Origin of the sequence: Sporosarcina sp. P7, from assembly GCF_002743425.1 — a bacterium.
Taxonomy (GTDB): Bacteria; Bacillota; Bacilli; order Bacillales_A; family Planococcaceae; genus Sporosarcina.
The window spans coordinates 115343-173013 of the sequence record NZ_PDZF01000006.1 but is presented as its reverse complement, the minus strand read 5'-3'; the positions used below and the strand labels follow the sequence as shown (position 1 = coordinate 173013).

Below are 57671 nucleotides of genomic sequence, written 5' to 3'. Positions count from 1 at the left end.
TGCAGCGATACCTTGCGTGATGAATAACGTCCAGGCGAAACCTTGTGATACGGCATCTGCTTTAGACAAGTCTTTGCCGGTGAAGTAAATAATTAATTCAGGGGCAAGAAAAATGCTGGTAATCTGCAGCAACACATACGACATGAAGATCATCAGAGCAACAACCCAGTTTTTCACGGTGCACAACCTTTCTTTCATACATGTTGATTAGTTTAACGCGAATAAAGACGTTTGGCAAAAGAAGAAATTGTCGAACACTTTTACTTGCAATTATGTGTGAAATTCATTAATATTAGAGTTGTGTTAGCACTCATCATAAGTGAGTGCTAAGAAAAATAAAAATTACACATTATCTCGAGGAGGTTGTTTCATTTGTTGAAACCACTAGGTGACCGTATCATTATCGAATTAATCGAAGCAGAAGAAAAAACATCGAGCGGCATTGTTCTACCGGACTCTGCGAAAGAAAAGCCACAAGAAGGAAAAGTAATCGCTGCTGGTACAGGCCGTGTTCTTGAGAACGGACAGCGCGTCGAACTAGAAGTATCTGAAGGCGACCGCATCATCTTCTCTAAATACGCAGGCACTGAAGTGAAGTATGAAGGTACTGAATACTTAATCCTTCGTGAAAGCGACATTCTTGCAATTATTGGATAATTAATAAAAAAGTACATGTAGTAGAAAAATAGAAAATTCTGGAGGGTATCAAATACAATGGCTAAAGAACTTAAATTTAACGAAGAAGCACGTTCCGCAATGCTCCGCGGTGTAGATACACTAGCAGACGCTGTAAAAGTAACACTTGGGCCAAAAGGTCGTAACGTCGTACTTGAGCGCAAATTCGGTTCACCACTCATCACAAACGATGGTGTAACGATCGCAAAAGAAATCGAGCTAGAAAATGCATTCGAAAACATGGGCGCAAAGCTTGTAGCAGAAGTTGCATCCAAGACAAATGACATCGCAGGTGACGGAACAACAACAGCAACTGTCCTTGCACAAGCCATGATCCGTGAAGGCTTGAAGAACGTAACAGCTGGTGCAAACCCGGTTGGTATCCGTAAAGGAATCGAAAAAGCGGTAATCGCAGCGGTAGAAGGTCTTCAAAGCGTTTCCGATGAAATCGAAAGCAGACAAGAAATTGCACAAGTTGCAGCAATCTCTTCTGGTGACGAAGAAGTCGGTGAGTTGATTTCACAAGCAATGGAGCGCGTAGGTAATGATGGCGTCATCACAATCGAAGAATCTAAAGGCTTCATTACAGAGCTTGATGTAGTAGAAGGTATGCAATTCGACCGTGGCTACGCATCTGCTTACATGGCAACAGACACAGACAAAATGGAAGCAGTACTTGATAATCCATATGTTTTGATTACGGATAAGAAGATCAACAACATCCAGGAAATTCTTCCAGTGCTTGAACAAGTTGTTCAGCAAGGTAAACCATTGTTGATTATCGCAGAAGACGTTGAAGGTGAAGCTCTTGCTACACTAGTTGTCAACAAACTTCGCGGTACATTCAACGCAGTGGCAGTTAAAGCACCAGGTTTTGGCGATCGCCGTAAAGCTATGCTTGAAGACATCGCAATCCTAACAGGTGGACAGGTAATCACAGAAGATCTAGGACTTGATCTAAAATCTGCTGACCTTACTTCACTCGGACGCGCTGCGAAAATCGTAGTAACAAAAGACCATACTACAATCGTAGAAGGTAGCGGTGACGCAGGTTCAATCGAATCACGCGTAGGCCAAATCCGTTCGCAGTTGGAAGAAACAACTTCTGAATTTGACAAAGAGAAATTGCAAGAACGTCTAGCTAAACTTGCTGGCGGTGTAGCAGTCATCAAAGTCGGAGCTGCAACTGAAACAGAGTTGAAAGAGCGTAAACTTCGTATCGAAGACGCATTGAACTCTACACGTGCGGCAGTAGAAGAAGGAATTGTATCTGGTGGCGGTACTGCACTAGTTAACGTTTATAAGCAAGTAGAAGCATTACTTGAAGGTACGGAAGGCGATGTATCTACTGGTATTAAGATTGTTCTTCGTGCACTTGAAGAACCAGTACGTCAAATCGCAACTAACGCGGGCCTTGAAGGTTCTATCGTAGTAGACCGCTTGAAGCGCGAAGAAGTGGGCATTGGCTTTAACGCAGCAGAAGGCACGTGGGTTAACATGGTAGAAGCAGGTATCGTGGATCCAACGAAAGTAACTCGTTCTGCACTACAAAATGCAGCATCTGTAGCGGCTATGTTCTTGACTACTGAAGCTGTAGTGGCAGACCTCCCAGAACCAGCAGGTGGCGGTGGAATGCCTGATATGGGCGGTATGGGTGGAATGGGCGGCATGATGTAAAATAGCGAAATGAACCCTTTCACGACGGGGTTTTAAGCTATCTGCCATCATTTTTGATGCCCTTTTGATGCCTAAAACTTATTTTTGATCATTATCGGGCTGTTGAAGGCTTCTCATTAGTTGACCAAACTTTTGAGAGGCCTTTTTTTGTTTTTCTTTTGTAATGTGTAAATACACTTGTGTTGTCGTTTCATCATCTTTATGTCCTAGCCTATCCATTATCTCGAATAGATCGACACCTGCTTCTGCCATAAGAGAAGTATGAGTATGCCTTAATGAGTGAGGAGTAAGATGCTTGGTGATAGTTGGCAATTGTTTTAGTACGGCTTCCATCCGATTTTGAACAGTTTTGATGAAAAGTGGATAGCCGAAATAGGGAGGATTTATTCTGCCGAATACATAATTTTTATCATAATATTCATCACCAACTTCTTCTTTTACGGCATCTATTAATTTTTTCTGATTTAGTAATGCGTCTATTACTTCATCTTCAACTATAATTTTACGAATAGACGAAGTTGTTTTTGGTGGCAATAGTGTATATTTAACGCTGTTATTAGTTGGGTTGTAATACGTTTTCGTTATACTAATTGTTTTTTGAATAAAATCTATATCACTCCATCTTAACGCTACAAGTTCCCCTACTCTTAACCCAGTCCACGAAAGTACGAGCAAAATTGCATATGTTTCCTGTTTCATTTCTTTTGCTTTCTCTAAAAATATCTTCAACTCATCTTTTTCAAGAAACAGCTCCTTTACTTCAGTGTTTTCAATTTGTTCAACCGTGGTTCTATCTTTCGGGATTCTAGCAAATTCTGTTGGGTCAGAAATTAGTACATCTTGTTCCCTTGCCCTCTTAAATATCATACGTGCTGTTCCATGAATACCGGATATGGTGTTATAGGCTAAATTCTTTTTGTTTTTTAAATGATTTAGCGAATTTTGGTACATAGTTTTTGTGATTTCTTTAATCTTATATAAAGCAAAGTAGTCATTTAAATGGCCGATCTCATGAACACGCACTCGAATCGTGCTTATTTTTATTTCTGTTGTTTGGTAGAAGGAAAGCCATTCATCAGCCATGTCTTGAAAGGTAATATCATCTTTTATTTCGAAGTTAAGAATATTCATTTGGTATTCAAATTCTAATGCAGCATCCTTTGCATCTTTTTCACGCTTGAAACCACGTTTAACAATTCTACGTCTTTTCCCGGTTTGCGGATTAATTCCACCCTCAACAATATACATCCAACGTTGTCCACTTTTAGTCTCATACTTCTCATATCTTGCCATTATCTACGTTTACTCCCTTCAATTAGTCTTACTAAATGCTTCTGAAACAAATCACTTTCTCTTGAGCGTAGCCACTTATCCAACCTTTCGCTAGCGAAAATAGGATCGGTGTTAAAGATGCTTGCAATCAGTCCTATGGCCTCGCATTGAAGTTGAGGTAGGTTCATCTGATTCAACAAAAATGTTGGTATACAAAAGTGATAAGCAAATTGTTCTGCTTGCCATTCCTGATACTCCCGGAAGGGATTGTGCATTGAACACTGGTATCCCTCATGACCCAAGATGTGGGCCAATTCATGAGCAAAGTCTTGCCAAATTGCCTGTTTGGACTGGTTTTTATTTAAAAAGATTCGATAAATCCCTCCCATATTATTTGCTTCACTTGACTCATCAAAATAATAAGTTTTTATTTTAAACATGTTAGAAATGTCTTCGATAAGATCCATATGATAAATCTGGGACGGTTTTATAATATTTAGCGAATGATAAATCGAAAAAACCTTTTCTTCCAATGAAGATAGACTTGAAATTTTCAAATTTAATTCGACACCTTTTTCACGAATCAGGAATGTATGTTCGTATGATGTTTATAATAATACCCTATCCTGATAAAAAAGATAGGGTTACTAACTCATATTTTAAAAGGTGTTTCATTTGTCCTCGTTTTTAATAATATCCCACATTTTCCGCAATTTTCGTAAGTCTTCTTCACTAGATTTAGGTAATTCTGAATACCACCGTTTTAAGTCTGGATCGTTGATTGCTTTTTGGAAATCTTCTTCGTCTTTATCAATGGGATCCGGGTTATCAGTATTTTCCAGAAGATAATCAATAGATACGTCAAAGAAATTAGCTAATTTTTTAGTAGCTTCATGATCAGTCTCTCTTTGGTTAGTTGAACTTTCGTAATAACCATATGCTTGTCTAGTTATACCCAATAGCTTGGCCATATCCTCTTGTGTTAGCTTCTTGGCTACTCTAAGTTTTTTTAACCTTTCTTGAAAACTCATAATATATCTCCTTAGAAAGTAATTTAATTATATTATACAGCAACATCTTGTTGCTTGATCATAAAGTAACAAAATGTTGCGTATAATACGAAGTAGGTAAAGCAACGAAATATTGCCTGTATGGGGAGGAGAAATTAAAAGAAATGAGAATGTGGCTTAAAGCAGAACGTGAAATGAAAAAACTTACATATCAAAGCATAGCCGATTTAATTGACGTTGAACGACAATACTACGGAATGATTGAAAAAGGTAATCGTACACCAAGCCCAAAAGTAGCGAAGAAGATTGCAAAAGTTTTAGGAGTAGATTGGACTCTTTTTTTGAGATGTGAGGCAACAAAACGTTTCCTGTTGGAGCGAATAATAATTTTTAAGATATTTACTAAACATGTCTATAAATCAGTTCCTATATAGAGCATAGCATCGCCAAGATCTTTCAGCAAAAAAATTGTCAAAAGCGAGCGGCAGTCAAATGACCAAAATGTCAAGACGGTGGGCTTTGATTTATGGACGTGTGAAAAAATGAAAGGAGAGCGGTAGATATATGAATATTGTACTCGAAGAACTCAAAGCAAAGCTACTAGAAGAGAGTTTGAGAGAACTTTTTACACAGGCTTATGAACAAGGCGTGAAAGATAGCCAAGAACAATATGCTTTTCCACATTTACTAAATAAAAAAGATTTGTGTAAAATATTTCAAGTTGAGGAACCAACAGTAAATAAAATCATCACTAGGCAGGGGTTTCCGAAGTCCAAGTTCGTTACTGCTCGTTATCCGCGGGATGAAGTATTCAAGTGGATGCACGAAAACTGTGTAAATGTTGATGAGAACAAGCACCAAATAAGAAGTCGTTCATTTGGCTAGTTAATAAAAAAGAGAAAGGATGAAGAGATATGACTTACTTTGTAGTTCAGGTTCGTAGCGGAGCGGAAATTGAAGTGAAAGAAATGTTGAATACTGTTTTGAATAGAGCAGGCGATTCAATGGTTAATGCTATCTATGCAATGGAAACATTCACAGAAATTATTCGCGATGAAAATACTGCTGTTGATCTTTCGGAATTAAATTCAGACGATATATCTGAACACTTGTATGTAAAAAGAATCCAAGCAGGCTTAAACAATCTTCGCATCGCTTGCGACAAACTTAAAGAATACAAAGATGCCAATTCTCTTGCCTTGCTTGAAACGTACAAAGGCAGCATCCGTGAACTCTCCAAAGACTTGAGGGAAGTTCGAATGAATACGAAGAAAATAAGTAGCGTAATTAGCGGCTATATTTTAGTAGAATTAAATGTAGATTTTTATTACTTCCCAGATAATTTGTGGCATTTAGTAAAATCTGTCCCCAACGTAACTGGAATTCCAAGTAAGTACAATGTTCCACAAGAAGAAGTCGATGCTTTCTTCCAACAGGTAGACATTACACCGGAAGTGGAAATGCAATTTGAAGAACTTCTATCAAGTGAGGAGGTTGTGGAAGCGAGAAACGAAATGCTGTATGAAGCGAATAAAGTAGTTGGTACTGTTGAAGAAAAAGTATTACTTGAGCAGATTGATATTATTGCAACTAAAGTTGTTGATTCTGTAAATGAAATGAAAAATGACATTGATTCCTCTAACCCAATTATTAGAAACGTAGAACGATGTAAAGCGTTTATTCATCGTAAACGTCAAATAATAGTGATGCCTATGGATCTATTCTTGACTCTTTATAATGATATTAAAGTACAAAACCTTATCCCGGCCCAAAGTTCTTTTGCATTTCTTAATCGCTTTAGATCCATATTGTATAGAGACGATAAGATGGTGAGTTTGGAATGAATGAATTCATTGGAAAAGTTATAAAGGTTCTTTATAGAAATGAAGATTTTCTGATTGCTAAATTGCAAACGGATAATGAAGAACTCACAATTAAAGGAAACATTTACGGTGTAGATAAAGGTGAAGAAATAAAAGTTCGTGGGACATGGGAAAATCACATGCTGTTTGGGAAACAGTTTGTGGTGGAGTTTTGGGAAAGGCCGATTCCGCAAACAAAAGATCAAGTGATTGCATTCCTTGCATCGCCCCTTATAAAGGGATGTGGGCCGAAACAGTCAGTGGTAATTGCTGAAAAGTTGGGTGAAGACTCTTTGATGATAATCAGCGAACAAGGCGAGGCGAGTTTACAAGGGATTAAAGGAATCGGGAAGAAACGCGCTAGTAACATTGTAGAAAGCGTTAGGTCTACGTTTGAGGTACAGAAAATCATTTCGGAACTACTTGTGTTCGGAATATCCGCTCGTATGGCGATGCGGCTGTATAAAGAATACGAGTCTAATACGGTAGCAGTTGTTACAGAAAATCCATATAAGCTAACAGAATTAAACCTGATAGGGTTCTTAAAGGCTGATGAAATTGCTCAAAAGATTGGTATATCACCCTTATCAGGATACCGCATTGATGCTTGTGTGAACTATGTTCTAAAAGAAACATGCTTCAGTTCAGGCCATTGCTATGTGATGGAAGAAAGTCTGCTTGCGGAAGCTGCAAGTGCATTAAACCATAATACGATTGAAGAGAACAAAGTTTCGATGGATGAATTAGCACAAAGTATTTACCGTTTAGAAGAGAAACATATCGTTATTGAAGACAATTGCGTTTACCCAAAGTTTTTATTCACATATGAAGACAGGTTAGCTCGGAAACTTTCAGAAATGAAGGGTTCTCGGGATGGCGTAGCATTGCCTTCGTTAGAAAAACAGATAACCAACTATCAAAAGAAGCAGGGAATCATCCTAGCTGAGAAGCAACGTGATGCGATTAGGCGGTTATTTGAAGAACAGATGTTAATACTCACTGGTGGTCCTGGAACCGGTAAGACAACCGTTATACGTGCCATGATTGACGTGTACAAAGGAATGCATCCAGAAAACATTATATGCTTAGCTGCCCCAACTGGAAAGGCGAGTAGACAATTGTCAGAGGTGGCTGGACATGACGCATCTACAATCCATAGGCTAATTGGGTACCAACAGGGAGAAATTCCTACCTACAATTGGCAAGATAAACTTCCTTGCGATTTGTTAGTCGTTGACGAAATGTCGATGGTGGATGTTCAGTTGGCTAGTTTACTAATGGATGCACTCGAAAAGGATACCAAAATTCTCTTTGTAGGAGACACGGATCAATTGCCATCGGTTAGTCCTGGGAACGTTCTAAGCGACATGATTCAGTCAGGATTACCAACTGTGGCTCTTACAGAAGTATTTCGACAAGCACAAGAAAGCCAAATCATAAGTAATGCCCATATGGTTAATCAAGGTAAATCACTTCTTATCGATAGCGATAAAGGTGATTTTTATTTGTGCGCCCAGCATGGGCGTAGTCTCTAGGGTGCAAGTCCCGAACTGTGAAGGCAGAAGTAACAGCTAGCTTAACGCAAGGGTGTTCGCGGTGACGCGGAATCTGAAGGAAGCGGGCGGCAAATCTCCGGTCTGAGGAACACGAACTTCATATAAGGCTAGGTACAATTGGGTGAGTTTGCGAAACAAAACAAAGCCCTTTCTGCCGAAGGTTGTATCTAGTAAATGAAGCAGATAGATGGAGGGAAAGACTACGTTCTTACCTGGGGAGGTCTGACTGATACGCCAAGTACACTTGGTAAGCTATTCAGTGATGGATAGTTGAACAGTCAGAAGTCAGCAGAAGCCATAGTACCATTTCTATCTCGAGAAGAATGGGAAGGGCTGAACAATTAAGAGAGAACAACATCTTGGCATTCAGTACACTGTGATGAACACAGATAACCTTACAGGCATACTTGAAGAAGGAAATGGTGAATTCCATGGGGGACTTCAAGATGGTGGAGCAGAGCTGGCATAAGAAGAACGGTTGTTTACGGGAAGAGGCGTATCGAATGTTGATGGAACGAATCGTATCACGGGAGAATCTACTATCTGCCCTCAAACGGGTGGAACGTAATAAAGGTAGTCACGGTGTGGATGAAATGCCTGTACAAAACCTACGAACGCATATCGTACAACACTGGGATTCCATGAAAAGGAAACTTCTAGAGGGAACCTATGAACCGCAACCAGTCCGCAGGGTCGAAATCCCGAAACCTGACGGTGGCGTGCGCCTATTAGGTATCCCTACTGTGATGGATCGATTCATTCAACAAGCTATTGCCCAGGTACTCACTTCTATATATGATCCAACGTTTTCAGACCATAGTTATGGATTTCGTCCAAAACGAAGTGCTCATGATGCGGTCAGAAAAGCGAAAGGGTATTTAACAGAAGGGAACCGGTGGGTAGTCGATATAGACTTAGAGAAATTCTTCGACAAAGTGAACCATGATCGTCTTATGGGAACACTCGCGAAACGAATTGAAGATAAGCGTCTACTGAAGTTAATCCGTAGCTATCTGAAATCAGGCATCATGATAAATGGTGTGGTGACAAATAGTGAAGAAGGTACACCGCAAGGTGGTCCCCTAAGCCCCTTATTATCCAATATAGTTCTAGACGAACTAGACACGGAATTGGAAAGAAGAGGTCACTTATTTGTACGCTATGCAGATGACTGCAATATCTATGTGAAAACAAAGAAAGCAGGATATCGCGTGATGAATTCTGTTCGTTCATTTATTGAAGGAAAACTGAAGTTGAAAGTGAATGGGGACAAGTCCGAAGTAGACCGCCCTTGGAAGAGAAAATTTCTTGGATTTAGCTTTACTAATGGTAAAATCCCGAAGGTTCGAATTGCCAAACAGAGTTTCAAGCGCATGAAGAATAAGATTCGAGGGATTACATCCAGAAAGAAACCTTTTCCCCTAGAGTATCGGATTAAGAAGCTTAATCAATACTTGATGGGGTGGTGCGGATATTTCTCCTTAGCAGATACACCCAGTGTATTTAGTAAATTCGATTCGTGGATAAGAAGAAGATTGCGCATGTGTATATGGAAGAACTGGAAGAAACCCAGTACCAAAGTGAGGAAACTTATGGGATTAGGCGCTCCGAAGGAGAAAGCTTATGAATGGGGAAACACTCGCAAAAGTTACTGGAGAATCTCGAAAAGTCCCATACTACACAGAACCCTCGGGAACTCCTATTGGAGTTCCCGAGGGCTCAAAAGTCTAGTATCTCGTTATGAAACTTTGCGTCATCAATCTTAATTGAACCGCCGTATACCGAACGGTACGTACGGTGGTGTGAGAGGTCGGGAGTTAATCACTCCCTCCTACTCGATTAATACCCCGTGACAATATCTGAATAGATTTATGTCTGTTTTAAATAGGCTTTATTTGCTCCATATATCCTTTAATGTCTTCTTCGGACATTTCGCCTGTTATAATCTTTACAATCTTGCCTTCTGGATTGATAAGGAGAGTAGTGGGAAGCGGTTTAACATTATATGCTTGCATCACACTTTTTGTTGTATCAATTAAAGTAGGGAAAATCATTCCATATTGTTCGGCGAATGTTCGAACTTTCAAGTCAGACTCTGCGATATTGACAGCCAATATTTGAACCCCTTGATCTTTATAAACCTCATATTGTCGACCCATCGCAGGCATTTCCTTTTTACACGGTGCACACCAAGTCCCCCAAAAGTTTAGGAAGACGCCTTGACCTTTATAATCAGAGAGTTGATGGCTTTCACCGTTTAAGTCGACTAACGCGAAATCAGGCGCATCATCTCCAATTTTTAATACATCATGTTTTTCTTTTGTTACGCTATTGTATATTGTAAACACAATAGCACTTGTCAATACGATTAAAACAATTAACCGCATCATGAAACGGCTCTTCTTTTTGTTATTCAACTTCCGGTTGCTCCCTTCGAGTACTTGCAGGATATGAACACTATACCTAGACTGTTTTTATTCACGATTATTATTATACTAAAGATCTATCAAAAAACTATGCAGTCACAAAGCTGCCATGATTGTAGATAGAATCATTTCTTTTCGTCAAATTCAGTCGTTTCTGCATATTTATTTCATAATTGTTCTTTATACTAAATTTCAGGAGAGGGGCGAATGTTCAATTGAACAGAATCTCTACCAAGCTAACTGCTTATTTTTTCATTGCTGTACTAATCATGGAAATATCTCTTATTGGATACCTCCATCAGAATATCATTCATTCACGGATCGACGAGGAGTTCTCTCGATTATTGGCAGTGGGCTCAAATCATCGGGATGTACTTATCGAACATTATTCAGATACAACAATGGAACATATTGTATTGATGGAAAAAGACGGGGATCGGGAAGTCATAATTACAGATAGCCAAGGCGATATCATTCAAAGCTCAAAAGAAAACGAAGAGGTACTGGAAAAATACCTTCCTACAGCAAAAGATATTGATTTGAAGAACGATCAGATTCTAGCTTCGGACTGGGAAGGGTTGCCATATATCATTAGTGCACATCCATATAAAGTAGATTCAAGCCATTCAGGTTATATAATCATGTTTCAAAGTACACGTCCAATTGAACAGTTAGTCGGTAAGTTGAACATGTATTTTGGTTTGGCAGGTGTGACGAGTATAGTCGTTTTACTTATTATTTACGCTGCTCTTTCCAAATTCCTTACACGTCCATTAATCCGAATGAAGGAAGCGACGGAGAAATTGAGCGAAGGAGATTTTGATGTAAGCCTTCCGTTTATTGGGAATGATGAGCTTGGCGAATTGTCAGGTTCTATTCAAAAGCTTGCGAACGACTTGGAGCGATTAAAAACGGAACGTAATGAGTTCTTAGCCTCAATTGCCCATGAATTAAGTACGCCATTGACGTACTTAATCGGCTATTCGAAAGTGGCTATGAGACAAGGGGTAAATGAGAAGGATCGTAAACATTATCTTGAAATTATCGCAGAAGAGTCGGACCGTATGAAAGAACTTGTTAAAAATTTATTGGATTTAGCGAAAATGGATGAAAATACTTTCACAGTATCGAAGGAATATTTTAAGGTATGTCCGTTCTTTGAGGATATCCTCCAGCTTGTTGGACCTTCTTTTAATTTGAAGAAACTGAGCCTAGAGGTAATTTGTGAAGAGGATTTCGAAATCCATGCAGATCCTTTGAGATTAGAGCAAATAATTTTGAACTTACTTGATAATGCTTTGAAATATTCAATAGAGCAATCGGTAGTCACAATAAAGGTTTTCAAGAAAGGGAAGAAAGTAGCCATTTCCGTTGCGGATTTCGGAATCGGAATCCCGTCCGAAGAGACCCCGTTCATTTTCGAAAAACTTTATCGAGTGGAAAAATCACGCTCTCGTTCATCAGGTGGATCAGGTATTGGTCTGGCAATCGTAAAAGAACTTGTCGATGCCCACAATGGAAGCATTGAAGTGGAAAGTAGCCTAGGAAGAGGTAGTACGTTCACCATCATAATATGAGGAGGGTTATACGCCTACATGAGAACAATCTTACTAATTGATGATGAGCAAAGGATGTTAGATCTCATTGAATTATTTCTAATTCCCCATGGCTTCAAATGTATCAAAGAGACAAGTGGACAGAAGGCGCTAGGAATACTTAAGAAGGAGAAAGTTAGTCTTGTACTTTTGGATATTATGATGCCGGAAATGGATGGTTGGGAGGTGTGCGAAAAAATCCGCGAGTTTTCTGATGTCCCTGTCATCATGTTGACGGCTAGGACCGATAAGCTTGATTTGGTAAAAGGACTAGAGAGCGGCGCTGACGATTATATTACAAAACCTTTTGATGAACGAGAATTGTCGGCAAGGGTAAATGCACTGTTGCGCCGTTTTCCCAAGGAAGAAAAAGAGACAGAAATGATTATTTATGGTGACTTTAGGCTAGATAAAGAAACTTATTCATTACAATTTAGGAACTTGAAAGTGCCGCTGAAGCTAAAAGAGTTTTTTATTGTTGAAGCTTTGATCTCACGGCCAACAAAGACTTATACACGGGAACAATTATTACATGCTGCATGGGATTATAACACGTACACGGATATCCGGACAGTGGACTCGCATATACGTAACCTGAGAGATAAATTAAAAACTACCGGATTTCCCATTGATGAATTTTTAAAGACAGTATGGGGAATTGGATATAAGTGGAATTAAAGGAGAAATATCATGATGAAAAAAATGAGAATTGTCGCTGGATTGTTATCACTGCTCATCGTTATCTCGGCTTGTAGCAAAGAAAGTGAACCGTATGCTTTTGAAAAAGTGGAAAATAGTAAATTTGAACACTTACATGGCTTGGGATATATAAATGGGGGGCCAAAAATTGTAATTTCTACTCATGATGGCCTTTATGAATATGATGAAGAAGGTTGGAAAGAAGCAAACAGCGAAAAGCACGATTATATGGGTTTCCAAGCCATACGTGAAGGTTTTTTCTCAAGTGGTCATCCAGAGCCAGGATCTGACTATAAAAATCCACTTGGTCTTGTCAAAAGTACGGATCGGGGTGCTAGCTTTGAACAATTAGCATTCTATGGAGAAATTGATTTTCACTATCTTGCGGCAGGTTATGATTCAAACGCTATCTATGTACTGAATGAAATGCCAACGGAAGAGATGACAGGGGGACTTCATTATACTTTGGATGAAGGAGCCACTTGGAGTGAGGCTTCTATGAATGAATTCAACTCGGAATTCATCTCGAATTTGGCTGCTCATCCATCACAGAAAGAGATGATTGCCATCGGAAGTAAAGATGGTATATTCCTTTCGAGTGACTACGGCGAAAATTTTGCACTTTTTAACGATGCGAAAATGGTTCTAGCTGTAACTTTGACTGAAAATGGTGGGTACTATTCGAGCTATGAAAATGAAACGGTACAACTCCAATCATTCTCATTTGGGAACGATCAAGAAATGTCGATTCAACTTCCCGATGAAAAAATGAGTCCTATCGTTTTTATTGCAGTTAATCCGGAGGATGAAAAAGAGATTGTCATCGCAACGTATAATAATGATATTTTCTTGACAATGGATGAAGGGGCCAATTGGAATACACTTGCTGAAGATAGTGAATTGATGAAATAAGAAAATGGACGGTGCTTACTGAATGTATGGATTGATGTCGAAAATCAGTCAAATAATAACTGAACCCGTTACCATTCTTATAAATTCCTTTGAACAATATCCTCTTGTGGTTGCGCTTCTTTTGGGCTTGATTGGGGCTGTCGCTCCTTGCCAGCTTACAGGCAATATGAGCGCAATTACTTTATATGGAAACCGTACCATTCAAATGAAGAATGACATGGGAGAAATTGTGGCCTTTATTATTGGGAAAGTAGTCGTGTTCAGTTTTCTTGGACTATTCGTATGGTTCTTTGGAGAATCATTCGAAAATTCATTAACAGAATACTTTCCATTGTTCCGTAAAGTGATAGGTCCGCTTATTATCATTACCGGTCTTGTTTTGCTTGGTATCCTTAAGCTAGGATTCCTTCAAAAAATAACGATGCGCATTCCTATGCGTCTACGGAATGGGAAGTTAGGTTCTTTTATGTTGGGCGCAAGTTTTTCGCTTGCCTTCTGTCCAACTATGTTTGTACTTTTTTTCGTTTGGCTTATGCCCTTGGTTGTGACTACTTCCTATGGTCTTGTCTTGCCCGTTGTTTTCGGTGTGGCAACATCGCTTCCGCTCATTGTCCTATTTCTTTTAATATGGCTCTTTGATGCGAAGCGACTCATTATGAAGAAAAGCATGAAGGCAGGAAGAATTGTGCAACGTTTGGCTGGTGCTATCCTTATCATCATAGGAATAGCAGATACCATCACTTATTGGGGAATTTGATCAATAAAGTTTCTTGCACTGGGCAAGCGGGAAATTGTCTACAACTTTTGGGTATTCGGCAGAGAGGAGATTAATATAGATGTTGGCAGATTTGAACTTGTTTCTTGCATTTGGCGCTGGTCTTTTAAATTTTATATCCCCGTGCACACTTCCGTTATATCCAGCTTTTATATCTTATATAACGGGAATGTCACTTGATGAGATGAACACGGATAAAGGGAAGTCTCGGAAAAGTGGAATCCTCCATACGATTGTTTTCCTAGTCGGTTTTTCGGTTATCTTCATTTTTCTCGGTTATAGCTCATCGCTTGTCGGTACGTTTTTTTATCAGTATCAAGATTTACTCCGTCAGATAGGTGCGATTTTTATTGTCATCTTTGGTTTGATGATTTTAGGTTTCTTTACGCCTAAGTTTCTTATGAAGGAGAAGAAATTACAATTTAAGAATCGACCGGCCGGTTATTTTGGCACATTCCTTATAGGACTTGCATTTGCAGCGGGATGGACTCCATGTACTGGACCTATCACGGGAGCTGTTTTCATGATGGCCGCACAAAATCCGGGGTCTGGTATGTGGTATATGCTTGTCTATGTTTTAGGGTTTGCAATTCCATTTTTCCTGCTTTCAATTTTTATCACTCGCGTTAAATGGATCCAAAAATATAGCCGAACAATAACGAAAGTCGGGGGCTACTTAATGATTGCACTCGGTATTCTCCTTTTCTTCGATGGTTTAACCTACATCATTATATGGATTAGCCCATTTTTTGGCGGGTTTATGGGATTCTGATGAAATTAGCTCTAAGGATAATTGGTTTTTATTGCATTATAAAAGGTACAGTCAATTATGTAATAGCTCACATTTTAAGTCCGTCGCATTGTACGGGCTTTTTTCTATGGACTTTTATATATTGCTGAAGGAATTATAAATAAGATGGTCTTGATTAAAGTCGTTCACATACTCGTCTTATGCTTTGCACTAATACTGCATATTTATTATGTAAAATTAAATCCAGGAGAATTTATGGAGTTTTGATGTAATGCTATAAATACTTTAATCCATAAATATTATAAATGATGAAGGAGTCCATTCAAAATGAGCAAAATTACATGCCAATGCGGGCACGAAAATCCATTTGGCGCAGTACTTTGTGAACGGTGTGGAAGACCACAAACAGAAGAAGCGAAAAAAAGTAAGCTTATCGACATGAGATATGAAGGCTCTGCAAGAAGATCACAAACCTATAAAAGATCTATTATCGATAAAATTTGGAACTTTTTCTCTAGCGTTAAGATAGGTGTTAGTATTATTGTTGCTGTTCTAGCAACTTCGGCAATTGGAACACTATTTCCGCAAAAGCTATTTGTTCCGGCAACTACTGAGGTAGATATCTTAGCATATTACGAAAAGCATTATGGTTTTGCAGGAACCCTCTATTATAAACTTGGATTTTATGACATGTACAATAGCTGGTGGTTCATTACGCTAGTTGGAATGCTTGCGATTTCCATCATCATCGCCAGTATTGATAGAGTTGTCCCTTTATACAAATCATTGAAAAAGCAACGCACGAAGCGCCATGTCTCATTCATGAGAAGACAACGGATTTACGGTTTAGGAACAGTTGAAGATACGGATATGTCGATGGCAAAAGCAGAAGAGAAACTAAAAGCGCTTCGTTACAATGTGAAAACGGAAGATGGGGCGATTTTAGCAGAAAGAGGTCGATTTTCAAGGTGGGGTCCATACGTCAACCATACTGGGTTAATCATTTTCCTTCTTGGTGTTCTACTGCGGGGTCTTCCAGGATTTTATGTTGATGAAGCACTATGGCTTCGTGAAGGAGAGACGCGTGCTATCCCTGGTGCGCCGGGATACTATTTAAAGAACAATCAATTCATTCTTGATACTTACTCTAAAGAAGAAGATGCTGTGTTTAGTCAGGCGATAGATCGAGTCGGAACAATCGTGAGTAATTATCAGTCAGATGTCACGTTATATAAAGAAGCAGAAGGCGGGCTTCCAGGTGAGTCCGAACAATTAGAATTAGTCAAAGATTATTCAATCATCGTCAATAAACCACTTAACTTTGATGGTTTTAACGTTTTTCAAATGGATTATCGTCTTGATGAACTTAAATCGATGACTTTCCAACTAACAGAAAAAGCATCGGAGACATCACTTGGGGAATTCACTGTTGACCTTATCAACCCCGAACCGATTTATCATCTAGGAGAAGGTACGTATGTGGAATTGAAGGATTATTATGCGGATTACGATGGTTTTGAAGACGGTAAACCGAAATCAAAGACACCGATACCGAACAACCCTGCATTTTTCTTCAAAATGGTGACACCAGCCAAGCCAGACGGTGAAATGAGTTTTGTTGCGATACGTGAAACCGTTGAAACGGAATTAAATGATTACAAAGCAACGTTTCTCAGTGCTGAAACACGTGATGTTACCGGACTCGTAATCCGTAAAGACAAGACATTATATATTTTACTTCTTGGAGGAATTATTTTTATGATTGGAGTCGCTCAAGGATCTTATTGGAATCATAGGAGAATATGGATTCAAAAAGGTGAAGGCGATGAACTAGTCCTTGCCGGCCATACAAATAAAAACTGGTTTGGGTTAAAAAAGGATCTGGATAAGGTGAAAGATTTTGCAAACTTGCCACTGTACGAAGATAGGCAAGATGCTGAGTCCAGTTCAGATGAAGTGAAAGGGGACAACCTATAATGGAACTTGCGTCTTTAAGTGCTAATTTGCTTCTCGTCTCATTTATTGCTTATCTTGTTGCTACGATGTTTTTTGGTGGGGCGGTAAAAGGTACAAATTCGGAAGCAACCCATCAAAACAACCGATGGGGAAATATTGCGATTGTAATTACAATCATTGGATTCATATCGCATTTGGGATACTTTATTTTACGTTGGATAGCTACGGGACACGGACAGGCACCTGTTAGTAATATGTTTGAGTTTACGACTGCATTTGGAATGATGATTGTTGGGGCGTTCATCTTATTGTTTTTCATTTACAGAACGCCATCGCTTGGCTTGTTCGCGTTGCCACTTGCAGTCATCATCATTGGCTATGCAAGTATGTTTCCGAGGGAACTTTCACCACTCATTCCAGCATTACAAAGTTACTGGTTGACGGTTCATGTTATTACTGCTGCAATCGGTGAAGCGATTCTCGCAATCAGTGCAGTTGCAGGTCTCGTGTTTTTGTTGAAAAATATCGACTTGACGAAAAAGTCAAAACAACGATTCTGGTTGGAATCGGTTATATTCACACTAATTCTTGTTGTTGGTTTCATCTTATCTTCTTCAACATTTGCTGTTATAGGATATGAAGCGAAATTCACCTATATTAATCAAAATGAACAACAAGCACAAATTGTATATAACTATCCTCCGTTATTCGGGATGAATGAGTACGAATCGCTTACGCCAGAAAAAATGACGCCACTTGCGGAAATGCCTGCAATTGTTAATGCGAAGACGCTCACGACATTCGTATGGTCGGTCGCAACGGGCATTGTACTTTATTTGTTGCTTAGACTGATTTTACGTCGTCCAGTTGCAACATTGTTCCAGCCGTTTGCGAAAAAGGCAAATTCTCAAGTTATGGACGAAATTGGTTATCGTTCCGTCTTAATCGGATTCCCAGTTTTCACACTTGGGGCGCTTATTTTCGCAATGATTTGGGCACATGAAGCGTGGTCCAGATTTTGGGGATGGGACCCGAAAGAAGTATGGGCACTTATTACATGGCTATTCTATGCAGCTTATCTTCATCTACGGCTCTCGCGTGGGTGGGAAGGTAAGAAATCAGCGTGGCTTGCGGTTATAGGGTTTATCATCATTATGTTCAACTTAATTGCTGTTAACTTGATTATTGCGGGACTGCATTCATACGCATGACAAAGGCACGCCTTAGATAAATCAAATCGGGAGGAGAGAGGTTGATACATGATTAATCTACTTACAATTAATCCGGTCGCATTTTCACTTGGACCCATAGGGATCCGTTGGTATGGGATTCTAATCGCACTCGGTATAGTCCTTGCATTTATTGTTGTCCAGAAGGAAATGGTGAAACGTGGGCTGCATCAAGATTTTCTGACGGATCTACTTATTTGGGCGATTCCGATTGCAATCATCAGTGCACGGATCTACTATGTCATCTTCTCCTGGGATTATTACAAAGAAAACCCAGGGCAAATCATTCAAATTTGGGAAGGTGGCATCGCTATCCATGGTGCGCTGATCGGTGCATTTATTACGACGTATGTTTATACTAAACGCCGGGGCATTTCTTTCTGGAAAATAGTCGACATTGCTGCTGCTGGGCTTCTGATTGGCCAAATAATCGGCCGTTGGGGCAATTTCATGAACCAAGAAGCGCACGGTGGCCCCGTTTCGGAAAAGTTTCTTGAGACGACAATTATTCCGGATTGGATCATGAATCAAATGACGATTGAAGGCGTAACGTATCATCCGACATTCCTTTATGAATCGCTATGGAACCTTGTGGGGCTTATCATCATTATTTTGTTGCGCAGAGTGAACTTAAAGCGCGGCGAAATGTTCTTGTTTTACCTCGTTTGGTATTCCATTGGGCGGTTCTTCATCGAAGGGATGCGGACGGATAGCTTATATGTCGTCGGTGAACTTCGGGCGGCACAGCTTGTGTCCTTCGTCACAATTGTTTTTGTGATTATCATTTTTATCGTAAGGCGATATATTAAAAAAATAGAACTCACATATCAAGATAAATAAGAGGAGATGCGGAGAAAGGAAACGGTCCAAAATATATTATAGGAAGGGATTAAGGCGACATAGAAATCTGATCAACATTTTGTTAAGTAGTGTGACTTAAAATATCAGTTTTAAATAGTAGACTTGGAATAAAAAAGATACGCATCGGGATAAAGAGAAACTACCCCAATGCGTATTCTATTATTTGAATTAAAGTTTTCACACGCACGCCCAAAATTTTAGGAGTTTAGTATTGATTGCGACAATTACCGTACTTAAAGACATATCGCTCCAATAGCTGGACTTAGAACATCACCGATAGAATATGAAGCAATGGCAGCCTAAGCAATTGCAACGATGGCACAACCAATAGCCTTTTTAGATATACCACATGAAAAATCGGATTTATATGCTCGTGTGTTGATTATATCGGAGGCTTTATAGCTTCATTTGTTATAGAAAACCTATTTTTTTCGCCAAATCAGGAATATCGATGAAAGGATTTCGGTTTCCTTGAATTTCAAAAATAGCTTGATTTCTATGCTTTTCATAATTAGTAACGGGAAATTGCTCATGCCATCGAAATAATAATGGAATATTGATTCTCTTTTTATATCTTTTTACTATTTTTCTAGGGTAACGTAATAAAAAGTAAAGAGTTGCACGAGCGGCGGTACCTTTTCCATGCTCTGGTTCAAAACGCCCCATTTCATACAATCCACAGTGATTGCGAGTCCTTCTTGAGTCTGTTTTTGATTCGAATTCGTAATACGGGAAGTTTGATCGAACACTATTACATTTGGGCTCACAAGTAAATAAATTATGCAAATCCCCTTTCATTGGTTCTCTTGCTTTGAACCAAGATTGGGGAACAACGTGTTCAGCATTAAATTTATGTTGATTTGAAATTTTTTGAACTCGTCTTTTAATATTCTTACTAGAGTCCATTTGACTAATCATGAGTTTTCGATAATGTTCGAACCTTCTTTGAATGGTTGTGAATTCTTCTTCGATAACTTTTTGAGGATTTTTCTGAATTCCGGAGTAAATGCTTTTAAGTTGTCCATTTGGTTGAAGATCTACCCATGGATACAGGTACTGATCTTTACTTATATAATATGGGTACATATTTTTATGAGTTTTCTTTACTAAATTTTGTAATTCCCTAAGTAGTTGGCTAGAGGTTGCAGGATTAGAAGGAATATCACAATAATAATGTTCAATCCAGATGTTATCTAATTTTTCATTATAGTATAATTCAGAATTTGTTTTAATTTTTTGTTGATTTCTTGTTAATTCCACCAACAGTTCCTCTGAATCACAATTCTCCATACATTCTAGTTCATGCAATTGTCTTTGGATTAGTGTGTTTTTCTCCACTATGATCATCCTTTCTTACGTAATAATATCGTTCCAACGATACTGGTAACTTTAATTCACGGGTACTTTTTATGTATGAGTCGCGCAAGTGCCTCGTTCCACTTAATAAGTAAATACTAATAACGTCTTGAATAAGAGGGTATCAGTATTTACTAAAATGTGGGAAACCTGTTTAATAAATTATTGTCGGTAGGATTTGATGACGTTATTTCAATCCAACATTGGTGCTGTATCAAAACAATATTGAATCATTATAGCTTTAGAAGTTTGGCGTTAATTGCGACAATTACCGTACTTAAAGACATTAATACCGCACCAACGGCCGGGCTTAGAACAATTCCTATAGAATATAAAGCACCGGCAGCCAAAGGAATTGCGGCGATATTATAACCAGCAGCCCACCATAGGTTCTGGATCGTTTTACGGTAAGTTGCCCTTGAAAGCTTGATGATATTAACAACATCAAGTGGATTGCTCCTTACTAGAATGACATCTGCTGTTTCGATGGCGACATCCGTCCCTGCTCCTACGGCAATTCCGAGGTCCGCTTTTGCAAGAGCAGGGGCATCGTTAACCCCGTCACCTGTCATAGCGGTTCTTAGGCCTTCAACGGATTGAATCTGCTCGATTTTTTCTAATTTCTCATGCGGAAGAACTTCTGCAATAATTTCTTCCATATTAAGCTTCTTGCCTATATAATGTGCTACTTTCTTATTATCTCCGGTAAGCATGATAGATTTGATATTCATTTTTTTCAGTTGTGCAATTGCGTCCATTGCAGTTTCGCGGACTATATCTGCAAGAGCAATCATTCCAGCAAGTTTTCCTTCAATTAATGTGAAAACGACCGTTTTTCCTTCCGCAGACCACTCATCGAATTGGACATGATCATAATTAAGGTTTAGTCCATTTACATATCCAGGACTGACGACCATAATTTGCTTTCCATTGACAGTTCCCTGTAATCCCTTGCCAGTCAAAGATTGGAATTCTTGCACAGGATGAAGAGGGATTTCCATATCTTCACCCTTTTTTATAACTCCTTTTGCAAGTGGGTGCTGGGATTGGGATTCAACAGCCGCTGCATTTAAAATGACATCTATTTCTGTGAAGCCATTGTAAGTGTAAATATTTGTGACACCAAATTCTCCCTTTGTTAAAGTCCCGGTCTTATCAAAAACAACTGCCTCAATATTACGTGCACCCTCAAATGCTGTTCGATTTCTTATTAGCAACCCATTTTTTGCAGCAAGTGATGTAGAAACTGCCACGACTAGGGGAACAGCTAGACCTAGTGCGTGTGGACAAGCGATGATGAGTACAGTTACCATTCTTTCCATTGCAAATGAAACAGGGTATCCAAGTGAAATCCATATGATAAACGTGAGTATTCCAGCGGCAAGTGCGCCGTAAAACAACCATTTTGCAGCTCGGTTCGCAAGGTCCTGAGCTCTAGACTTGGATTCTTGCGCCTCTTTTACCAAAGTAATTACTTGCGAAAGATAGGATTCACTACCTATCTTCTTAACGGAGATGACAATGGAACCTTCACCGTTAATAGAACCTCCGATTGCTTCGAGACCGGCTTCTTTTTCGACAGGCACTGACTCGCCTGTCAGCATTGATTCATCGATTGTCGATTTACCTTCGAGAATCTCACCATCTACGGGTACTTTTTCTCCGGGTTTTACTAGAACCCGATCTCCGTGTTTTAATTCAGTTACATCGACTTCCGTTACCGTCCCATCTTCCCCGATAAGATGGGCTTCAGATGGCATTAGTTTGGCAAGTTCCTCCAACGCTTTTGAAGCCCCCATGACCGAACGCATTTCAATCCAATGGCCGAGCAGCATAATAACAACAAGCGTTGCGAGTTCCCAGAAAAACTCATTTTCTGCAAAACCGAGCACAGCAGCCGTACTATAAACATATGCCACGGTAATAGCTAGGGAAATTAAAGTCATCATTCCGGGGGTTTTATCTTTAAGTTCGTCTTTGGCCCCCGTCAGAAACGGCCATCCCCCATAAAAGAATAAGAATGTTGACAATGCGAATAAAATGTACAAGTCCCCAGTGAAACGCCAGTCAACATTAAGAAACATTTGAATCATCGGTGACAGAATCAAAATAGGGACGGTCACAATTAAGGAAATATAAAATCGCTTTTTAAAATCCTCTACCATATGTGCGTGGTGATCATGATGATCGTGATGTCCTTCATGAGAATGTGTATCCCTGTGATTATGGTCTCCGTCAGTTCCATGATGATTATCTGGTTCGTGGTGATGATGTGAATGATTTGACATACAATCTACTCCCTTCTAAGTTTATACAATTTTAGTATACCAGTTTAATATGCAGAAATTATGCAAAATTCACTTACCTCCCATATTATGGAACACATAAATATTCCCGCATCTCAGTCATTTAGAATGTTCATATTACATACCCTTATAAGGTATATAACCTTTCGTTGCACTAGGTAAACATAAATATTATATAGCTTAAAAAAGGTGGGGTATGATGGGGAACTATGAATTATTTATATTAGGTTCGCTTGGCTTGTTAACATTTGTCGTCGTTACATTAGCAATAATTTGGAAAAGTAAATTTCGCAAAATGCAAGGAATGGTAATTTCAATGTTCTTTGGGATGAATGTAGGTTTGACTGCTGGCGTTCTATTAGGTGTAACCTATCAAGGGGATTTATATTTTTCAACAATACTATCAGTGGTTATAGGCATACTTGCGGGTGCTTTATGTGGGTTTTGTTTCGGAATCCTCTCTGTGTTAGAAGGAGTAATGGCCGGCTTGATGGGCGGCATGATGGGGGCAATGTTAGGTGAAATGATTAATGTAAGCGAGTCAATCAATTTAATACAAATATTTTTATTTCTATCCATTAGTACAATTTTTGTGATCATCATTTTAAAAACTCCCCAAAAAACTAAAATGAAAAATAAAAGATGGTTATTAAAACCACTCTTGCTTTCATTTTTAATCGCGGTGTATATGATAGCGGGAAATTCATTGGCGGAAGAGAACGGGAAATTAGTGAATTCGAAATTACAACAGAGTGGTCACTCACCGACAATTAATAATACAGAGGAATTTAATCAGAACAGCCAAGTTATTGCGATAGAAACTGCTGAAATGAAGTACTCAAAAAATAAAATTACTGTAGAAAAAAATAAACCAGTCACACTAGCTCTTACAAATCTGGATAATGTTGAGCATGACATTGAAATCCGGACTTCCAACTTTAGCATTATAAAGGAATCCAATCACAATCATGGGGGAAATAAAGATATGTTGCATCTACATGCAGCACCTGAAAAAACGGAGACACTAACATTTACCCTAACTGATTCTGGCATTTATGAATTTTATTGTACGATTCCAGGGCATGAGGAATTAGGGATGATTGGACGATTTATTGTAGCTTAAATACTTTAAGATATCCAAGCTGCATATATTGGTTGACGGAGGGTTGTCCATGAAAAAATCGTTGAAAATCTGGTGCTCACTCATTTTTATCCTCTTCTTATTCCCTATCATTTTGCAAATGATTCCGAAGACAACACCTGAAGAGGGAGTAGTTGTTCAAACCGATGAGGGAAAATTAGTTTACGCAGCAAATATCTTCGAAACAGAATCCGAAGTACAAACAGACATGCGTGCCCTTTTATACAATACTCATTCACATGAAGCATTTGAACCTATCACTTTAGAGCATGATGGGAAAATTGCTGTTTCCCATCAGGAAGTGAATATTATGGGTCTCAGTGAAAAAGTAAAAAAACAGTTGGAGGTTAATGGGGTAGGGACGGATATTATTGACGTTGATGTTACAGCGGAAATGAATAAAGCAAGGATTCCGTATCATAAATCGTATGATGTTGTTCGGCCATATGTACAGAAAGCCTTGAACGATACGGATTACGACATCATATTGGACATACACCGAGACTCACTTAAAGCGGATAGGACAACAGCCACTTATGAAGGAGAAAAATTTGCGCAAGTCGTTTTTGTTATCGGTGGTGATCACGCTAATTTCAAATTGAATCAGGAATTAGCTGAAAGACTGATGCTCGAAATGGAACAGATTGTTCCAAATATAACTAAGAAAATCGTATTTAAATCAGGGCATGGTGTAGATGGAAAATATAATCAGGATCTTCATAAGCGTCTTATGCTCGTTGAAATAGGTGGAATTGGAAATGATGAAGCAGAACTAAATAGGACAACGGCTGTACTTGCAAAAGCTGTCTCTCAAGTTTTACTTAAATAGGACGAAATCAGACATTGAAGTATCGCTTTTTCAACACTGTTCTTTAATTAGTTTAAATAGGAATAAACATGCATATTCGAAGTGTCAAAAATTTAAAAATATGAGTAATTCCGGCTTTCTAAATCGGCATCGGCGCCGGACACCCTGGTTATTAATATTAATTTTACTCAAAGAGCCCTTGATAACTTCCTTTTGGAGCTATTAAGGGCTCCCTCAATTTCTTCTTTTACAAACTTATCTTAGCTCCTCCCTTAAAAGTGCATAAATAAAGAGTAAAATAAAATTCTGTAAGGAGGAGAGATAGTCTTGAAAAATAGTTATTAGTCGCAAGTGCACCAGTGGGGGAGAAACTTAAACATAATGATTGTTTAAAAGAGGTAGATTAATATTAAGGCGGTATTAGGATGATTATAATGAAAAAGGTTTACAAGAAATACCCGAACGGTGTCGTTGCATCAAACGGCATAAATGTAGAAATTAAACGTGGAGAATTTGTTTTTGTTGTCGGTCCCAGTGGTGCTGGAAAATCGACATTTATAAAAATGATGTACCGTGAAGAAGTGCCAACAAGTGGTGACATCATCATAGATGATATTAATTTAGCGACGCTACGAAATAGTCAGGTTCCTTATTTGCGTCGAAAAGTCGGCGTCGTGTTTCAAGACTTTAAGCTTTTGCCAAAACTAAATGTATATGAAAACATAGCATTCGCACTTGAAGTAATCGAGGAATCGCCAGAGCAAATTCGAAAAAAAGTGAATGTTGTCCTAGGACTTGTCGGACTTACGCATAAGTCACGGATGTTTCCGAATGAATTGTCAGGCGGAGAGCAGCAACGTGTATCGATTGCACGTTCAATTGTTAACACCCCAAAAGTCGTTATTGCAGATGAGCCCACAGGCAACCTTGACCCAGCTACATCATGGGAGATTATGGAGATGCTTGAACGAATTAATGCCCGTGGTACGACGATTGTGATGGCTACTCATAATAAAGAAATTGTCAATACGATGAGGCATCGGGTCATTGCAATTGAAGGCGGACTAATCACCCGTGATGAAGTCGGAGGTGATTACGGCTATGAAAGCTAGAACACTTAGAAGACATTTCAAGGAAAGCTTCAAAAGTCTTGGGCGTAACAGGTGGATGACATTTGCTTCGGCCAGTGCTGTAACCGTAACCCTTTTGCTCGTTGGTGTCTTTCTCGTCATTATGATGAACTTGAACCAGTTGGCGGAAAGTATCGAACAAGACGTGGAAATTAAAGTCATTGTCGATCTCGCTGCGGATGAAGTAGCAGTCGCTGACCTTGAGGAAAAGATACGAAAAACGGATGGCGTCCTAGATGTCCAGTTTTCTTCTAACACTGAAGAGCTTGACAATATGATTGAAGGCTACGGAGATGAGTTTGGATTATTTAAACAAGATAATCCACTTCGGCATGCGTTTTATGTGAAAGCGGCTGAACCACAGCAGACTGCGTCTGTTGCGGAAAAAATAGAAGCGTATGATTATACGCATGAAGTGAATTACGGAAAAGGAAAAGTCGAAAAGTTGTTTAACGTGCTGAACACAGGTCGAAATATTGGGTTTGTACTCGTTATTGCGCTATTGCTGACGGCGACGTTTTTAATCTCTAATACGATTCGAATTACGATTACGGCAAGAAGAAGAGAAATTGAAATTATGAAACTTGTCGGGGCGAAAAATAGTTTTGTTCGAATTCCTTTCCTATTTGAAGGAATGTGGCTTGGTGTTCTCGGCGCCATTTTACCGATGGTTATTGTTACCGTTTCTTATTTCAATCTGTACGTACTTCTTGAACCAAAACTGCAAGGAGAACTTTTCCAATTACTTGGCACGACGCCTTTTATTTATCAATTGAACGGACTGATGCTATTCATGGGTGTATTTATTGGTGTGTGGGGAAGTTTTATGTCTGTACGAAAGTTTTTAAAAGCATAAAAAGAGAAGTGAGCGAGTTGAAAAGGTCTTGGCTAGTAGATTGAAAGATTTATGGAGGGAAAAAATAGCTCGATAATAGAAAATGACAGAACAGTTGAATTGGAGGGTCGTTGTGAAAAAACGAACTGTTGGTCTTCTCATAACAGCTTTAATTATCGGTACGTTGATTGTGATGACGGTTAAGTCGAATATGGAAACAGCAGAGCCAATTGATACGATTGTTGTTGGAGCGGATACTACAACGATTGAGTACGAGTCTGGGCTTGAAGAAGGAAATACACCGCCTGATTTTGAACTTTCTACGCTTTCAGATGACATAATCAAGCTAACGGATTATAAGGGAAAAAAAGTTATTCTTAATTTCTGGGCATCGTGGTGTGGTCCGTGCAAGGCGGAAATGCCGCATATACAAAATTATTATGAAAAAAATAAGGACTCTGCGAACGTAGAAATCATTGCGGTCAATTTGACGACAGCAGAACGGAGCGGGCTCGAAGGTATTGAGAAGTTTGTTGATGCATATGGGCTAACATTTCCGATTCCGCTTGATAATGATGGGGAGGTAATGAATGCCTATAATATTTTGCCAATACCGACGACGTATATGATTGGTACGGATGGAAAAATTAAGCATAAGATTATTGGCCCGATGGATGAAAAAACGATAAAAGAACTTGTTGATAATCTCGATTAAATGCAGCCGGCTCTCTGTTGTAATATTCTTCTCCTGCTTGTTTAGTAGACGAAGTAGGAACATTGTGGGCGAGCGCCGTCAATGAAAATAATATGTAAGACGCGATTAAGGGGTATTGAAACCTTCTGATTTCGTGGATATAAAAAATCGTCCAGATTATAAATCTAGGCGTTTTTTGTGTAAACTTATCCATATGCTGGTCCTTTATAATGGAAAAATAGCAAAAAGGATTTTTTTCATGTTGCTGATTTTGTGCAACTCACGAATCGGTTCAACAAATTTCATGGTTTGTGTATTCCTCATTTCAACCGTATAAAACAAACTTATGCAATATTAAAAAGGCGATATTTCATTCGAATTCGAACGAAATATCGCCTTTTTATGTTCTTTTTTTCTTTGTCTTTTTTTAAGAGCGTCATTCTTCGGTTCAGATAGACTATCATAAAGATACAATCATCTTACTTTCGATTCAAATTTTCATCCAATTTTTCACCTGTTTCAGCCTCATAAATATTCAAGGCTGGTTTATAATCAAATTTACCGTTCGGGCCCCCAACTATGACGTAATTACCTGATTCGCTTTTTTTCAAAAATAATATATAATTTTGATTAATCTCTAGTAATGGAAATTCGCTAAAGACAAATTCGGAATTTCCATCCTGTACAAATGCAATCTCTTTAGCCGAATCAATATCACCTTTGTGTACTTTATCCACTTTAAAAGAGAACTTGGTAAAAGGAATATCCCCGTTAACCATATAACTATCCAGTATTTCTGTAGGTTTTCCTTCTACAATTAACTCGGCCTCTTGGCTTAAATCTTCAAATGTATAAGAAGGAAAAGTCGCTTCCATAGTCAGTATTGGCTTCTCTTCGGTCTGACTATTGTCACTCGACTCGTTCTTCACTTTATTGACTGAAATTTCTTGACTTGATGCATTATAAAAGTTGTAAAATCCAAAAGCTAACAGGGATAGAGCAACAACTCCTAAAATATATTTACTTTTACTACCCATTTTTAATACCCCCATATGTTTGCTAACCCATATTTTTCATTAAGAGTCAGTCCCTGATATTGTCCACCTTGCCACCACATTAAACGTGCACGATTTATTGAATTTTTTAAGTCCGCTAATCCAAATACGTGTCCTAATTTATGTTGGCCAATTCTAGTCCATTGAGCCACTTCATATCTACTTTTCTCAGCGGAGTTAAATTGTATATACCAGCTCACTTTATGCAGTCCTAAGTTAGTAGAAATTGTACGGGCTAACCAAGCACCATCGGGAACATATGCAGCTGACACGTAATTACTTGTATCTTTTGGGAGGTAATTTGCGGCTGTTAAATTACCATTTGTTTCCCTTCCTATATTTATTTAGACGTTTATAAGTTTTTAAAGTTACACCTTTTTGTTTAGTTAAGTTAAAAATTGGAGTGAAATTCCAAGAGTATTGAACATCAGGAGAATTTTTGTGCGTAGCATATCGAAGATACAATATGAATTGCTAAAACATTGCACCAATTCTCCTTAATTAATCCTTAGTTTTGTCATGCGAATGTATTGAGATTGTAAAATGAAAATGATAGTTATTATGCTAAAATTATACAGGAAGTGATAAATAAAGATGCCGAAAAAAGACATCAATAAAATAGTTGGGGTGGAGAATGAGAAAACGATTTATTCAAATACTAATGGCTGTGTTACTTATTAGTATAATACCATTTATATCGTCAAATAAAGTTAGTGCGGCAACTTCAAATGATATTGCAACCTATGCGAAAAAGTTTTACGGTACACCTTATAAGTTCGGTGGGACAACCCCTTCTGGATTTGACTGTTCGGGTTATATAAGATATGTTTTTAATAATTTCAACATTAGCTTACCGAGAACATCCGCGGATCAGTTCAAAGTGGGAACTGCGGTTAGTAAGGACAAGTTACAACCTGGAGATTTAGTGTTCTTTGCAAATACATACAAGAAAGGTATTTCCCATACTGGAATTTATTTAGGGAATGACGAGTTCATATCGGCGAAAAGCCGTGGGGTCTTGAAGGCGAATCTAAAGACAGATCCTTATTGGGCGCCTAAATTCGCGGGGGCAAAACGTGTATTAAACACCCAAGCAGCTGTTGAATCAGTTAAGGAAACACCTGCTGAGCAGATGAGTGATGTGTTTAAAGATTTATCGACAAAGCATCCTGCTTTCGAGGCAATCATTGCACTAAACGAAAGCGGGGTTATAACTGGCTATGGAGACTCCACATTCAAACCTGAAAGTTCAATTACTCGGGGACAAGCAGCTGCAATGATAAATCGGGAGCTTAAATTAGAAGCATCAACTGGTGTGACATTTAAGGATGTCGCGCCAAATCACCCATTTTCGGCTGACATTGCGGCTATGAATGAAGCAGGAATCCTTCAAGGTTATGGAACAGGTGAATTCGGCATTAACGACAAACTGACACTTGCACATCTTGCAGCTATCGTCGATCGGGCATTCGATCTTCAGGGTCAAATCGAGGGAAAATCACAAATCGCATCTAATCATAATGTTGTCCCGACAAGTCACTGGGCTTCAGAAGCAATTCGTGCATTGAAGACACTTGATCAGACACAAGTCTTTCAGAAACCAGGATTTAGTGTAGGAAAAGAAGCGACTCGTGCAGAATTCGCTGCGGCTGTATTTACCGCAGTATCTTACAAATAAGGTTTTTAATATAGCGTGGGCGTACATCTAATATAAAAGATGTACGCCCGCTTTATGTTTTTGTTAGTGGAAGACAGGAGATTAGCCCGAAAAGTTTGAAAAGTGGAACGTTTCCTAATGAAATCAAATCTGCTTAAAAATTGAACTTAAAAAAGGAATATGTTATTATAGGGGTACGGGGTATCGATGCTTATATGAGGAGGGAAGATCATGGAGGAAACTTCGAAAACAACAGTTCAGCCAAATAAGCAACAGCTTCTTAATCGATTAAAACGTGTCGAGGGACAAGTGAGAGGCGTTCATCAAATGGTTGAGAATGACCGTTATTGTGTAGATATTTTACATCAGATTAGCGCGATTCAATCAGCGATGAATAAAGTTTCATTAGCTCTGCTGGAAGATCATACACATCATTGTGTAGCGAACGCAATTAAAGGGCAAGATGGTGAAGCAGCGATTAAAGAGTTGATGAGTGTCATGAAAACAATGACAAAATAAAAAATAACAATACTTCCAACTTGACATACTGGTATGGGGTATGTTAAATTGATGATAACAACAAAACAGGAGGCGTTCAATATGAAAGAAATCTTAAAAGTAGAAGGTATGTCATGTAATCACTGTGTGAATTCAATCGAAACGAATGTTGGGGAACTTGCAGGTGTTTCCTCAGTTAAAGTTGACCTAAATAGTAATGAAGTTTCTGTGGAATTTGATAATGAAGCAACATTGGCTCAAATTAAAGAAACGATTGAAGATCAAGGCTACGATCTAGTTTAACATTTAAAAAAGAATGTTCGCTTACACCACGTGGGGGGTATAAGTCGATGGATAGGATTGTACCATATCGGTATAATCTTTCTTTTTCAAAACTATATACCCCCACCAAGTATGGAAGGAGAGTAAAATGGCTACAACAGAAAAAACCTTGCAAATAAACGGCATGACTTGTTCAGCTTGTGCAAACAGTATCGAAAAAGGTTTGTCGCAAATTGAAGGTGTCGAAAAAGCAAACGTCAACTATGCAATGGAAAGGTCTACGATTATCTATGACCCTGAGAAAACTAATGTGAATGAATTTATGGAAAGAGTTGAAAAACTTGGCTATAGTGTCGTTCAAGAAAGAGAAACATTTGATATTTCGGGGATGACGTGTGCAGCATGTGCTACAAAAATTGAAAAAAGAATTAATAAAATGGATGGTGTTTCAAGTGCCAACGTAAACTTTGCACTCGAAACAATTGCTGTTGAATATGACGATAAACAAGTTGGAACGACTGATATGATTGCAGCTGTTAAGAAAATGGGCTATGAATTAATGCCCAAGCAAGACGAGGGAGACAAGGTAGATCATCAAGAAAAGGAAATCAAAAAGCAACAGAATAAGTTCATTTTCTCGGCTATTTTAACATTTCCTTTGTTATGGACGATGGTTGCACATTTTGAATTTCTATCGTTTATCTACCTACCCGCAATTCTTATGAATCCGTGGGTACAACTTGCACTTGCGACGCCCGTTCAATTCATCGTTGGAGCACAGTTTTATAAAGGTGCATTTAATTCGCTTAGAAATAAGAGTGCCAATATGGACGTATTGATTGCACTCGGTACAAGTGCAGCGTATTTCTACAGTCTCTATTTATCATTTGAATGGATGAATGCAGGAAGTGTTGGACATGCCGACCTCTATTTTGAAGCGGCTGCTGTCATTATTACTTTAATTGTACTTGGTAAATTATTTGAGGTTCGTGCAAAAGGAAAAACAAGCCAAGCGATTCAAAAATTACTAGGGTTACAAGCAAAAACAGCTAGAGTGTTAAGGGACGGCGTTGAACAAGAGCTACCGATTGAACAAGTCGTCACGGGGGATACAATCCTTGTTAGGCCTGGAGAAAGTATTCCAGTAGACGGAGAAATTATCGAGGGGCGTTCTGCAATTGATGAATCGATGATTACGGGTGAAAGTATTCCGATTGATAAAGTAGCTGGGGATACGGTCATTGGTGCAACGATTAACAGGAATGGTTCTTTGCAAATCAAAGCGACAAATGTTGGCAAAGATACAGCTTTGGCGAAAATTGTGAAAGTGGTTGAAGATGCACAAGGATCCAAGGCAGATATTCAACGTTTGGCGGATCGAATTTCCGGTGTTTTTGTGCCGATAGTTGTTGTTATCGCGATTGCAACATTCTTTATCTGGTATTTTGCAGTATCGCCTGGAGATTTACGTTCGGCACTTATTCCAACAATTACGATTTTGGTAATTGCTTGTCCGTGTGCGCTAGGTCTGGCAACACCGACGTCGATTATGGCTGGTTCGGGTAGAGCTGCTGAAATGGGTTTGCTCTTTAAAGGCGGAGAACATTTGGAGAATACACGTTCTATCGATACGGTTGTTCTGGATAAAACTGGAACAGTTACAAAAGGAGAACCTGCTTTAACAGATATTACAGTGACAGAGGGTTTTACAGAAGATGAAGTTTTGCAGTTAGTCGCAACCGCAGAAGATCAATCTGAGCATCCATTAGCACAGGCGATTGTCCTTGGCACGAAAGAAAAAGGGTTATCCCTTCTCGATGCTACAGATTTTGAGGCATTACCAGGCTATGGTATTCGAGCGATTGTTAATGGTAGAGAAGTATTGGTTGGCACAAGAAAATTGATGAAAGAACAAAAGATAGCCATTTTAAATTCCGAAGTTTCCATGGAAAAACTTGAACGTGATGGGAAAACAGCGATGCTCATTGCTGTAGATCAAAAACTTGCCGGTGTCGTTGCAGTTGCGGATACGGTGAAAGAAACGTCTAAAGAAGCAATTAAACGAATGCAGGAATTGGGTCTGGACGTCATTATGCTAACAGGTGATAACCAAAGAACCGCAGAGGCCATTGCTAGCCAAGTATGTCTATCCCATGTGATTGCAGAAGTGTTACCAGAACAAAAAAGTGATGAAATTAAAAAATTGCAAGATCAAGGTAAGAAGGTTGCTATGGTCGGCGATGGTATCAATGATGCACCTGCACTTGCGATGGCAGATATCGGAATGGCTGTCGGAACTGGTACAGACATTGCGATTGAAGCGGCAGATATTACGCTCATGCGTGGCGATTTAAACAGTGTGGCTGATGCAATTATTATGAGTAGAAAAACAATGCGTAATATTAAACAAAACTTGTTTTTCGCTTTCTTCTACAACACGGTAGGGATACCGATTGCAGCAATTGGCCTGTTAGCCCCTTGGGTTGCTGGTGCTGCGATGGCGTTTAGTTCGGTATCGGTTGTGTTGAATGCGTTACGTCTTCAAAAAGTTAATTTGAAGTAATGAATAAAGATGATTTGTACGATTGAAGCAAGTGGAAATATAAGCATTAAAAAGAGTAGGACCGGGAAATTATTCCTGATCCTACTCTTTTCATTCTAAAATCGTGAAAAACAATTACGGAACCGCATCCAAAATTGCTAGGCAGTTATCAATTATGTGATAATTAGCGTTGACTTCATATCGGCATGTCCCGCTCCACATGGAATATTGCAGTAGATTGTGTATTCACCCGGCTCTGTAGGTGTAAAAGTTGCTTCACCATCATCTTTTATGTCCACATCAAGTTCATCGATAGCAATCCCGTGCATGCCTTCTTCGTTTTTATATGTTATTGTAACCTCTTCGCCAGCCTTGACAGTATATTCTGCCTGATCAAATTCAAAATTAATCCCTGTGATATTGATTTCATTGCTGACGTTTGAAGTTTCTGAAGGGGCGGTGTTCTCTACCTGCCCCGTTGCGTCACCTGTATCTTTTCCTCCACAAGCCGCCAGAACAAACAAAGCACTAAATAAAACTGTTGCCAATAACCATTTTTTCAAAATGAATACCTCCTATTTGTTTTGGGATTGATTTCCTTGTATCCCTCCTATACATAATGATAGCCATCAAATATCCATTATCTATGGAGAAAGTAAGACAAAGTCATGACAGTTATTGGTGAGCTAAAGAGGGGGGCTGTTATTGTGTTTACTTTCCGTTCATAAAAAGATGTTACTATAAGACGTAAATGAATAAGAGGAGGCCGATGAATGAATGAACAAGCAAATCAAAGTTCTCGTCATTGAAGATGATCCTTACATTTGTGAATTGATTATTTTATACGCTGAAAAAAGCGGGTATATAGTTAGCATAGCTAATGATGGAATGACAGGATTAGAAATGTTTTATGATTGTTCTCCTGATCTTGTCATTTTAGATATTATGATGCCTGAAATGGATGGTTGGGAAGTTTGCAAGGAAATAAGGAGATTTGATAAAACACCCATTATCATGTTGACTGGGAAAGGCGAAAGCTATGATAAACTTAAAGGTTTCAACCTAGGAGCAGATGATTACATGGTAAAACCTTTTGATCCAAACGAATTGATAGCACGGATAAATGCGGTGCTGCGGCGGGCTTATCCAATGTTAGGTACAAATGAGATCATTGAACTTCCCTTGTTGAAGATTGATCTTAAACAATATAAGGTGACCTACGATAAACGGGAGATTGTGTTACCACCCAAGGAAATGGAGCTACTGTATTTTCTAACCTCACATCCAGATCAAGTATTCACACGTCAGCAGCTTCTGGAAAAAATATGGGGGTTGGATTATGAGGGGGATCCAAGAACAGTCGATGTACATATTAAAAGGATTCGAGACAAATTAGGGAATGCCAACGCTTATTGGAGGGTGAAAACGATTAGAGGAGTGGGCTATAAATTTGAGGTGGCCAACGAGTGATTAAGATAAAAAGTATTTTTGTGAAGCTATTCCTCACATATATCGCCATATTAATTGTGTCACATCTTGTTTTTGCTGTCGCTTCCTATTTGTTATTTCAGAATAACCTAACCAATATGCACTTAAATCCCGAAGGTTTTAACCAAATGAAATACTTGTTTATCTCGTCTTCGATTATTTCAATAACGATTACAGGCATATTTACTTATTACCTGACGAAAAGAATTACCGCTCCACTTCGAGAAATGAATCGGGTTGCGCTTCTTATTGCTAGGGGAGAATTTAATCAGAGAGTCAATATCAGGACGAGTGACGAGCTTGGCGAACTGGGAGAAACGTTCAATTATATGGCGCATGAGTTGGCTAGCACAGACCAGATGAGAAAGGATTTTGTCGCTAATGTTTCCCATGATTTACGCTCCCCTCTTACTTCAATTCATGGATTCGCCAGTGCGTTTCTGGATGATAAAATCCCCAATGCTCGAAAGCGTCATTATTTTACCATTATGAAAGAACAAACTGAACGAATGATTAAGCTAGTCAATGATCTTCTCGATATGTCCCAAATCGAATCGGGGCAGTTGGAAATTCACCCTGTACGCTTTAATTTATCAGAGCTGGTTCGCTTAGTGATGGCTCGTATGGAAACTGAATTTGAAAATAAAAAACTAAATGTGGGATTAATATCTGATGAAGTAGAAGATATCTACGTATATGCTGACCCGGATCGAATTGATCAAGTGATCGTTAATTTGATTCAAAACGCTGTACACTATTCCAAACACGAGAGTTCTATCGAAGTGTTTTTGAAAAAGGAACACCAAGCGGTAGTTTCAATTCGAGATTATGGGCCGGGAATTAGTCAAGAAAACATTCAATCTATTTGGAAACGGTTTTATAAAGTAGATAAGGCCCGTACTAAAAAGGCGGGTACAGGACTAGGCTTGTCCATTGTTAAGCACATATTAGTCCTTCATCAAACCGACATTCAAGTGGAAAGTGAAGTAGGAAGAGGGACAACCTTTACATTTACACTCCCATTAGCTATGAATAAATCAAATAAACATGGGAATGCATAATTCTCTGTTCATCGTCCGTTCATAAAAAATTGCTATACTGATTGGGCATTAAAAAACGATGAATACAAGGGAGGAAAATATAAATAAAAAAATCAATATCAAGTCATACGGCAGAGGAGGATACGAATATGTCGGATCGCAAATCTACTACGGGTACACCGCGGTGGGTAAAGGTGTCTGGGGTTGTCGTGATTATTTTAGTACTACTTGCTGTTGCAATAATGGTTATTAGCGGTGGTGAACATGGTCCTGGTCGTCACATGCCGACTTCTAGCAATGTGGAACAGGGAGTGAAACAGCAGTGGTCATGAAACCTGGCCTACGTAAGTTCGCGCTCACTGCCCATATCACTTCTTCGATTGGCTGGCTCGGCGCGGTCATTGGATTCCTAGTTCTTGTCGTCGCTGCCCTTATAAAAGAAGATGCCAAGACGGTGCATGCTGCTTGGATTGCGATGGAGTTGATTGGCTGGTTCGCGATCGTCCCCTTAGCCCTTCTCTCGCTACTGACTGGGCTTGTTATGTCATTGGGTACTAAGTGGGGCTTAGTAAAGCATTATTGGGTCCTTTTCAAACTACTGCTCACCGTTATAGCCACAACCATTTTGCTGCTCAATATGCAGACAGTGAGCTTCCTGGCAGATGTGGCGAAAGAGACGGGAAGTGCCGATCTTAGCGGCTTGTGGGGCGAACTCTTCCACGCCGGGGTAGGTCTACTTGTGTTGCTCGTAATCATCATACTATCGGTTTACAAGCCAAGAGGCACGACTCCGTTTGGGAAGCGTAAGCAACATAGTTGATTTAAAATTAATTAGCATTAGGTAAAATATTTATATATCTTTTTGTGAATGGGCAATATTTTAAGTGAACGGCCGCGTTTGATGTAGAAATGCGGCTTTTTTGACCCAATTTCTAAAATCCACAGCCGAGATCAGTCTTCGTATCTTTAAATTGCGCAATTCAATTAAGAGATAAATTATTTCGATTTTATCAAATATCTTCTTTCTAACTACTTCACTGCAATATGCATATTTTTTTCATATTTTCTTGTTACACTAAAAAAGTAATATAGCAGATGAAAGGGGAAATACTTGATGGGAATAAAGATAAAGATTGCCGCGGCGGCAATTAGTTTATTGGTTATTGGCGGTTGTAGCAATAACAATCCGCAACCTGCCGAGGAAATGGATCAAGACATGGAGGAAATGGATCATTCCACTATGGGTGACATGATGGAGGGACATATGAGCCATGATGAGGTGGTAAGTTTAAACGACTCAACAGGGGAAAATGAATTAAAAATCCCTTCTATGCTTGAAACTGATAATGAGGATGGAGTCGTATATACGGTTCGAGCACAAAAAGGAAAAACCGAAATATTCGACGGTACTGAATCGACAACGTATGGATACAACGGGTCGTTTTTAGGGCCGATGCTCCGTTTTGAAAAAGGTGACAAAGTTAAAATTAGAACGATAAACGAACTGGATGAAGAGACGACTTTTCACTGGCATGGATTGGAAGTATCTGCTGATGCAGATGGTGGACCGCATGATGTGGTTAAGCCGGGAGAAGAAAAGGTGATTGAATTTGAAGTGACACAAGAAGCGTCAACGTTATGGTTCCATCCCCATCCAGAGGGGAAAACCGCTGAACAGGTATACAATGGACTTGCGGGATTGATTTATATCGAGGATGAAAATTCGAAAAGCATTGGATTGCCAACTGATTATGGGAAGAATGATTTTCCTTTGATTTTCCAAGATCGAATATTTGATGATAAAAAACAATTGAATTTTAGTGCCGCAAAGAATGAAGATGGGACAATTGGCGATACCTTACTGATCAACGGGACGTTGAATCCCAAGTTGACTGTAAATAAGGAGAAAGTACGTCTTCGTTTATTAAATGGATCGAATGCGAGGAATTACACATTTAAATTGAATACAGGGGATTCTTTTGTTCAAATCGCAACGGATGGCGGTTTCTTGAATGAACCGGTCACTTTAAATGAAGTAACACTTACACCTTCAGAAAGAGCGGAAATCATTGTCGATTTTTCGCAGCTCAATACTTCAAATGACTTGGCGTTGGTAAATGAGGATGGGTCTGTCCTTTTACCATTTAAGGTTTCTGATCAAGACGAAGTGATTAGTGGAATTTCAGAAGAGTTGAATGATTTTGCATTGACAGAAGAAGAGAAGAATTTACCAGTCACAAAGAAAGTGGAACTCTTTGGGATGATGGATATGGTAACAATAAATGGAAAAAAGTTTGATCCGGATAGAATTGACTTCACACAACAGCAAGGGGTTACTGAAGTGTGGGAAATTTATAATAAACCCGACATGATGGGTGGAATGATTCATCCATTCCACATTCACGGCACGCAATTTAAAATAATCTCCAGAGACGGAGAAGAGCCACCGGAAAATGAGCAGGGATGGAAGGATACTATCTCAATAAAACCAGATGAGACAGTAAAAATTGCTATACAATTTAAGCATAAGGGTATCTATATGTTCCATTGTCATATTCTTGAACATGAGGATAACGGCATGATGGGACAGGTGAAAGTGGAGTAAACTTCAATTCAATCGCGTGTGAAAGTCTGTAACAGCCAGTGTGTATTCGTTCACACCGGCTGTTTTAAAATTCATCATATGAAAAAATGTTTACATTCTTTCTAAAAGGTAGGCTACATTATGTTTCCAAAAGTTAAGAAGTACACTAAGAAAAAGAAAAAATCTATATTAATCGTCCTTTTATATTTGGCAATTATTTTATTTTCTATATGGTTATTAGTTGTTTTATTGCTGTCATACTACTTGTGGCATGATGAAATCAAAGAAAATCCTTTATTGGGTAAAGTGGATTCTTTTTCTAATTTCTACATGGAAACGTTGAAGGATTCCTCCGATTTTCTCAAACCATTAGGTGAAACAGATGTTACTTTAAAAGGAACATCCAACGAAAAAGAAAAAATCAATATTCAGTTGGAGCAGCCAGATAGAGATGAATTCCAGCCTGCCATGAAAGATCTTTTAAAAGACAGAGAACTTGCTTTCAAGAACATTGACGCTATCTTTGAAAGTATGAAATCACCTAAAGGAATTACAAAAGATTCAATTCATTCGACATTTGGCAGAGACATTATTTATATTTATCACACCCATAACAGGGAATCTTTTTTACCTTATTTAAAAGGCACCGATAAACCGGAAGATGCTTATCACTCAAAAGCAAATATTACGTTGGTCGGTGAAATGCTGGGTAGGGCACTGGAGAGAAGAGGGGTGGGAACGAAAGTGGATTCAACCGATATTGTTCAAGAATTAAGTTTGAGAGAGTTAAACTATAATAGTTCATATAATTTATCAGAAGAATTGGTTCGGTCTGCGCGTGCCGAAAATAAAGATTTCGACATTTTTCTGGATTTACATCGTGATTCATTGCGCAAAGATTCTACCACGTTAGAAATGAATGGGGAAAATTATGCACGTCTGTTATTTGTAGTTGGTACTGGACATGAAGAATTTATGAAGAATCTTTCGTTTACTGAAGGCCTACATAAACTTCTCGCTACTCAGTATCCCGGTTTGTCAAAAGGAATACTAAAAAAAGATAGTAGCCAAGGCAATGGGGTCTATAACCAAGATATTTCCCCAAACTCCGTTATTGTAGAAATTGGAGGCGTCGATAATACGGTAGAAGAGCTACATCGGACTACCGAAGCGTTGGCGGACGTGCTAAGCGATTATTATTGGCACAGAGAAAAGTAATCTGTTTGTTTGGAGTCCAACACATAAAAAAAGAAAAAGGATTTTTTAAGGAGTTTCTTCTTTTTAGTTTTAAAACGACTTTTAAGGGAAAAATATCACTGATTGCAAAAATAGCAGGAGGTGAGTCCATGAATACGAAATACGAAGAATGTCTGAAAGCTTGTTTAGAATGTCTAGAGGCATGTAATGTCTGTTTTGATGCGTGCTTGAAAGAGGAAGATCTGAAGATGATGGCTGATTGTATCCGCTTGGACCGTGAATGTGCAGATATATGTGCGTTTTCCGTACAAGCAATGACGCGAAATAGCCCATTTACTAAACAGATTTTAGAACTATGTGCAGAAGTTTGCGAACGTTGTGCAGAAGAGTGTGCAAAACATGATCACGATCATTGCCAACGCTGTGCCGAATCTTGCCGAAAGTGTGCTGAGGCATGCCGACAAATGGTAGCTTAAGTAATATGCAGAAAATATAACCAGCAAAGGAGCTATTTCAAGAAGTTGAAAAGGCTTTCTTGGGATAGCTTCTTTTATTTGATAATTATTCAGAATAAGGAGTGCTATTCGAATGAAAAAGCAACTGCTTTTTTTAAGTATCGCTATGATTATTGGTTTAAGTGCTTGTGGAAATAATACCAGCAACGAGGAAAGTCAAAACACTAATAACGAACCCCAACAGGGAGACATGGAAATGGAGATGAACCATTCCGGCTCAGGTGAAGTCCCTGAAAGCTTGAAGGTGGCAGAAAATCCAACCTATGAAGTGGGAAGCGAAGCAATTATTAAAACAGACCATATGGAAGGAATGGATGGGGCTGTAGCGACAATTGTGGGTGCTTATGATACTACGGCTTACGCTATCTCATATACCCCGGTAACTGGCGGAGAAAGAGTGGAAAATCATAAATGGGTCATTCAAGAAGAAGTTAAAGATGATGACGACAAAACTTTGGAACAGGGAACCGAGGTCACCGTGGAGGCAGACCACATGAAAGGGATGGAAGGAGCATTAGCTGAAATTGATTCAGCAGAAAAAACTACTGTATATATGATTGACTATACTCCGACTACCGGTGGGGAAGAAGTAACAAACCATAAATGGGTAACGGAAAGTGAGCTTTCAGCTAAATAATGTTTTTACAAAGTAGAATAAAAATGTCCCATAAGCCAAAATTTATTGGTTTTATGGGGCATTTTTTTGATAGCATGCTTCAATTCTATCATTTAACACGATTAAAAGTTGATTTTCAAATAGGCAACTTCCCAATTTAAAGTGTGACGGTTCGGTTAACTTGCGATTTTTATAAGTGAGATATGATAAAATATACTTGATGTAAGTTCTTTTTAGTTTGAATAAAAGTGAGGTCAATTCGATGACCTATAATTTTTCATATAAAGAATAGGAGAGAAATTAATTATGAAAAAAAGATTACTCGTAGTATTTGGTTTATTGCTAAGTTTTATGTTAGTCGCTTGCAGCAATGATTCATCGGATGGAAGTGAAGTCAAAGATACAAAAGAAAAGGTACATGAGTATAGCGTTGGAAGTTTTGAAGACGATGTAACAGCATCTATTACATCTCATGAACTGATTGTTAATGATAATGGCAAAGAAACTACATTTGACTTGCCAAGTGATGAATTCTTCGTTTCTATTGCACCATTTGTTGAAACTACACATCCTTGTGCAATACATAGTTTAACAGGGTGCCAAGGAGAACTAGTTGAAAAAGACTTCGACGTGCATATTCAAGACGAAGATGGCAATGTCGTTGTAGACGAAACGATCGCCTCTTTAGAAAATGGATTTATCGATCTGTGGTTACCGCGTAATAAAAATTTCCAAGTGAAAATTACACATGACGACAAAACAGTTGAATCTAATATCTCCACATTTGAAGGCGACAATACTTGTATTACAACGATGCAACTAACATAATTCCTTTAAACATCATCCACTTAGAATCGTGAAGTACTCACAATACTTTTCATGGTTCTTTTTTTATATCAAATTTGATCTCGTGCTATTCCCGCAGAACAAGATTGTTTCTCACCTTAACACCGTTTCTTATTAATCTTTTGAGGGTTGAGTGAATCCTTTTATCACATGTGTATGACCATCATCTTCTGTCGTTCTCACTTCCATATAATAGGTATGGAACCCACCCGGTAATGGAATGGGTAAACTTGTATATGCTTCGTATTGATATATATGTCCATCTTCAAAAGTTGTGTTACCAATCATATGGCGATAATGCCCTTTTTCCGTCTCGGTCGGCGTACTTGTCTCCCCCTGGATATATCTGCACATGTCCATTTGAGAAAGTGGTTGTACCAAGATGACCATGTGTATGAACATCACAGATAGGGATAAAATTAATTTAAAACACGAAATAGCATCCCTGTTAGGTGGTGCTTTTTTTTTAGGAAGCTATATATTGACCCTGTACTTAGGTACAGGGTTTATACTATGTATGAGGTGAAACAAATGGTTTTTCATATAGGTGAACTGGCGGAGAAATGTAACGTTAACAAAGAAACCATTCGGTATTATGAGCGATTAGGATTAATTCCGAAACCTTCTCGTACAGAGTCAGGATATCGAATATACACAGAACAAACCGTTGATCGATTGAATTTCATTAAACGTATGAAGGAATTAGGTTTTACTTTAAATGAAATTGATAAGCTTTTAGGCGTGGTGGATCGTGATGAAGCAAAGTGCCGTGATATGTATGATTTCACTGTTTATAAGATAGAGGACATTCAACGGAAAATTCAAGATCTAAAAAAAATCGAACACATGCTTATCGACCTAAAAGGAAGATGTCCCGAAAACAAGGATATTTATGAATGCCCCATTATTGAAACTTTACTAGAAATTTAAGGACGGAGGAAAAGTATTGAAAAGATATCGGATTAACATTCAAGGAATGACTTGTGCAAGTTGTGAAAATCATGTTTCAGTTGCCTTGGAAAATATAGGTGCAAAGTGTATTGAAGTTGATTTTCGTCGTGGGGATGCTGTATTTGAGCTTCAAAATGACGTAGAAGTTGAAATAGCTAAAAATGCGATTGCTGAAGCAAAATATCATCCAGGGGAAGTTGAAGATTTACAATCACAAGTAAAAGCTAATACAGGTTGCGAAGATGATTATGACTACATCATCATTGGTTCTGGTGCAGCGGCCTTTTCATCTGCCATTGAAGCCGTGGGTTATGGCGCAAAAGTTGCGATGATTGAACGTGGAACGGTGGGAGGAACTTGCGTTAATATCGGATGCGTTCCGTCTAAGACCTTGTTAAGAGCCGGAGAAATCAATCATTTAGCAAAAAATAATCCATTTACAGGATTACACACTACAGCACAAAATGTTGATTTAGCCTCATTAGTAAACCAAAAAGATGAATTAGTAAGTACACTTCGCAACGAAAAATATGTGAATTTAATTGATGATTACGGTTTTGAATTAATAAAAGGTGAAGCGAAATTTGTAAACGAAAGCACGATTGAAGTTAATAGCAACCAAATAACAGCAAAACGATTTTTAATAGCCACAGGTGCGTCTCCATCTGTTCCAAATATTTCGGGATTGAATGACGTGGATTATTTAACAAGCACTTCGTTACTTGAATTAAAGAAAGTGCCAAAGCGTCTCACGGTGCTTGGTTCTGGATATATCGGCTTGGAATTAGGACAGCTATTTCATAATTTAGGCGCAGAAGTAACTTTGATACAAAGAAGCGAGCGTCTACTAAAAGAATACGAACCTGAAATTTCAGATGCGATGACCCAGGCATTAACAGAACAGGGAATTAATCTAATTACAGGAGCAACCTACGAACGCATAGAGCAAGATGGAAGCATTAAAAAAGTTCATGTAGAAATAAATGGTGAAAAGCGAATTATTGAAGCAGAAGAATTGCTTGTAGCAACGGGAAGAAAGCCAAATACAGAATCTTTGAACTTACATGCAGCAGGTGTTGACGTTGGGTCTCGTGGTGAAATCGTCATTGATGAATATTCTAAAACATCCAATTCCCAAATTTACGCAGCCGGAGATGTAACGCTTGGTCCTCAATTTGTTTATGTAGCTGCTTATCAAGGTGGACTTGCTGCGCGTAATGCAATCAGAGGCCTAAATCAAAAGGTGAATTTAGAAGTTGTTCCAGGTGTTACGTTTACTAATCCATCGATTGCAACGGTTGGTTTAACTGAACAGCAAGCAAAAGAAAAAGGACTTGAGGTTAAAACATCAGTCTTGCCGTTAGATGCCGTACCAAGAGCCCTTGTTAATCAGGAAACAACAGGCGTTTTTAAATTAGTAGCAGATGCAAAAACATTAAAAGTGTTAGGCGTTCATATCGTTTCGGAAAACGCAGGAGAGGTAATCTATGCGGCAACATTAGCTGTAAAATTTGGATTGACAGTGGAGGATCTACGAGAAACTTTTGCCCCCTATTTAACAATGGCAGAAGGTTTGAAATTAGCAGCCCTTACGTTTGATAAAGATGTATCTAAATTATCTTGTTGTGCAGGATAGTATTATGAATACAAAAAAAGCCGAAATTCCTTATAGTGAGGAAATCGGCTTTTTAAATTGAAACTATTTTAGCGTGGCAAATACGTGATATTGTTGGTAATATCCTATAAAGTATTGACCTACTATTTCATTGGCCGTTTATAAGATGACGGAGGTTTCACTGTGATGCATATTGTTTAAGTTGCCCTTTTAATTCAAATAACTTGTTCTTAATAAAAGGATTTGTTTTCTCTGATAATTGATCTAATTAAAAAAGCGTGCTTCTATCGCTTGATTCTCATAAGGCGCTATTACTCCTTGATAGTTATGGAGAATAAAATTCAAATGTACGTTTCAAAACCAGTACGATTCATCAAAACTTCCTCTTGAGCTAAAGGGGGCGTTACTGTAGTAATCATAATTATTTAAGACGCTTAACTTAACTAGAAATTCACGGTAATGTTAGGCGGTCATTTCGGATGAATTTGCTATCAGCCCCGGGTTTTGTTAAAGTAAAAGTATATTCATTATGTTATTAAGTCACTGTTCTACTAGTGAAAGTCGTTATACTTTCTATCTTTTTTAGAAAGTGACTCGGCACAAATGTTCAGCCTTTGGACTCCTAATTTGAGAGAGAGGTTAGGCAGACGTATTACACGTCCGAAAATTGCTTTTGCATATCAAAAAGGATACTTACGCATTTTGCGTGAACTATATTAAAACCGATTATTCCTATTCAGGAGTGGTCGGTTTTTTGCTTTCAAAAACTATAGAAGGGAGATAGAAAAGAATTTATTGACGAACAAATCGGGTTATTTTAAAACGCATTTACTTAGCAATCGCTAGGTGTAAATGCGTTTTTTTTATTTATCTAAAATACAAAAATAGAAAGGGTTGTTAGGTATGTCTATTAATCTTGATAATATGACAGCTGTTCAAAACAAGCAGCAAGACGGTATTCTCGGTCACCTCATGTGGTTCTCGGTTGGCAAGCAATTAGTCAAAATGAATGATTTGGAGCAAGCACTTGTTCAATCAGGTTTGCCTGTTGAATGGATGCCAAATGCGATTCGTCCAGCTGATGCTTTCCGAAGAAGTACTAAAGAGATAGAGACTAGAAAATCTACAGGACATGCTGGGGTATTCGAGAACTACCTTATACGTGAAGTGTTCTCGGACAAAAGCCATGTGCAAAGGAACATTGTAGTGGAAAAAGTGGATCAGGCGGGTAAACGTCTTGACTACAACAGTAAAGCGGGAGTAATCACGCTAGATAAACAGAAGAGTTCTCTAACGTTTATAACGGAGAATGAAATTGCAAAAGAGCTGTGCTTTGAAGCAGAGCGTAATTTCAATATTTACAAAGACCATTATTCAGCTCAGCAAGTAAGAGTAATGGTGAGTAAAATACTTCAATCACTTGCACCCACACCTGTACGTCCAAATGGAGGCGTATATTTTGTCCCAGATTCACATACGGAGGGTCTAAACCAGCTCGTAAACTTTACGTCCTCTCTTGAGAACAGTGAAGGATTCAAGATCCCCGTTGTTAATACATTCGACAATAGGCAAATGGTGAACACAAAACTAAACGATCATTTAGAAGCAATTTTACATGATTGTAAGTCGAGTGCTGGGCTGAAAAAAGGACAAGTGAAAGAGATTATTGAAAATGCGAAGTCTGTAATTGCGAACTATCGTAATTATAAAGGCATTGTCGCCAATGAAGCAGATACGCTAGAAAATAAAATTATAACGATCCGTGCCGCTGTTTCGAAAATGGTTGCGGATCTTTAAAAAGTAACGGAATGGAGGGATTAAAATGCCAGAATTTTATCAAACGATAATGGGAAGAAAATTCTATGAAAGAGATGTTGTTGATTGTGTGCAACACGTTAAGAAGATTGCTCAAGAACTCGAACGTTCAAATGAACTGAAAGAACAGGAGTTGCAGATGAAGATGCGTGAGCTATCGATAAAAGAACAAGAATTATTTATTCTTTCAGCGAAAAACTGAAATAATTCTTATAAAGGGAAGTACGGTTGCAATAAAAATCGGCTTCCTTTTCTATTTAAACTAAAAAAGGGGTTAATAAAAAATGACAAATACTAATTTTGCAAAGTTAGAGGAAATTAAAAATGCACTCAATGCAAAGTTTTTTGAGCGTGAGAAAGAAGTTGAAGGGATTCTCGTTGCTCTACTTTCAAGGCAGCACATGCTCATGATTGGACCTGCCGGAACTGCAAAATCTGCATTGTCGGTTGAGTTAGCAACAATCATACAGGGAACGGAATACTTCCAGTGGTTGCTGACAAGATTCAGTACACCTGAAGAAGTGTTTGGTCCATTGTCTTTAAAAGACCTTGAGCAAGGCGTATATAAGCGGAATACAGCAACTAAAATGCCAGAAGCAAATCTTGTTTTCCTGGATGAAATATTCAAAGCGAACTCTGCTATCTTGAACAGCTTGCTAACACTAATAAATGAAAGACTTTTCTATAATAACGGAACGCCAGTAAAGGTTCCCTTGATATCTGTTATTGGGGCTTCAAATGAATATCCAGACGAGGAAGAAGGTCTTGAAGCCCTTTTCGACAGGTTCTTACTTCGATTCGAACTAGATTACATTGCAGATGAAACGAATTTTGTTTCTATGATGAAGGGCACCGATCAAAATCAGGTTATGCCCTCCATGACTATGGAGGAGTTGGTTCAACTTCAGTTTTTTACTGACATGGTTACAATTCCAGACGAAATATATGAAACTTTTTCAAAAATCCGTAATGAATTGCGTGATGAAGGAATCCGTCCTTCTGACAGGCGATTTAAACAGTCGCTGTCGGTACTTCAAGCAAAGGCTCTGATAAACCAAAGACAAATTGTGAAGGTTGATGATATTGTCATCCTTGAAAATGCCCTGTGGGAAACGGTTGATCAAAAGGATAACGTTTCTTTGATTGTTCGTAGCCACGCACAAGACGTGGTTACTCGAAAACTTGATACGATTCAGGAAGAGGCTAGTGAAATATTTTCTTCCATGCAGACCGAAGCTTCTACTGATGCTGGTATGGAAGCTACCCAAAAATTGAAATCGTTAGTTGCTGATTTAAATAAGTTGAAAAAGCATAATCAAAGTAGAGATACGGATATTGACTCTTTACTTGATAAAGTGAAAGCGATGCAACAAGAAATTCTTGACAGTATTTTGGAGCCAATGGATTTTGGCACTGCAAGTGAAAAATCAACTGTACAAATGCCATTCTAAAAAAACATTGATGAAGATAATTGGAATGCTAAGGATACTTCTTGGCATTTCTTTTTCGAAAAAATAAAAGGGAGTGTTTTATTTGAAATTAACTAGAATTAGAAATGAAAATCATTCTGTGTTAAATACAGACACCTTCGATAAAAGACGTTTCAAAGAGATTTATAAGATGTCGCAAGGACTTCAAAAGTTAAGCCTTGATGGAGAATTGCCTACTATTGAACCGTTACTCGGTGACATATGGGCTTCTTTATACAAAATGAAACCTGAATTAAGCGAAGGGAAAATCCCAGATGATTTGCAAGTTAACAAATCATTTATGGAGAAAATCATGAATGATGAGTCGTTTGAAAACTATCGAAACTTTACTCGATTGGATGACTTATCTTCAGCCATCGGAACTGTGAAATTTGGGGAGAAAACGAACAAATGGTTAATTAAACAAAAAGAACAGGATGAAGATTTACGAAAACAAATGCAAGAAATTCAGGCGATGCAAAGGCAACTTCAAAAGCAGGAACAACAAAATGGAGCTGGAAATGGTAGTGAGAAGTTACAAGAAGACTTAAAAGAAGCAATGTCAGACCTAGGGGATCAACTTCAACAAACGTTGCAGAACAACAGTCATAGCTTTTCGCAAGCGATGGCACAAGCTATGCAGGAAACGAAACAGACGAAAGATAGCTTGAAATCATTACTTGGGGGTACGGGTGCTGGTAGTGGTGATGCAGAACTGAAAAAAGTTCCTTTGCGGGATCAGATTTCATTAGCTGAAAAAATCGCATCTAATAAACAGATGAAAGAAATTGCGGATTGGGCTGGTCGATTTAAACAGATAGCCCGTAAAAAGCAAAAATCTAAGCATAGTGATTCAATGGAAAGAAGTGGGGTTACATTAGGTAACGATATTGAGCGACTGTTACCGATGGAGTTAGGGTTATACACACATCCGATAACGAGGAATGACTTTTTACGTCGCTTTGTAGAAGGTCAGACGATGATGTATGAACAGAAAGGGCAAGAGGTATTGGGGAAAGGTCCAATTGTACTTTGCCTGGACCAGTCAGGCAGTATGCACAAGCTAGATAGCCAATCCAAAGGGTTTACGTTAGCCCTTATGTCGATTGCAAGAAAACAGAGAAGGGATTTTTGTTTGATATTGTTTTCTACTCGTACACAAATCTTTAAATACGAGAGAGGAAAAATAAAAAGTTCAGATATGATCAATTTAGCCCAAACTTTCTTAGGGAGAGGTACGGACTTTGCACTTCCGCTTAATAGGGCGATGGCAGTAATAAACGAAAGTCGTTTTAAACAAGCGGATATTATTTTCGTAACTGATGGTGAAGACCGAGTAAAGGATTCATTCCTAGAAGCATTCAATAAAAAGAAAAGAGAAAGGGAATCCAATGTGCTATCTCTTGTAATAGGAAGTAGCACAAAAACAGTCGAGCAGTTTTCGAACAAGGTAGTCTATATTAAGAATTTTGACGACGCAGGAAGTTTTACTGCTTTTGAAATATAAAATAATAATTTAGAGAACATGAATTGGCATTGTCTTCGGGCAGTGCTTTTTTTATTTATGTATAAATTCCTCTAAGGGGAACAAAGAAGTCTGGAATACAAGTGTAAAATCTAGATATGATTTTAAGTGGTAATATATTTATAACGAACTATATTACTATGAAAACATTTAATAAACTACCACTTACGGCTTAGTGGAATGTAGAAGGTTCATTGAACTTGTTGAAATGAAAGAAGGAATCTTCCTATCCAGATTAAATCTCTAAGTCGGTAAAAATAAGTTTTACTTTATTTTTGGCGGACGCTTTTCTAACAAAGGGCGAATTATTTATCTAATCGACAAATAGTTTTCTATGCCATAATAATAGAATGGACTAGTTGTAAAGGACGTGTGTTTATTTTGATTAAAACATTCTATGTCATATTTCATGATGAAAAAAGATTGAAAGTTTCTGATATTATTAGTTTTGAACAGCCACAGGTTGATGAAATCATACATATTGCATCACAATACACATTAAGACAACTTCGTAGAGAAGAAAAAAAAGGTAAGGACTTGTCATACCTAACTCCAAATCAGATAGCCATGGTTGTTAGCGAGAAGGACCAGATTGTTCACGACAAATCCGCCGATGAATTAAGGCTCCAAGGTATAGTTCAGGCAGCGGAACATTCATTAGTACAAATGTTTGAAAGGCAAGGTTCTGATGAACTACCTTACGTCATAGATTTAATCAATCGGGTTATTGACACGGACACGGTTGTGAAAGCACAATTTAAAGGGCATCCTACCCTGACATATACTATGATGATGGCAAGTGACCCTGAACATTTCAAGATACCAGTGAGTTTCGTATGGGAATCAAGTGGAACGAGGTTCATCAAAATCGTTACTTTAATGTTTAGGAATGCCCCTCCAAAGAAGTTGACATCAAAAATTGTTCAAGACCAGGATATGGAAGACCGGATGCTTGAATTCAAACGGAAATTATTAGACGAAAGTCGGAAATAAAAGAAGGATAAAAATTAAAAAGATTGAATGGATATGGAATAGGGTATAATATTTGATATAAGACTCAAAATTAGACGTATGAGGAGTGAAAGCAAATGATTACCATAGACAAGGAGGTTCTCGATATGAAAAGTGAACCAACTAGGTTATCAAAGAACATCATTTGGCATATCGAGCAGACCGAATATGTTGTTCGCAATGTGCCCTATGTCAAACATAACGCCGATGGTGAACAGTTCATAGATGCCAATGTAGCAATTACCATTACAGCTCTTCGTGATCTTATGGCCGATAATCTTATTCCTAACGATGTAAATTTCGAGGATTTCGCTCATATTGAATTCTAAATGGTTATGTTATTCTTGCGATAAATATAATAATCAATAAAACCTCTAAAGATTCTTTACTAGAGGTTTTTTAGTTTTTTAATATAATGAGTAATTTCCCTGTGATAGTGTAATTTAGACTGAAACTGGAAGTGGTTTCCTTAGCTGGTTTAATGTTATAAGTGGGGATGAACCACTATTAGATATAATGGTATTGTTCGCATTAAGACAAATCACAAAACTGCTTTGGATGTTAAAATGATTTTTTCTCGCGGGAAGTAGCCGAAATTTAGTTGGATTATTTTGTGGTGAAAATTACAGACTATCATATTGTGAGGACGGTTACAGATGGGTGCTTTGGACATATAAAAGTTTGCACCAAAAATTTGCAAATAAGAAACAAGACTGAAATCAAAGCCTTTAAGGTACGATGTAATAACAATATTGCCCACAATATAACAGTGTGAGCTTTTTTGATTCTTTCGATTGAAACCTTTACTATAGAAGGAACATATCAGATCGGAAGAGGTGGCGAACATGGCGAACATAATTCCCTTCAAAACTAGACAGCAATTAGAAACTGAAAAAGCATTAAAAACTATGCGTGAGTGGGAAACCCACTTAGAATGGGAAGAATCGAATTGGCACCATGTAATAGAAGGAGAAACAGAAGAAGAGCAGAGCTTGTCACAGGAGGAAATAGAGTGGCTGAATGAATGGGTGGGCGAAAAAAATGATTAACATAGAAGTTGATCAAGAAAAGCTAAAAGAGCTTTACCTTCAGATAATAGATGAGCATTTACAAGAACTTGAATCAGAAGTATTTTTCATGAATTCAAAGCAACTATCTACATATTTAAACATGTCTTGGAATACGATTGTAACCCACCTTTTATACGATGAAGAATTTCCGAAGATACGCCTAGGGAGCAAGTGGCTGTTCCATAAAAAAGAAGTTGGTAAGTATATGGAGAAGTATTATAATGAAGTCCGTAAAAATGGTGGGAGTATCGTATCTTACAAACGGAAGCGATGAAGACTGGATTGAAAAGATCGGGTTTTCTAAAAAAATTGAAATCAAGAAAACAGACAGCGAAATTTAAAACTTCCAGCCATCTGTTTCTGATGTCACAAGGTCATATTTGATGCCCTGATTGATGCCGAAACTTATAAAAACCAGTATAAGTTGATATAATTAATTTGAATAAAACACTTCAAAACGTTGATATATAGCGATCTATACTATCCGGTATACATGTGTAATAGCCCGGACTCTATGGGCGGCATGATGTAAGATAGCAAAAAACCATTTTTTAATGGGGTTTTGTGTCATACAATATCATTTCACTGTCCGTTTGATAGCAAATAAGTATATTTAATCATGACCGAAGGCTTCTCATTAGTCGACAAAACTTTTGAGAGGCCTTTTTATGAGAAAATGTTTAGGATCATCTGGAATTTCCGCTTAAACAGTTACGCACAGAGATACTGCAAGAACCGGAATAGGGCGTCAAGAAAAAAATGAAAGACGGAAAAGCCGTGATGTCCCTGTTAAAGTAAATCGAATATCGGCTAATGCATAACTGGCTGTAACGCTGGTGTTCTTGAGAATCTCCTCTTTTTAACATAGTGAAAGTGGCAGTAGTTCAGAGGAAATGGATTATGATTAATTAAAAATGACTTGACTGGGATTAAAGTAATCTATATAATCAGAAAATACTGACTATTGTATGTGGATGAACAGTATGGGAGGAACAGGAAATCGGAATGACTAGTACAGAAAAGGGTGGAAGTAAGAAACTGAAAAAATTAATGCGACGGTTAATTTTTCAGGGAAGGTTATCATATACTGGCAACGGAGCTAATAGCACTTTAGATAAAATGGCAAGAAATCCATTTTATCAATGGAGAAAAAGGAGATGCTATGATCTTTGGAATTGAATTCAAAGGGAGGGTTGATTTAGAAGTACCTAAGGTTTTGGGGGAATGGATTACTTTACGCGTCGATAAATCATAAAGTAGTTTGTTTGTAAGCTTTTGGAATGCGGGCATTATTGAGAAAATCACCTAGAGAAATAGATGCAAGGGTCAAACAGTTTTAAACTATTTTAATACAAAGAGTTTTCTTGTTGATAAAAATAACTAACCAGTTAGTATTCATGCTGTTTTGCACCAAACTAAGTTCATTGATAAGTCTTGAAAAATGAAGGGGTGTATACAATTGGAAGAGAAAAAGTATGTCATGACAGACGAGCCATGTGAAACGGTTGATATAAAAAAGTTACCTAAGTTGGATAAGAAAACAAGTTATAGCATTAGAACCGAATTATCAACTGGATTATCACTAGCAATTGTTTACTTTATATTTATTTTTTCTGTTCCAGCAATCAACTGGTTTAAACCAGATTGGGCTTTTGCAAAGATGTTTGGGGGAATGTCTACTAGCTGGTTTTTAACGACAATTGTCGCGATGGCGATGGCATTTATTATTGCTTATCTACACACGAAGCTTTATGAAAGATGGGAAAGAAAAAGTCTAGAAATGAGCCGTATGGAGAAGAAAGAGAACATGGTAAGTGAACAAAAAAGCCAAGTGAAGAAAAAGGGGGAAACGGCAAGTGTACAAGCAAGTTTTGTAGAAAGTAAGGAGGAGACGTTGCTATGATGCAAGCGTTATTAGATCCAAAATATCTCTTTACGATCTTATTATTGGGGACAATTGTCTATATTACGTATTTATCAAAAAGAAATGAAAGTGCCAGTGACTTCTTTGTAGGCGGACGTAATTTCGGATGGTTTACAAATGGTTCAGCGATTGGCGGGGACTATCTAAGTGCTGCAACGTTTTTAGGACTAGCAGGACTTACCTTTGCAATCGGTTATGATGGGGCTTTTTATACCTTTAGCTTTACAATTGGTTTAACGCTTTTGGCACTTTTCATAGCGGGACCTTTACGCCGGTTCGGTGCCTTCACAGTTGCAGACTTTGTTGCCTACCGCTTTCATAGTAAAAGAGCTAGAATTGTGGCTGTAATTGTAGTGCTTGCTATTTCAGGATTTTATGCAGCACCCCAGTTACTCGGCGCTGCTCAGATTTTGAGCATGTTTTTCGGAACTTCCTATGAATTTGGCATCATCTTTACAAGTGTTGTCATGATATTCTACGTTGGAATTGGTGGGATGAAGGGAACAACCATTAATCAAGCGTTGGAGCTTTGGATTCGTTTTATAGCCTTTATCGTCATGGTAGCCGCCGCTATTTATGGAGGTTTCCATTACGAGAGAATTCTATCCGTAATCAGTGAATTTAGTGGTACGGTACTGAACACGGGCGCATATACGACGGATGGAAAAGATGTCGTATTTAACGGAGAAACATGGTCAAAAACTGGTGCATTCAATCCAAACTTTTGGCACTCTGCATCTATGTTAATCGGGCTTTCACTAGGTACACTTGGGCTTCCACATATTTTACTGCGTTTTTACACAAATCCAGATGCTAAGTCTGCCCGAAAGTCGGCAGTATTAGCTATTGGGATTGCTAGTTTATTTTTCGCCTGTGCCATTTACCTTGGCGTTGTCGGAAGAGCCATCTATTTAAGTGGAAATGCCAGTCCTGAAGTCATGCAGAACCTGATTACCGGCGGAGATAATATGGTGATACCATCTATTGCAACTGCTTTAGGCGGTAAATGGCTGCTTGGATTTGTAATTGCCGGTGCGTTTGCCGCGGTTTTTTCAAACCTATCTGGATTATTTATTGCAAGTTCAGGAGCAATTGCTCACGATTTATATGCAAAATTCACAAAAAAGGAATTAACAGAGAAAAATCGAGTATACGCTGCAAAATTAGCGATTGTTTTTCTCGGTGTTTTTTATGGAGTTCTCGGTTTATTCGTCAAAGATGCCTCCATTGGCCATCTTGTCGCGCTCGCCTTTACAGTTGGGGCAAGCACATTTGCACCTATTTTCGTATTAGGTATTTGGTGGCGTGGGATTACTGAAAAGGGAGCAATTGCGGGACTGATTGTTGGTTTTGCAGTTTCTATGTTTATGATTTTCTTTTCATCCATTTTACCTGAGGCTTTACAATTTAGAGTGCCAGGTATCATTACCGTGCCAGTTGGCTTCTTAACAGTATATATTGTTTCCTTACTTGACGGTAAAGTACCAGCGGATGTGAATGCCTTTATGCGGAAAGTTCATTCAAGTGAAGAATCTGTATAAGTCGTAATGGAGATTGAATGTTGGGGGAACAAAAACTAGGACCTACACCAGAGTCGAAAATGTAGCCCCTTATAATAATTTTGTTGTATAAATACTTGTTCAGGTTTAGGAGTAAATTTATATATCCCTTTGCCTTGAAAATTTTAAACGTAGATTTAATAGGATTTTTAACTTCCATTTGTACATGTTTTCAAGGTTATTACATGTGCCGCATGATGTTAGATAGCTGTCCTAATTAAAAAGCGTCAACTCCTAACATTTAGGGGTTGGCGTTTTTTAAGCTTTCATGTGTAAAATACAATAATGATTGTCCCTATTATATAGAAGTGATGAAAATTGCACGTTAGTTTCATTCAATAGATATCTTGAATCAAAAAAAGCGTTCAGCTCATAATAACAGCCGAACGCTTTTACAATAGGAAAAGTTATAAACATAGTCACCATTCAAAGTATTGTGAAAACTTTTCGTGTAGGCACTGACTATTCAAGTTTAACCAAGTTCCTCACCGTACTCTCTGCTTCCTCATCCACTGCGTCGCTACAAATTTCTCTCCGATTTCGATCGGTGCGCCACCGTGCAACGTCAAGTCGTTCAACAACGGATCGTTATAGAAATACTCGAAATAAACGGCCATTCCTTTTTGAGGCGTGACGGACAGTTTCAGATGGGGGAAGAATGTTTCGCCACCTTGTTCGACATCGTTCAAGTACATGACGAGCGTGCTGATTCGATTGTTGGTAACATTGCTAGTCGATGAGAAGAAGTCATGGTGCGCTTTATATTGCTGGCCCGGCAGATAATGAAGAATCTGGAGTCTTTCGCCGTGTTCGATAGGAATGTTCATAACTGCTTCAATCCGTTTTTCAATTCTCATAACAACCGGGTTATCCTGTTCCTCAAGAAACATGCTGCTGCTTGTCCTAATCTCATTTTCCGCATGGACCATGCCGATTTTGGATCGTTTCATCTTGTCTGTCGAGAGTCGGATCAGTTCATCACATTCTTCGTCACTCAACATATTTCCTAAGACGACGACTAATGGTTCTTCGACTTTTGCAATAATTTCGATGTCACGATCCGTTACGATTCTCTTACCTACATGATTAAATATCGTTTGTTCTTTATTTTCCGCTATCAACTTAGAACACCTCTTTACTAGTTTGATTACTTTAAATCAAATACAGTGTAACGTGATGATTGTATAGCCAATATCGGACTTCTCTTGAGTTTCACACTTCCTCTTTGAAATTGAATTCAATATATTTTAGCATGCTAGATTGTCTGACGTAAATTTTGAATATAGTAAAAAGGCTCATAATAATGCCCTAGGAATTGAGATCCGTTTTGTCTAGTCATAAACTCTCGACTTCAACACGCCCCGAGAAAAACGTGGCTCCACCGCCCATGTCGGCAATTCGATCTGGTGTTAAGGCGTTCACAAGGTGTTTTTGGTCTGAAATATTTCCCCAAATCCCTTGACTGACAACAACTCCCGGAAGTACTTGTTCGCCGACAGAGACAATAAATTCACATTCCCCGCGCTCATTCCAAATACGAACGGTCGTTTTGTCCTCGATTCCTCGCTCTTTCGCGTCGTGCAAATTCATAAACAATTTAGGTTCTTTTTCAAGTTTAATATGTTTTTCATTGTTCGAAAAAATGGTATTCATAAAATTATGGTTAATTGCAGGTATATACAGTAACGGATAATCGGAATCTTGAATAATCGGAATATACGTAGGAAGAGCTGGTAATCCTGCCGATTTCATTTGTTCTGAATACAATTCGATTTTTCCGCTTGGTGTTTTTAAATGGTTCAATGGATTGCGTGTATCGCTCGCTTTCATATAGCGTTTATCCTTTAATGCGGCATACGACACTTCGGATAAATGAGGGTTGGACAAATCGCTTAACGCTTGATTGATCATTTCAGCGTCATCATCTAGGAAAGGTTGCTCGTCAAAGCCCATAGCTTGCGCTAATAATCTAAAAACGTCAGGGTTGGATTTACTCTCCCCGTAGGTCTCAATAACTGGTTCTTGCAAATGAATATAGTGATGCCAGAAAGACGTATAGAAGTCGGTGTTTTCAAATGCGGATGTCGCCGGTAGAACAATATCGGCAAACAACGCAGTGTCCGTCAAGAACAAATCATGAACCACTGTAAACAAGTCCTTACGTGCCAAGCCTTCCTGTACTTTATTGGCATCCGGTGCGACAACAGCTGGGTTGCTATTATAGACATACAAAGAGCGAACCGGCTGTTGTTCCTCCAGTAATACTTGTCCCAATAAATTCATATTGAATTTACGCGTTGGCTTTTTCTGAAGTTCCGGACGTTCCAGTGCGGCGATATTATGTGTCAAATAGTCCGAATTTGATTTAACCGCCCCTCCGCCCTTTAATTCCCACTGCCCTGTCAATGCAGGCAAGCAAGTGATAGTCCGGACTATCATGCCGCCATTATCATGATGTTGTAACCCATTGCCGATGCGAATCATGGAAGGGGAGACGGTCCCATACATCCGCGCCAACTCATAGATATCTTCCTCTGGCACACCCGTAATGGTGGAAACCATTTGGGGATCATAGTATTTTACATGTTCGCCGAGCGCTTCATGGCCGATTGTATATTGCTCCAAAAATGCTTGATTAACTAGCTTTTCTTTATAAAGAATATGCATAATTCCGAGTGCAAGCGCTCCGTCAGTTCCCGGAAGAATGGGAATGAACCAGTCAGCCATGCGCCCAGTTTGGTTTTTATGGACGTCAATGACGATAACTTTCGCGCCGCTCTTCTTCGCCTTTTGCGCAATCATAATTTGGTGCATATTCGTACTGACGGCGTTGATGCCCCAAAAAATAAATAATTTCGTATCCTTCATCTCTTCTGGATCTGTTCC

General features: G+C 38.5%; 57 protein-coding genes (2 of these 57 running past the window's edge). 45 read left to right on the top strand and 12 right to left on the bottom strand.

Annotated features, from left to right (window positions below):
* Positions 1-177, bottom strand: the 5' end (the start) of a protein-coding gene (locus tag CSV60_RS08200; RefSeq protein ID WP_158233164.1) for a CPBP family intramembrane glutamic endopeptidase. The gene continues 555 nt to the left of window position 1, outside the view; only the first 177 of its 732 coding nucleotides appear in the window; it begins with the start codon at positions 175-177; the stop codon falls past the left edge of the window.
* 195 nt (positions 178-372) lie between these two features.
* Between CSV60_RS08200 and groES the strand changes: the two genes are divergently transcribed.
* Both groES and groL read left to right on the top strand, forming a co-directional pair.
* On the top strand, positions 373-657 hold the full coding sequence (groES, locus tag CSV60_RS08195) for a co-chaperone GroES (RefSeq protein ID WP_029055048.1): 285 nt from the start codon (positions 373-375) through the stop codon (positions 655-657).
* 57 nt (positions 658-714) lie between these two features.
* Positions 715-2352 carry a chaperonin GroEL gene (gene groL, locus CSV60_RS08190; RefSeq protein ID WP_099636628.1) on the top strand — a complete coding sequence of 546 codons (1638 nt, stop codon included), beginning with the start codon at positions 715-717 and terminating at the stop codon, positions 2350-2352.
* 78 nt (positions 2353-2430) lie between these two features.
* On the opposite strand, the gene CSV60_RS08185 is transcribed toward groL, so the two are convergent.
* The 3 genes from CSV60_RS08185 to CSV60_RS08175 all read right to left on the bottom strand — a co-directional run bounded on the left by CSV60_RS08185 (position 2431) and on the right by CSV60_RS08175 (position 4655).
* Positions 2431-3645, bottom strand: coding sequence for a site-specific integrase (locus CSV60_RS08185; RefSeq protein ID WP_099636627.1), 1215 nt, complete (start codon positions 3643-3645; stop codon positions 2431-2433).
* Positions 3645-4181 carry an ImmA/IrrE family metallo-endopeptidase gene (locus CSV60_RS08180; protein WP_099636626.1) on the bottom strand — a complete coding sequence of 179 codons (537 nt, stop codon included), beginning with the start codon at positions 4179-4181 and terminating at the stop codon, positions 3645-3647. The genes CSV60_RS08185 and CSV60_RS08180 overlap by 1 nt, the downstream gene beginning before the upstream one ends.
* A 114-nt stretch (positions 4182-4295) precedes the next feature.
* Positions 4296-4655, bottom strand: coding sequence for a helix-turn-helix domain-containing protein (locus CSV60_RS08175; protein ID WP_199175259.1), 360 nt, complete (start codon positions 4653-4655; stop codon positions 4296-4298).
* Positions 4656-4798: 143 nt separating this feature from the next.
* On the opposite strand from CSV60_RS08175, the gene CSV60_RS08170 reads away from it, so the two are divergent.
* The 5 genes from CSV60_RS08170 (at position 4799) to ltrA (ending at position 9818) form a co-directional block, all read left to right on the top strand.
* On the top strand, positions 4799-5068 hold the full coding sequence (locus CSV60_RS08170; protein ID WP_099636624.1) for a helix-turn-helix transcriptional regulator: 270 nt from the start codon (positions 4799-4801) through the stop codon (positions 5066-5068).
* Between the two features lie 130 nt (positions 5069-5198).
* Entirely contained in the window at positions 5199-5519 is a 321-nt protein-coding gene (locus CSV60_RS08165) for a MerR family transcriptional regulator (protein WP_099636623.1), read from the top strand.
* A 29-nt stretch (positions 5520-5548) separates the two neighbouring features.
* Positions 5549-6478, top strand: coding sequence for a transcription termination/antitermination NusG family protein (locus tag CSV60_RS08160; protein WP_099636622.1), 930 nt, complete (start codon positions 5549-5551; stop codon positions 6476-6478).
* The gene (recD2, locus tag CSV60_RS08155) at positions 6475-8031 is read left to right on the top strand and encodes an SF1B family DNA helicase RecD2 (RefSeq protein ID WP_099636621.1); all 1557 of its coding nucleotides are present in this window, start codon (positions 6475-6477) and stop codon (positions 8029-8031) included. Before CSV60_RS08160 ends, recD2 begins: the two co-directional genes overlap by 4 nt.
* 524 nt (positions 8032-8555) lie before the next feature.
* The gene (gene ltrA / locus CSV60_RS08150) at positions 8556-9818 is read left to right on the top strand and encodes a group II intron reverse transcriptase/maturase (protein ID WP_099636645.1); all 1263 of its coding nucleotides are present in this window, start codon (positions 8556-8558) and stop codon (positions 9816-9818) included.
* Between the two features lie 114 nt (positions 9819-9932).
* Here ltrA and resA read toward each other — a convergent pair whose 3' ends face one another.
* The gene (gene resA / locus CSV60_RS08145) at positions 9933-10469 is read right to left on the bottom strand and encodes a thiol-disulfide oxidoreductase ResA (RefSeq protein ID WP_099636620.1); all 537 of its coding nucleotides are present in this window, start codon (positions 10467-10469) and stop codon (positions 9933-9935) included.
* A gap of 224 nt (positions 10470-10693) precedes the next feature.
* Between resA and CSV60_RS08140 the strand changes: the two genes are divergently transcribed.
* The 8 genes from CSV60_RS08140 (at position 10694) to lgt (ending at position 19235) form a co-directional block, all read left to right on the top strand.
* The gene (locus CSV60_RS08140) at positions 10694-12055 is read left to right on the top strand and encodes a HAMP domain-containing sensor histidine kinase (RefSeq protein WP_199175258.1); all 1362 of its coding nucleotides are present in this window, start codon (positions 10694-10696) and stop codon (positions 12053-12055) included.
* An 18-nt stretch (positions 12056-12073) separates the two neighbouring features.
* Positions 12074-12751 carry a response regulator transcription factor gene (locus CSV60_RS08135; RefSeq protein ID WP_099636618.1) on the top strand — a complete coding sequence of 226 codons (678 nt, stop codon included), beginning with the start codon at positions 12074-12076 and terminating at the stop codon, positions 12749-12751.
* 12 nt (positions 12752-12763) lie between these two features.
* Positions 12764-13684, top strand: coding sequence for a F510_1955 family glycosylhydrolase (locus CSV60_RS08130; protein ID WP_199175257.1), 921 nt, complete (start codon positions 12764-12766; stop codon positions 13682-13684).
* Between the two features lie 22 nt (positions 13685-13706).
* A complete protein-coding gene (locus tag CSV60_RS08125) occupies positions 13707-14441 on the top strand; it encodes an urease accessory protein UreH domain-containing protein (protein ID WP_099636617.1) in 735 nt (244 codons plus the stop codon).
* A 79-nt stretch (positions 14442-14520) separates the two neighbouring features.
* Positions 14521-15231 (top strand): cytochrome c biogenesis CcdA family protein, encoded by a 711-nt coding sequence (locus tag CSV60_RS08120; RefSeq protein ID WP_099636616.1) that lies wholly within the window; start codon positions 14521-14523, stop codon positions 15229-15231.
* Between the two features lie 306 nt (positions 15232-15537).
* Positions 15538-17187: a cytochrome c biogenesis protein ResB gene (gene resB, locus CSV60_RS08115; protein WP_099636615.1), complete on the top strand. Its 1650-nt coding sequence runs from the start codon at positions 15538-15540 to the stop codon at positions 17185-17187.
* A complete protein-coding gene (gene ccsB / locus CSV60_RS08110; protein WP_099636614.1) occupies positions 17187-18377 on the top strand; it encodes a c-type cytochrome biogenesis protein CcsB in 1191 nt (396 codons plus the stop codon). The genes resB and ccsB overlap by 1 nt, the downstream gene beginning before the upstream one ends.
* Before the next feature lie 48 nt (positions 18378-18425).
* The gene (lgt, locus tag CSV60_RS08105) at positions 18426-19235 is read left to right on the top strand and encodes a prolipoprotein diacylglyceryl transferase (protein WP_099636613.1); all 810 of its coding nucleotides are present in this window, start codon (positions 18426-18428) and stop codon (positions 19233-19235) included.
* 432 nt (positions 19236-19667) lie between these two features.
* Here lgt and CSV60_RS08100 read toward each other — a convergent pair whose 3' ends face one another.
* Together CSV60_RS08100 and CSV60_RS08095 are read right to left on the bottom strand one after the other, a co-directional pair.
* A complete protein-coding gene (locus tag CSV60_RS08100) occupies positions 19668-20594 on the bottom strand; it encodes an endonuclease I family protein (protein WP_233189574.1) in 927 nt (308 codons plus the stop codon).
* Between the two features lie 251 nt (positions 20595-20845).
* Positions 20846-22900: a copper-translocating P-type ATPase gene (locus tag CSV60_RS08095; RefSeq protein WP_099636611.1), complete on the bottom strand. Its 2055-nt coding sequence runs from the start codon at positions 22898-22900 to the stop codon at positions 20846-20848.
* 217 nt (positions 22901-23117) lie between these two features.
* Here CSV60_RS08095 and CSV60_RS08090 point away from each other — a divergent pair, with 217 nt between their 5' ends.
* The 5 genes from CSV60_RS08090 (at position 23118) to CSV60_RS08070 (ending at position 27547) form a co-directional block, all read left to right on the top strand.
* Entirely contained in the window at positions 23118-24041 is a 924-nt protein-coding gene (locus tag CSV60_RS08090; protein WP_233189573.1) for a plastocyanin/azurin family copper-binding protein, read from the top strand.
* Positions 24042-24090: 49 nt separating this feature from the next.
* Positions 24091-24888, top strand: coding sequence for a stage II sporulation protein P (gene spoIIP, locus CSV60_RS08085; RefSeq protein ID WP_099636609.1), 798 nt, complete (start codon positions 24091-24093; stop codon positions 24886-24888).
* Positions 24889-25292: 404 nt separating this feature from the next.
* On the top strand, positions 25293-25979 hold the full coding sequence (ftsE, locus tag CSV60_RS08080; protein WP_099636608.1) for a cell division ATP-binding protein FtsE: 687 nt from the start codon (positions 25293-25295) through the stop codon (positions 25977-25979).
* A complete protein-coding gene (gene ftsX, locus CSV60_RS08075) occupies positions 25969-26853 on the top strand; it encodes a permease-like cell division protein FtsX (protein WP_099636607.1) in 885 nt (294 codons plus the stop codon). Before ftsE ends, ftsX begins: the two co-directional genes overlap by 11 nt.
* Before the next feature lie 112 nt (positions 26854-26965).
* Positions 26966-27547, top strand: a complete 582-nt coding sequence (locus CSV60_RS08070; RefSeq protein WP_099636606.1) for a redoxin domain-containing protein — start codon at positions 26966-26968, stop codon at positions 27545-27547.
* A 458-nt stretch (positions 27548-28005) separates the two neighbouring features.
* On the opposite strand, the gene CSV60_RS08065 is transcribed toward CSV60_RS08070, so the two are convergent.
* Positions 28006-28563: a hypothetical protein gene (locus CSV60_RS08065; RefSeq protein ID WP_099636605.1), complete on the bottom strand. Its 558-nt coding sequence runs from the start codon at positions 28561-28563 to the stop codon at positions 28006-28008.
* Positions 28564-29215: 652 nt separating this feature from the next.
* Between CSV60_RS08065 and CSV60_RS08055 the strand changes: the two genes are divergently transcribed.
* The 4 genes from CSV60_RS08055 (at position 29216) to CSV60_RS08040 (ending at position 33581) form a co-directional block, all read left to right on the top strand.
* A complete protein-coding gene (locus CSV60_RS08055) occupies positions 29216-30259 on the top strand; it encodes a C40 family peptidase (RefSeq protein WP_099636603.1) in 1044 nt (347 codons plus the stop codon).
* 210 nt (positions 30260-30469) lie between these two features.
* On the top strand, positions 30470-30757 hold the full coding sequence (locus tag CSV60_RS08050; protein WP_099636602.1) for a metal-sensitive transcriptional regulator: 288 nt from the start codon (positions 30470-30472) through the stop codon (positions 30755-30757).
* Between the two features lie 81 nt (positions 30758-30838).
* Complete coding sequence (gene copZ / locus CSV60_RS08045; RefSeq protein WP_099636601.1) at positions 30839-31039, top strand: copper chaperone CopZ; 201 nt, start codon at positions 30839-30841, stop codon at positions 31037-31039.
* Positions 31040-31166: 127 nt separating this feature from the next.
* On the top strand, positions 31167-33581 hold the full coding sequence (locus CSV60_RS08040; RefSeq protein WP_099636600.1) for a heavy metal translocating P-type ATPase: 2415 nt from the start codon (positions 31167-31169) through the stop codon (positions 33579-33581).
* A 152-nt stretch (positions 33582-33733) separates the two neighbouring features.
* Here CSV60_RS08040 and CSV60_RS08035 read toward each other — a convergent pair whose 3' ends face one another.
* Positions 33734-34123: a cupredoxin domain-containing protein gene (locus CSV60_RS08035; RefSeq protein WP_099636599.1), complete on the bottom strand. Its 390-nt coding sequence runs from the start codon at positions 34121-34123 to the stop codon at positions 33734-33736.
* A gap of 214 nt (positions 34124-34337) precedes the next feature.
* Between CSV60_RS08035 and CSV60_RS08030 the strand changes: the two genes are divergently transcribed.
* The 9 genes from CSV60_RS08030 (at position 34338) to CSV60_RS07990 (ending at position 41828) form a co-directional block, all read left to right on the top strand.
* Positions 34338-35030, top strand: a complete 693-nt coding sequence (locus tag CSV60_RS08030) for a response regulator transcription factor (protein WP_199175256.1) — start codon at positions 34338-34340, stop codon at positions 35028-35030.
* The gene (locus CSV60_RS08025) at positions 35027-36109 is read left to right on the top strand and encodes a sensor histidine kinase (protein WP_099636598.1); all 1083 of its coding nucleotides are present in this window, start codon (positions 35027-35029) and stop codon (positions 36107-36109) included. The genes CSV60_RS08030 and CSV60_RS08025 overlap by 4 nt, the downstream gene beginning before the upstream one ends.
* Positions 36110-36237: 128 nt before the next feature.
* Positions 36238-36420, top strand: a complete 183-nt coding sequence (locus CSV60_RS08020; protein WP_099636597.1) for a hypothetical protein — start codon at positions 36238-36240, stop codon at positions 36418-36420.
* Positions 36417-36908: a DUF2269 domain-containing protein gene (locus CSV60_RS08015; protein WP_233189581.1), complete on the top strand. Its 492-nt coding sequence runs from the start codon at positions 36417-36419 to the stop codon at positions 36906-36908. Before CSV60_RS08020 ends, CSV60_RS08015 begins: the two co-directional genes overlap by 4 nt.
* A gap of 294 nt (positions 36909-37202) precedes the next feature.
* On the top strand, positions 37203-38693 hold the full coding sequence (locus CSV60_RS08010) for a multicopper oxidase family protein (RefSeq protein WP_099636595.1): 1491 nt from the start codon (positions 37203-37205) through the stop codon (positions 38691-38693).
* Between the two features lie 120 nt (positions 38694-38813).
* Positions 38814-39890, top strand: coding sequence for a stage II sporulation protein P (locus CSV60_RS08005; RefSeq protein WP_199175255.1), 1077 nt, complete (start codon positions 38814-38816; stop codon positions 39888-39890).
* A gap of 128 nt (positions 39891-40018) precedes the next feature.
* Positions 40019-40345, top strand: coding sequence for a four-helix bundle copper-binding protein (locus tag CSV60_RS08000; RefSeq protein ID WP_099636641.1), 327 nt, complete (start codon positions 40019-40021; stop codon positions 40343-40345).
* 112 nt (positions 40346-40457) lie between these two features.
* The gene (locus tag CSV60_RS07995; protein WP_099636594.1) at positions 40458-41021 is read left to right on the top strand and encodes a YdhK family protein; all 564 of its coding nucleotides are present in this window, start codon (positions 40458-40460) and stop codon (positions 41019-41021) included.
* 285 nt (positions 41022-41306) lie between these two features.
* On the top strand, positions 41307-41828 hold the full coding sequence (locus CSV60_RS07990) for a CueP family metal-binding protein (RefSeq protein WP_099636593.1): 522 nt from the start codon (positions 41307-41309) through the stop codon (positions 41826-41828).
* Between the two features lie 132 nt (positions 41829-41960).
* Here the strand turns inward: CSV60_RS07990 and CSV60_RS07985 are convergent, their stop codons facing one another.
* The gene (locus CSV60_RS07985) at positions 41961-42236 is read right to left on the bottom strand and encodes a YmaF family protein (protein ID WP_158233163.1); all 276 of its coding nucleotides are present in this window, start codon (positions 42234-42236) and stop codon (positions 41961-41963) included.
* Positions 42237-42377: 141 nt separating this feature from the next.
* Between CSV60_RS07985 and merR1 the strand changes: the two genes are divergently transcribed.
* From merR1 to CSV60_RS07925, 12 genes are all read left to right on the top strand, one after another.
* A complete protein-coding gene (gene merR1, locus CSV60_RS07980; protein WP_099636591.1) occupies positions 42378-42776 on the top strand; it encodes a mercury resistance transcriptional regulator MerR1 in 399 nt (132 codons plus the stop codon).
* Positions 42777-42792: 16 nt separating this feature from the next.
* Positions 42793-44433, top strand: a complete 1641-nt coding sequence (merA, locus tag CSV60_RS07975) for a mercury(II) reductase (RefSeq protein WP_099636590.1) — start codon at positions 42793-42795, stop codon at positions 44431-44433.
* An 882-nt stretch (positions 44434-45315) separates the two neighbouring features.
* A complete protein-coding gene (locus CSV60_RS07970) occupies positions 45316-46209 on the top strand; it encodes a DUF6744 family protein (protein ID WP_099636589.1) in 894 nt (297 codons plus the stop codon).
* Between the two features lie 25 nt (positions 46210-46234).
* Positions 46235-46429, top strand: a complete 195-nt coding sequence (locus tag CSV60_RS07965) for a hypothetical protein (protein WP_099636588.1) — start codon at positions 46235-46237, stop codon at positions 46427-46429.
* An 82-nt stretch (positions 46430-46511) separates the two neighbouring features.
* On the top strand, positions 46512-47678 hold the full coding sequence (locus CSV60_RS07960) for an AAA family ATPase (RefSeq protein WP_099636587.1): 1167 nt from the start codon (positions 46512-46514) through the stop codon (positions 47676-47678).
* A 73-nt stretch (positions 47679-47751) separates the two neighbouring features.
* Positions 47752-49203 carry a VWA domain-containing protein gene (locus CSV60_RS07955; protein ID WP_099636586.1) on the top strand — a complete coding sequence of 484 codons (1452 nt, stop codon included), beginning with the start codon at positions 47752-47754 and terminating at the stop codon, positions 49201-49203.
* A gap of 399 nt (positions 49204-49602) precedes the next feature.
* A complete protein-coding gene (locus tag CSV60_RS07950) occupies positions 49603-50214 on the top strand; it encodes a hypothetical protein (protein WP_099636585.1) in 612 nt (203 codons plus the stop codon).
* A gap of 125 nt (positions 50215-50339) precedes the next feature.
* Positions 50340-50561, top strand: coding sequence for a hypothetical protein (locus CSV60_RS07945; protein WP_143565329.1), 222 nt, complete (start codon positions 50340-50342; stop codon positions 50559-50561).
* 516 nt (positions 50562-51077) lie between these two features.
* Complete coding sequence (locus tag CSV60_RS07940) at positions 51078-51281, top strand: hypothetical protein (protein ID WP_099636583.1); 204 nt, start codon at positions 51078-51080, stop codon at positions 51279-51281.
* The gene (locus CSV60_RS07935; RefSeq protein ID WP_099636582.1) at positions 51274-51576 is read left to right on the top strand and encodes a MerR family transcriptional regulator; all 303 of its coding nucleotides are present in this window, start codon (positions 51274-51276) and stop codon (positions 51574-51576) included. Before CSV60_RS07940 ends, CSV60_RS07935 begins: the two co-directional genes overlap by 8 nt.
* Before the next feature lie 1185 nt (positions 51577-52761).
* Positions 52762-53205: a hypothetical protein gene (locus CSV60_RS16040; RefSeq protein WP_233189572.1), complete on the top strand. Its 444-nt coding sequence runs from the start codon at positions 52762-52764 to the stop codon at positions 53203-53205.
* A complete protein-coding gene (locus CSV60_RS07925; protein ID WP_099636581.1) occupies positions 53202-54767 on the top strand; it encodes a sodium/solute symporter in 1566 nt (521 codons plus the stop codon). The genes CSV60_RS16040 and CSV60_RS07925 overlap by 4 nt, the downstream gene beginning before the upstream one ends.
* Before the next feature lie 503 nt (positions 54768-55270).
* Here CSV60_RS07925 and CSV60_RS07920 read toward each other — a convergent pair.
* Together CSV60_RS07920 and CSV60_RS07915 are read right to left on the bottom strand one after the other, a co-directional pair.
* Entirely contained in the window at positions 55271-55906 is a 636-nt protein-coding gene (locus CSV60_RS07920; RefSeq protein ID WP_099636580.1) for a 2OG-Fe(II) oxygenase, read from the bottom strand.
* Positions 55907-56120: 214 nt separating this feature from the next.
* Positions 56121-57671, bottom strand: partial view of a molybdopterin oxidoreductase family protein gene (locus CSV60_RS07915; RefSeq protein WP_099636579.1) — the 3' portion only. It continues 486 nt past the right edge of the window; the window shows 1551 of its 2037 coding nt (coding positions 487-2037); the start codon falls outside the window, past its right edge — the gene reads right to left on this strand; the stop codon is at positions 56121-56123.

Coding starts and splice junctions, on each gene's coding strand:
- groL (WP_099636628.1), top strand. CDS start 715: ATGGCTAAAGAACTTAAATTTAACGAAGAAGCACGTTCCGCAATGCTC.
- CSV60_RS08185 (WP_099636627.1), bottom strand. CDS start 3,645: ATGGCAAGATATGAGAAGTATGAGACTAAAAGTGGACAACGTTGGATG.
- CSV60_RS08175 (WP_199175259.1), bottom strand. CDS start 4,655: ATGAGTTTTCAAGAAAGGTTAAAAAAACTTAGAGTAGCCAAGAAGCTA.
- CSV60_RS08170 (WP_099636624.1), top strand. CDS start 4,799: ATGAGAATGTGGCTTAAAGCAGAACGTGAAATGAAAAAACTTACATAT.
- CSV60_RS08165 (WP_099636623.1), top strand. CDS start 5,199: ATGAATATTGTACTCGAAGAACTCAAAGCAAAGCTACTAGAAGAGAGT.
- CSV60_RS08160 (WP_099636622.1), top strand. CDS start 5,549: ATGACTTACTTTGTAGTTCAGGTTCGTAGCGGAGCGGAAATTGAAGTG.
- recD2 (WP_099636621.1), top strand. CDS start 6,475: ATGAATGAATTCATTGGAAAAGTTATAAAGGTTCTTTATAGAAATGAA.
- ltrA (WP_099636645.1), top strand. CDS start 8,556: ATGTTGATGGAACGAATCGTATCACGGGAGAATCTACTATCTGCCCTC.
- CSV60_RS08135 (WP_099636618.1), top strand. CDS start 12,074: ATGAGAACAATCTTACTAATTGATGATGAGCAAAGGATGTTAGATCTC.
- CSV60_RS08130 (WP_199175257.1), top strand. CDS start 12,764: ATGATGAAAAAAATGAGAATTGTCGCTGGATTGTTATCACTGCTCATC.
- CSV60_RS08125 (WP_099636617.1), top strand. CDS start 13,707: ATGTATGGATTGATGTCGAAAATCAGTCAAATAATAACTGAACCCGTT.
- CSV60_RS08120 (WP_099636616.1), top strand. CDS start 14,521: ATGTTGGCAGATTTGAACTTGTTTCTTGCATTTGGCGCTGGTCTTTTA.
- resB (WP_099636615.1), top strand. CDS start 15,538: ATGAGCAAAATTACATGCCAATGCGGGCACGAAAATCCATTTGGCGCA.
- ccsB (WP_099636614.1), top strand. CDS start 17,187: ATGGAACTTGCGTCTTTAAGTGCTAATTTGCTTCTCGTCTCATTTATT.
- lgt (WP_099636613.1), top strand. CDS start 18,426: ATGATTAATCTACTTACAATTAATCCGGTCGCATTTTCACTTGGACCC.
- CSV60_RS08095 (WP_099636611.1), bottom strand. CDS start 22,900: ATGTCAAATCATTCACATCATCACCACGAACCAGATAATCATCATGGA.
- CSV60_RS08090 (WP_233189573.1), top strand. CDS start 23,118: ATGGGGAACTATGAATTATTTATATTAGGTTCGCTTGGCTTGTTAACA.
- spoIIP (WP_099636609.1), top strand. CDS start 24,091: ATGAAAAAATCGTTGAAAATCTGGTGCTCACTCATTTTTATCCTCTTC.
- ftsE (WP_099636608.1), top strand. CDS start 25,293: ATGATTATAATGAAAAAGGTTTACAAGAAATACCCGAACGGTGTCGTT.
- ftsX (WP_099636607.1), top strand. CDS start 25,969: ATGAAAGCTAGAACACTTAGAAGACATTTCAAGGAAAGCTTCAAAAGT.
- CSV60_RS08065 (WP_099636605.1), bottom strand. CDS start 28,563: ATGGGTAGTAAAAGTAAATATATTTTAGGAGTTGTTGCTCTATCCCTG.
- CSV60_RS08055 (WP_099636603.1), top strand. CDS start 29,216: ATGAGAAAACGATTTATTCAAATACTAATGGCTGTGTTACTTATTAGT.
- CSV60_RS08050 (WP_099636602.1), top strand. CDS start 30,470: ATGGAGGAAACTTCGAAAACAACAGTTCAGCCAAATAAGCAACAGCTT.
- copZ (WP_099636601.1), top strand. CDS start 30,839: ATGAAAGAAATCTTAAAAGTAGAAGGTATGTCATGTAATCACTGTGTG.
- CSV60_RS08040 (WP_099636600.1), top strand. CDS start 31,167: ATGGCTACAACAGAAAAAACCTTGCAAATAAACGGCATGACTTGTTCA.
- CSV60_RS08030 (WP_199175256.1), top strand. CDS start 34,338: ATGAACAAGCAAATCAAAGTTCTCGTCATTGAAGATGATCCTTACATT.
- CSV60_RS08020 (WP_099636597.1), top strand. CDS start 36,238: ATGTCGGATCGCAAATCTACTACGGGTACACCGCGGTGGGTAAAGGTG.
- CSV60_RS08015 (WP_233189581.1), top strand. CDS start 36,417: ATGAAACCTGGCCTACGTAAGTTCGCGCTCACTGCCCATATCACTTCT.
- CSV60_RS08010 (WP_099636595.1), top strand. CDS start 37,203: ATGGGAATAAAGATAAAGATTGCCGCGGCGGCAATTAGTTTATTGGTT.
- CSV60_RS08005 (WP_199175255.1), top strand. CDS start 38,814: ATGTTTCCAAAAGTTAAGAAGTACACTAAGAAAAAGAAAAAATCTATA.
- CSV60_RS08000 (WP_099636641.1), top strand. CDS start 40,019: ATGAATACGAAATACGAAGAATGTCTGAAAGCTTGTTTAGAATGTCTA.
- CSV60_RS07995 (WP_099636594.1), top strand. CDS start 40,458: ATGAAAAAGCAACTGCTTTTTTTAAGTATCGCTATGATTATTGGTTTA.
- CSV60_RS07990 (WP_099636593.1), top strand. CDS start 41,307: ATGAAAAAAAGATTACTCGTAGTATTTGGTTTATTGCTAAGTTTTATG.
- CSV60_RS07985 (WP_158233163.1), bottom strand. CDS start 42,236: ATGGTCATCTTGGTACAACCACTTTCTCAAATGGACATGTGCAGATAT.
- merR1 (WP_099636591.1), top strand. CDS start 42,378: ATGGTTTTTCATATAGGTGAACTGGCGGAGAAATGTAACGTTAACAAA.
- CSV60_RS07970 (WP_099636589.1), top strand. CDS start 45,316: ATGTCTATTAATCTTGATAATATGACAGCTGTTCAAAACAAGCAGCAA.
- CSV60_RS07965 (WP_099636588.1), top strand. CDS start 46,235: ATGCCAGAATTTTATCAAACGATAATGGGAAGAAAATTCTATGAAAGA.
- CSV60_RS07960 (WP_099636587.1), top strand. CDS start 46,512: ATGACAAATACTAATTTTGCAAAGTTAGAGGAAATTAAAAATGCACTC.
- CSV60_RS07945 (WP_143565329.1), top strand. CDS start 50,340: ATGAAAAGTGAACCAACTAGGTTATCAAAGAACATCATTTGGCATATC.
- CSV60_RS07940 (WP_099636583.1), top strand. CDS start 51,078: ATGGCGAACATAATTCCCTTCAAAACTAGACAGCAATTAGAAACTGAA.
- CSV60_RS07935 (WP_099636582.1), top strand. CDS start 51,274: ATGATTAACATAGAAGTTGATCAAGAAAAGCTAAAAGAGCTTTACCTT.
- CSV60_RS07925 (WP_099636581.1), top strand. CDS start 53,202: ATGATGCAAGCGTTATTAGATCCAAAATATCTCTTTACGATCTTATTA.